This is a genomic window from uncultured Fluviicola sp. (assembly GCF_902168135.1).
Lineage (GTDB): Bacteria > Bacteroidota > Bacteroidia > Flavobacteriales_D > Crocinitomicaceae > Fluviicola.
This window is the reverse complement of sequence record NZ_CABHOL010000037.1, coordinates 1-53,699: the sequence shown is the minus strand read 5'-3', so window position 1 is coordinate 53,699 and position 53,699 is coordinate 1. Positions and strand designations below refer to the sequence as shown.

74 protein-coding genes and 1 pseudogene are annotated in these 53,699 nt (G+C 40.4%); 67 read left to right on the top strand and 8 right to left on the bottom strand.

Going from position 1 to position 53,699, the window contains the following annotated elements; translation table 11 throughout:
* From QZT69_RS19195 to QZT69_RS13400, 40 genes and pseudogenes are all read left to right on the top strand, one after another.
* A pseudogene (locus tag QZT69_RS19195) lies at positions 1 to 143 on the top strand (class A beta-lactamase); the annotation flags it as partial.
* A gap of 517 nt (positions 144 to 660) precedes the next feature.
* Positions 661 to 1,068 carry a hypothetical protein gene (locus QZT69_RS13590; RefSeq protein ID WP_294675363.1) on the top strand — a complete coding sequence of 136 codons (408 nt, stop codon included), beginning with the start codon at positions 661 to 663 and terminating at the stop codon, positions 1,066 to 1,068.
* A complete protein-coding gene (locus tag QZT69_RS13585) occupies positions 1,040 to 1,756 on the top strand; it encodes a hypothetical protein (protein WP_294675357.1) in 717 nt (238 codons plus the stop codon). The genes QZT69_RS13590 and QZT69_RS13585 overlap by 29 nt, the downstream gene beginning before the upstream one ends.
* Positions 1,757 to 1,915: 159 nt before the next feature.
* Entirely contained in the window at positions 1,916 to 2,353 is a 438-nt protein-coding gene (locus QZT69_RS13580; RefSeq protein WP_294675354.1) for a hypothetical protein, read from the top strand.
* A gap of 81 nt (positions 2,354 to 2,434) precedes the next feature.
* Complete coding sequence (locus tag QZT69_RS13575) at positions 2,435 to 2,959, top strand: hypothetical protein (protein WP_294675349.1); 525 nt, start codon at positions 2,435 to 2,437, stop codon at positions 2,957 to 2,959.
* A gap of 158 nt (positions 2,960 to 3,117) precedes the next feature.
* Positions 3,118 to 3,657: a DUF2975 domain-containing protein gene (locus tag QZT69_RS13570; protein WP_294675339.1), complete on the top strand. Its 540-nt coding sequence runs from the start codon at positions 3,118 to 3,120 to the stop codon at positions 3,655 to 3,657.
* 3 nt (positions 3,658 to 3,660) lie between these two features.
* A complete protein-coding gene (locus QZT69_RS13565; protein ID WP_294675330.1) occupies positions 3,661 to 3,888 on the top strand; it encodes a helix-turn-helix transcriptional regulator in 228 nt (75 codons plus the stop codon).
* Between the two features lie 287 nt (positions 3,889 to 4,175).
* On the top strand, positions 4,176 to 4,697 hold the full coding sequence (locus QZT69_RS13560) for a cytochrome P460 family protein (protein WP_294675318.1): 522 nt from the start codon (positions 4,176 to 4,178) through the stop codon (positions 4,695 to 4,697).
* A 126-nt stretch (positions 4,698 to 4,823) separates the two neighbouring features.
* A complete protein-coding gene (locus tag QZT69_RS13555; protein WP_294675309.1) occupies positions 4,824 to 5,282 on the top strand; it encodes a hypothetical protein in 459 nt (152 codons plus the stop codon).
* 33 nt (positions 5,283 to 5,315) lie between these two features.
* A complete protein-coding gene (locus QZT69_RS13550; RefSeq protein ID WP_294675273.1) occupies positions 5,316 to 5,687 on the top strand; it encodes a TfoX/Sxy family protein in 372 nt (123 codons plus the stop codon).
* 176 nt (positions 5,688 to 5,863) lie between these two features.
* Complete coding sequence (locus QZT69_RS13545) at positions 5,864 to 6,643, top strand: hypothetical protein (protein ID WP_294675265.1); 780 nt, start codon at positions 5,864 to 5,866, stop codon at positions 6,641 to 6,643.
* Between the two features lie 201 nt (positions 6,644 to 6,844).
* A complete protein-coding gene (locus QZT69_RS13540; RefSeq protein ID WP_294675256.1) occupies positions 6,845 to 9,361 on the top strand; it encodes a cation-translocating P-type ATPase in 2,517 nt (838 codons plus the stop codon).
* A gap of 135 nt (positions 9,362 to 9,496) precedes the next feature.
* Positions 9,497 to 10,375 (top strand): alpha/beta hydrolase, encoded by an 879-nt coding sequence (locus QZT69_RS13535; RefSeq protein WP_294675233.1) that lies wholly within the window; start codon positions 9,497 to 9,499, stop codon positions 10,373 to 10,375.
* A complete protein-coding gene (locus tag QZT69_RS13530; protein WP_294675225.1) occupies positions 10,365 to 10,874 on the top strand; it encodes an RNA polymerase sigma factor in 510 nt (169 codons plus the stop codon). Before QZT69_RS13535 ends, QZT69_RS13530 begins: the two co-directional genes overlap by 11 nt.
* A complete protein-coding gene (locus QZT69_RS13525) occupies positions 10,858 to 11,463 on the top strand; it encodes a hypothetical protein (protein ID WP_294675219.1) in 606 nt (201 codons plus the stop codon). Before QZT69_RS13530 ends, QZT69_RS13525 begins: the two co-directional genes overlap by 17 nt.
* 71 nt (positions 11,464 to 11,534) lie before the next feature.
* The gene (locus QZT69_RS13520) at positions 11,535 to 12,245 is read left to right on the top strand and encodes an SIMPL domain-containing protein (RefSeq protein WP_294675212.1); all 711 of its coding nucleotides are present in this window, start codon (positions 11,535 to 11,537) and stop codon (positions 12,243 to 12,245) included.
* 152 nt (positions 12,246 to 12,397) lie between these two features.
* On the top strand, positions 12,398 to 12,808 hold the full coding sequence (locus QZT69_RS13515) for a hypothetical protein (protein ID WP_294675195.1): 411 nt from the start codon (positions 12,398 to 12,400) through the stop codon (positions 12,806 to 12,808).
* Between the two features lie 35 nt (positions 12,809 to 12,843).
* Entirely contained in the window at positions 12,844 to 13,512 is a 669-nt protein-coding gene (locus QZT69_RS13510; RefSeq protein WP_294675189.1) for a hypothetical protein, read from the top strand.
* Positions 13,513 to 13,524: 12 nt separating this feature from the next.
* The gene (locus tag QZT69_RS13505; RefSeq protein WP_294675185.1) at positions 13,525 to 13,884 is read left to right on the top strand and encodes a hypothetical protein; all 360 of its coding nucleotides are present in this window, start codon (positions 13,525 to 13,527) and stop codon (positions 13,882 to 13,884) included.
* A 66-nt stretch (positions 13,885 to 13,950) separates the two neighbouring features.
* On the top strand, positions 13,951 to 14,499 hold the full coding sequence (locus QZT69_RS13500) for a GNAT family N-acetyltransferase (protein ID WP_294675173.1): 549 nt from the start codon (positions 13,951 to 13,953) through the stop codon (positions 14,497 to 14,499).
* A 92-nt stretch (positions 14,500 to 14,591) separates the two neighbouring features.
* Positions 14,592 to 15,467, top strand: coding sequence for a L,D-transpeptidase family protein (locus QZT69_RS13495; RefSeq protein ID WP_294675160.1), 876 nt, complete (start codon positions 14,592 to 14,594; stop codon positions 15,465 to 15,467).
* A 101-nt stretch (positions 15,468 to 15,568) separates the two neighbouring features.
* Positions 15,569 to 15,961, top strand: coding sequence for a hypothetical protein (locus QZT69_RS13490; RefSeq protein ID WP_294675148.1), 393 nt, complete (start codon positions 15,569 to 15,571; stop codon positions 15,959 to 15,961).
* Between the two features lie 7 nt (positions 15,962 to 15,968).
* A complete protein-coding gene (locus tag QZT69_RS13485; protein WP_294675137.1) occupies positions 15,969 to 16,652 on the top strand; it encodes an SMUG2 DNA glycosylase family protein in 684 nt (227 codons plus the stop codon).
* A gap of 97 nt (positions 16,653 to 16,749) precedes the next feature.
* Positions 16,750 to 17,574: an AraC family transcriptional regulator gene (locus QZT69_RS13480; protein ID WP_294675130.1), complete on the top strand. Its 825-nt coding sequence runs from the start codon at positions 16,750 to 16,752 to the stop codon at positions 17,572 to 17,574.
* Positions 17,575 to 18,091: 517 nt separating this feature from the next.
* Complete coding sequence (locus QZT69_RS13475) at positions 18,092 to 18,517, top strand: hypothetical protein (protein WP_294675123.1); 426 nt, start codon at positions 18,092 to 18,094, stop codon at positions 18,515 to 18,517.
* A 40-nt stretch (positions 18,518 to 18,557) separates the two neighbouring features.
* A complete protein-coding gene (locus QZT69_RS13470; RefSeq protein WP_294675115.1) occupies positions 18,558 to 19,082 on the top strand; it encodes a class IV adenylate cyclase in 525 nt (174 codons plus the stop codon).
* Between the two features lie 5 nt (positions 19,083 to 19,087).
* The gene (locus tag QZT69_RS13465; protein ID WP_294675107.1) at positions 19,088 to 19,537 is read left to right on the top strand and encodes a GNAT family N-acetyltransferase; all 450 of its coding nucleotides are present in this window, start codon (positions 19,088 to 19,090) and stop codon (positions 19,535 to 19,537) included.
* A gap of 37 nt (positions 19,538 to 19,574) precedes the next feature.
* Positions 19,575 to 19,976: a VOC family protein gene (locus QZT69_RS13460; RefSeq protein WP_294675098.1), complete on the top strand. Its 402-nt coding sequence runs from the start codon at positions 19,575 to 19,577 to the stop codon at positions 19,974 to 19,976.
* A gap of 24 nt (positions 19,977 to 20,000) precedes the next feature.
* Complete coding sequence (locus tag QZT69_RS13455; RefSeq protein ID WP_294675093.1) at positions 20,001 to 20,546, top strand: hypothetical protein; 546 nt, start codon at positions 20,001 to 20,003, stop codon at positions 20,544 to 20,546.
* 158 nt (positions 20,547 to 20,704) lie between these two features.
* Positions 20,705 to 21,130, top strand: a complete 426-nt coding sequence (gene arr, locus QZT69_RS13450; RefSeq protein WP_294675082.1) for an NAD(+)--rifampin ADP-ribosyltransferase — start codon at positions 20,705 to 20,707, stop codon at positions 21,128 to 21,130.
* 9 nt (positions 21,131 to 21,139) lie between these two features.
* Complete coding sequence (locus QZT69_RS13445; protein WP_294675072.1) at positions 21,140 to 21,487, top strand: hypothetical protein; 348 nt, start codon at positions 21,140 to 21,142, stop codon at positions 21,485 to 21,487.
* A 16-nt stretch (positions 21,488 to 21,503) separates the two neighbouring features.
* A complete protein-coding gene (locus QZT69_RS13440; RefSeq protein WP_294675069.1) occupies positions 21,504 to 22,274 on the top strand; it encodes a hypothetical protein in 771 nt (256 codons plus the stop codon).
* Between the two features lie 42 nt (positions 22,275 to 22,316).
* Entirely contained in the window at positions 22,317 to 22,643 is a 327-nt protein-coding gene (locus QZT69_RS13435) for a hypothetical protein (RefSeq protein WP_294675067.1), read from the top strand.
* A gap of 6 nt (positions 22,644 to 22,649) precedes the next feature.
* The gene (locus QZT69_RS13430; RefSeq protein WP_294675064.1) at positions 22,650 to 23,066 is read left to right on the top strand and encodes a hypothetical protein; all 417 of its coding nucleotides are present in this window, start codon (positions 22,650 to 22,652) and stop codon (positions 23,064 to 23,066) included.
* 50 nt (positions 23,067 to 23,116) lie between these two features.
* Entirely contained in the window at positions 23,117 to 23,479 is a 363-nt protein-coding gene (locus QZT69_RS13425; protein WP_294675061.1) for a nuclear transport factor 2 family protein, read from the top strand.
* A 391-nt stretch (positions 23,480 to 23,870) separates the two neighbouring features.
* The gene (gene map / locus QZT69_RS13420) at positions 23,871 to 24,635 is read left to right on the top strand and encodes a type I methionyl aminopeptidase (protein ID WP_294675058.1); all 765 of its coding nucleotides are present in this window, start codon (positions 23,871 to 23,873) and stop codon (positions 24,633 to 24,635) included.
* A 17-nt stretch (positions 24,636 to 24,652) separates the two neighbouring features.
* Positions 24,653 to 25,180, top strand: a complete 528-nt coding sequence (locus QZT69_RS13415) for a hypothetical protein (RefSeq protein ID WP_294675055.1) — start codon at positions 24,653 to 24,655, stop codon at positions 25,178 to 25,180.
* Between the two features lie 517 nt (positions 25,181 to 25,697).
* Positions 25,698 to 26,534, top strand: coding sequence for an SDR family NAD(P)-dependent oxidoreductase (locus tag QZT69_RS13410; protein WP_294675052.1), 837 nt, complete (start codon positions 25,698 to 25,700; stop codon positions 26,532 to 26,534).
* A 62-nt stretch (positions 26,535 to 26,596) separates the two neighbouring features.
* Complete coding sequence (locus tag QZT69_RS13405; RefSeq protein ID WP_294675049.1) at positions 26,597 to 27,508, top strand: AraC family transcriptional regulator; 912 nt, start codon at positions 26,597 to 26,599, stop codon at positions 27,506 to 27,508.
* 55 nt (positions 27,509 to 27,563) lie between these two features.
* The gene (locus tag QZT69_RS13400) at positions 27,564 to 29,282 is read left to right on the top strand and encodes a DUF4157 domain-containing protein (RefSeq protein WP_294675040.1); all 1,719 of its coding nucleotides are present in this window, start codon (positions 27,564 to 27,566) and stop codon (positions 29,280 to 29,282) included.
* A gap of 2 nt (positions 29,283 to 29,284) precedes the next feature.
* Here QZT69_RS13400 and QZT69_RS13395 read toward each other — a convergent pair whose 3' ends face one another.
* The gene (locus QZT69_RS13395) at positions 29,285 to 29,581 is read right to left on the bottom strand and encodes a helix-turn-helix domain-containing protein (protein WP_294675037.1); all 297 of its coding nucleotides are present in this window, start codon (positions 29,579 to 29,581) and stop codon (positions 29,285 to 29,287) included.
* A gap of 176 nt (positions 29,582 to 29,757) precedes the next feature.
* Between QZT69_RS13395 and QZT69_RS13390 the strand changes: the two genes are divergently transcribed.
* The 10 genes from QZT69_RS13390 to QZT69_RS13345 all read left to right on the top strand — a co-directional run bounded on the left by QZT69_RS13390 (position 29,758) and on the right by QZT69_RS13345 (position 36,393).
* Positions 29,758 to 30,675, top strand: a complete 918-nt coding sequence (locus tag QZT69_RS13390; protein WP_294675380.1) for a ClpXP adapter SpxH family protein — start codon at positions 29,758 to 29,760, stop codon at positions 30,673 to 30,675.
* 137 nt (positions 30,676 to 30,812) lie between these two features.
* Positions 30,813 to 31,250, top strand: a complete 438-nt coding sequence (locus QZT69_RS13385; RefSeq protein WP_294675034.1) for a hypothetical protein — start codon at positions 30,813 to 30,815, stop codon at positions 31,248 to 31,250.
* Positions 31,250 to 31,792 carry a hypothetical protein gene (locus QZT69_RS13380; protein WP_294675032.1) on the top strand — a complete coding sequence of 181 codons (543 nt, stop codon included), beginning with the start codon at positions 31,250 to 31,252 and terminating at the stop codon, positions 31,790 to 31,792. The genes QZT69_RS13385 and QZT69_RS13380 overlap by 1 nt, the downstream gene beginning before the upstream one ends.
* A 68-nt stretch (positions 31,793 to 31,860) precedes the next feature.
* Positions 31,861 to 32,253, top strand: a complete 393-nt coding sequence (locus QZT69_RS13375; RefSeq protein ID WP_294675029.1) for a DUF1801 domain-containing protein — start codon at positions 31,861 to 31,863, stop codon at positions 32,251 to 32,253.
* Positions 32,254 to 32,278: 25 nt separating this feature from the next.
* Complete coding sequence (locus QZT69_RS13370; protein ID WP_294675026.1) at positions 32,279 to 33,010, top strand: sterol desaturase family protein; 732 nt, start codon at positions 32,279 to 32,281, stop codon at positions 33,008 to 33,010.
* A 113-nt stretch (positions 33,011 to 33,123) separates the two neighbouring features.
* Complete coding sequence (locus QZT69_RS13365; protein ID WP_294675024.1) at positions 33,124 to 33,981, top strand: SDR family NAD(P)-dependent oxidoreductase; 858 nt, start codon at positions 33,124 to 33,126, stop codon at positions 33,979 to 33,981.
* Between the two features lie 67 nt (positions 33,982 to 34,048).
* Complete coding sequence (locus QZT69_RS13360) at positions 34,049 to 34,972, top strand: AraC family transcriptional regulator (protein ID WP_294675021.1); 924 nt, start codon at positions 34,049 to 34,051, stop codon at positions 34,970 to 34,972.
* A gap of 84 nt (positions 34,973 to 35,056) precedes the next feature.
* Positions 35,057 to 35,569 (top strand): nucleoside deaminase, encoded by a 513-nt coding sequence (locus tag QZT69_RS13355; RefSeq protein ID WP_294675018.1) that lies wholly within the window; start codon positions 35,057 to 35,059, stop codon positions 35,567 to 35,569.
* Positions 35,570 to 35,670: 101 nt separating this feature from the next.
* Entirely contained in the window at positions 35,671 to 35,997 is a 327-nt protein-coding gene (locus QZT69_RS13350) for a hypothetical protein (RefSeq protein WP_294675016.1), read from the top strand.
* A gap of 6 nt (positions 35,998 to 36,003) precedes the next feature.
* The gene (locus tag QZT69_RS13345; RefSeq protein WP_294675013.1) at positions 36,004 to 36,393 is read left to right on the top strand and encodes a DUF1398 domain-containing protein; all 390 of its coding nucleotides are present in this window, start codon (positions 36,004 to 36,006) and stop codon (positions 36,391 to 36,393) included.
* Between the two features lie 49 nt (positions 36,394 to 36,442).
* Here the strand turns inward: QZT69_RS13345 and QZT69_RS13340 are convergent, their stop codons facing one another.
* Positions 36,443 to 37,042 carry a nitroreductase family protein gene (locus QZT69_RS13340; protein ID WP_294675010.1) on the bottom strand — a complete coding sequence of 200 codons (600 nt, stop codon included), beginning with the start codon at positions 37,040 to 37,042 and terminating at the stop codon, positions 36,443 to 36,445.
* Positions 37,043 to 37,137: 95 nt separating this feature from the next.
* On the opposite strand from QZT69_RS13340, the gene QZT69_RS13335 reads away from it, so the two are divergent.
* The 12 genes from QZT69_RS13335 (at position 37,138) to QZT69_RS13280 (ending at position 46,068) form a co-directional block, all read left to right on the top strand.
* Positions 37,138 to 37,491 carry a helix-turn-helix domain-containing protein gene (locus QZT69_RS13335; RefSeq protein WP_294675007.1) on the top strand — a complete coding sequence of 118 codons (354 nt, stop codon included), beginning with the start codon at positions 37,138 to 37,140 and terminating at the stop codon, positions 37,489 to 37,491.
* A 6-nt stretch (positions 37,492 to 37,497) separates the two neighbouring features.
* Positions 37,498 to 38,067, top strand: coding sequence for a GNAT family N-acetyltransferase (locus QZT69_RS13330; protein WP_294675003.1), 570 nt, complete (start codon positions 37,498 to 37,500; stop codon positions 38,065 to 38,067).
* Positions 38,068 to 38,227: 160 nt separating this feature from the next.
* Positions 38,228 to 38,782, top strand: a complete 555-nt coding sequence (locus tag QZT69_RS13325; RefSeq protein ID WP_294675000.1) for a dihydrofolate reductase family protein — start codon at positions 38,228 to 38,230, stop codon at positions 38,780 to 38,782.
* The gene (locus QZT69_RS13320) at positions 38,779 to 39,321 is read left to right on the top strand and encodes a GNAT family protein (protein WP_294674997.1); all 543 of its coding nucleotides are present in this window, start codon (positions 38,779 to 38,781) and stop codon (positions 39,319 to 39,321) included. The genes QZT69_RS13325 and QZT69_RS13320 overlap by 4 nt, the downstream gene beginning before the upstream one ends.
* A 3-nt stretch (positions 39,322 to 39,324) precedes the next feature.
* Positions 39,325 to 39,972, top strand: coding sequence for a hypothetical protein (locus tag QZT69_RS13315; RefSeq protein ID WP_294674994.1), 648 nt, complete (start codon positions 39,325 to 39,327; stop codon positions 39,970 to 39,972).
* A 25-nt stretch (positions 39,973 to 39,997) separates the two neighbouring features.
* Positions 39,998 to 40,474, top strand: a complete 477-nt coding sequence (locus tag QZT69_RS13310) for a GNAT family N-acetyltransferase (RefSeq protein WP_294674991.1) — start codon at positions 39,998 to 40,000, stop codon at positions 40,472 to 40,474.
* A 513-nt stretch (positions 40,475 to 40,987) separates the two neighbouring features.
* Positions 40,988 to 41,413, top strand: coding sequence for a DUF1801 domain-containing protein (locus QZT69_RS13305; protein WP_294674988.1), 426 nt, complete (start codon positions 40,988 to 40,990; stop codon positions 41,411 to 41,413).
* 103 nt (positions 41,414 to 41,516) lie between these two features.
* Positions 41,517 to 44,087 (top strand): CHASE3 domain-containing protein, encoded by a 2,571-nt coding sequence (locus QZT69_RS13300; protein WP_294674985.1) that lies wholly within the window; start codon positions 41,517 to 41,519, stop codon positions 44,085 to 44,087.
* Positions 44,084 to 44,509, top strand: a complete 426-nt coding sequence (locus QZT69_RS13295; protein WP_294674982.1) for a response regulator — start codon at positions 44,084 to 44,086, stop codon at positions 44,507 to 44,509. The genes QZT69_RS13300 and QZT69_RS13295 overlap by 4 nt, the downstream gene beginning before the upstream one ends.
* Before the next feature lie 127 nt (positions 44,510 to 44,636).
* Positions 44,637 to 45,020: a hypothetical protein gene (locus QZT69_RS13290; RefSeq protein ID WP_294674979.1), complete on the top strand. Its 384-nt coding sequence runs from the start codon at positions 44,637 to 44,639 to the stop codon at positions 45,018 to 45,020.
* 44 nt (positions 45,021 to 45,064) lie between these two features.
* Positions 45,065 to 45,625 carry a hypothetical protein gene (locus QZT69_RS13285; RefSeq protein WP_294674976.1) on the top strand — a complete coding sequence of 187 codons (561 nt, stop codon included), beginning with the start codon at positions 45,065 to 45,067 and terminating at the stop codon, positions 45,623 to 45,625.
* 2 nt (positions 45,626 to 45,627) lie between these two features.
* Positions 45,628 to 46,068, top strand: a complete 441-nt coding sequence (locus QZT69_RS13280; protein ID WP_294674974.1) for a hypothetical protein — start codon at positions 45,628 to 45,630, stop codon at positions 46,066 to 46,068.
* Here the strand turns inward: QZT69_RS13280 and QZT69_RS13275 are convergent.
* Genes QZT69_RS13275 through QZT69_RS13260 form a run of 4 tightly spaced genes read right to left on the bottom strand, consistent with a single transcriptional unit; the run spans position 46,065 to position 49,380 of the window.
* Positions 46,065 to 47,105 carry a hypothetical protein gene (locus tag QZT69_RS13275; RefSeq protein WP_294674971.1) on the bottom strand — a complete coding sequence of 347 codons (1,041 nt, stop codon included), beginning with the start codon at positions 47,103 to 47,105 and terminating at the stop codon, positions 46,065 to 46,067. The genes QZT69_RS13280 and QZT69_RS13275 overlap by 4 nt on opposite strands.
* 2 nt (positions 47,106 to 47,107) lie before the next feature.
* Entirely contained in the window at positions 47,108 to 48,430 is a 1,323-nt protein-coding gene (locus tag QZT69_RS13270) for a hypothetical protein (protein WP_294674968.1), read from the bottom strand.
* 49 nt (positions 48,431 to 48,479) lie between these two features.
* Positions 48,480 to 48,767, bottom strand: a complete 288-nt coding sequence (locus QZT69_RS13265) for a putative quinol monooxygenase (RefSeq protein ID WP_294674965.1) — start codon at positions 48,765 to 48,767, stop codon at positions 48,480 to 48,482.
* A complete protein-coding gene (locus tag QZT69_RS13260; RefSeq protein ID WP_294674963.1) occupies positions 48,739 to 49,380 on the bottom strand; it encodes an NAD(P)H-dependent oxidoreductase in 642 nt (213 codons plus the stop codon). The genes QZT69_RS13265 and QZT69_RS13260 overlap by 29 nt, the downstream gene beginning before the upstream one ends.
* Before the next feature lie 89 nt (positions 49,381 to 49,469).
* Between QZT69_RS13260 and QZT69_RS13255 the strand changes: the two genes are divergently transcribed.
* From QZT69_RS13255 to QZT69_RS13240, 4 genes are all read left to right on the top strand, one after another.
* Complete coding sequence (locus QZT69_RS13255) at positions 49,470 to 50,372, top strand: LysR family transcriptional regulator (RefSeq protein WP_294674961.1); 903 nt, start codon at positions 49,470 to 49,472, stop codon at positions 50,370 to 50,372.
* Positions 50,373 to 50,391: 19 nt separating this feature from the next.
* A complete protein-coding gene (locus QZT69_RS13250) occupies positions 50,392 to 50,910 on the top strand; it encodes a DUF4269 domain-containing protein (protein WP_294674958.1) in 519 nt (172 codons plus the stop codon).
* A gap of 10 nt (positions 50,911 to 50,920) precedes the next feature.
* Positions 50,921 to 51,547, top strand: a complete 627-nt coding sequence (locus QZT69_RS13245; RefSeq protein ID WP_294674955.1) for a hypothetical protein — start codon at positions 50,921 to 50,923, stop codon at positions 51,545 to 51,547.
* A gap of 70 nt (positions 51,548 to 51,617) precedes the next feature.
* Positions 51,618 to 52,049, top strand: coding sequence for a GNAT family N-acetyltransferase (locus tag QZT69_RS13240; RefSeq protein ID WP_294674952.1), 432 nt, complete (start codon positions 51,618 to 51,620; stop codon positions 52,047 to 52,049).
* 90 nt (positions 52,050 to 52,139) lie between these two features.
* On the opposite strand, the gene QZT69_RS13235 is transcribed toward QZT69_RS13240, so the two are convergent.
* Both QZT69_RS13235 and QZT69_RS13230 read right to left on the bottom strand, forming a co-directional pair.
* Positions 52,140 to 52,382, bottom strand: a complete 243-nt coding sequence (locus QZT69_RS13235) for a hypothetical protein (protein ID WP_294674949.1) — start codon at positions 52,380 to 52,382, stop codon at positions 52,140 to 52,142.
* Between the two features lie 131 nt (positions 52,383 to 52,513).
* Positions 52,514 to 52,753 carry a hypothetical protein gene (locus QZT69_RS13230; RefSeq protein ID WP_294674946.1) on the bottom strand — a complete coding sequence of 80 codons (240 nt, stop codon included), beginning with the start codon at positions 52,751 to 52,753 and terminating at the stop codon, positions 52,514 to 52,516.
* Positions 52,754 to 53,230: 477 nt separating this feature from the next.
* Between QZT69_RS13230 and QZT69_RS13225 the strand changes: the two genes are divergently transcribed.
* Positions 53,231 to 53,638, top strand: a complete 408-nt coding sequence (locus QZT69_RS13225; RefSeq protein WP_294674943.1) for an OsmC family protein — start codon at positions 53,231 to 53,233, stop codon at positions 53,636 to 53,638.
* The last annotated feature ends 61 nt before the right edge of the window (positions 53,639 to 53,699 follow it).

Genomic DNA, 53,699 nt, shown 5'->3' with positions numbered 1-53,699 from the left:
GAATAGTATTTTTGCCAAACGGTGAATATTTTATTATTAGTGTTTTTGTAAGTGAATCAAAAGAAAACTTTGAAACAAACGAAAAAATCATAGCTGACATCGCAAAAGCAACGTATGACTTTTACACCACAACGACTAAATAAAAAAACTGCACATAACACGGGTTTTGCGTAAGGCGGGGTGTCGTGTAAACTTGGAACATTCTGCTTCTAATGAACTTTAGTAATAAATTAAAAACTTTGTGCTTCGATTCCGATAGCTATCGGAACCGCCCGTACGAAAAGCCCCGCAACGCTATAAGCAATAAGAATGGATCATAAAGAAGATATTATAGAATACATTTCAATCTATTGCACAGATTTTTATAATGAATTGGAGAAGAAAGCAATGAGACACTATGTAGCACAGGTGAAATTTCTACCATATAAGGATCGGGTTGAGAAAATGACTATTGCTTATAACAGAGATTGCTCGAATGATCCGGAAGTTCTAAAATTATTAAAAGATGGGATACAAGAATTTCATCGAAATGCGGCAGAAAGGGTTCTAAATGAACACTTCTGTGAATTGACATTGAATACGTGTCCAAAATGTGGTGGGATTGCAAGAACCCCAACCGCTAGACAATGCAGATACTGTAAACATAATTGGCGCTAAAAAATGGCTGTAGATATTGTGCTAACTGTAAACGGCAAAAAGCCTGTATACAATGAAGAGACATCAATCAGGTTTGATGATGATTCAAATGGAGATTTTTGCTTCCTTCAACCTTTTTTTGAAAAATTGAGAACTAAAACAAGCCAAGTAATAGACCTTTATGATGATTGCATTTTCGAAAATGATAATTTGAAAAAACTAAAGCATGAGTTGATTGCCGAAATAAATAGATTAAAATCTGAAACATTTGAGCAAAGAGAAATTCATACGGGGACTCAGTTTCATCCAATAAAAAAAGAAATTTATAAGCCGGTTGTTAGAAAGCTATTGCTCGCTAAAATGGAGAAATGGCTTGAAATTACAGAATTGGCGATTCAAAAGAATGAAAAACTTATTGGAATCGGAGATTAAAAAGCTGGTAACATCAACTAAAAGCTACGGGCTAAACAACTACAACCGAAAAGCCCGCGTCTACTGGTTGAGAAACGTTTGTGGTAATAGGATGAGTACAGTAAAATTAAATTTATACCGTAATGATTTCAATGTGCTTTTGAGCCATGGCTTTTTAAATAGAATATTGCGATCAATTTTCGTAACACTTTTAGCAGTTGGAGTAACAACATTAATTCCTGCCTCAATTGAAATTAGAACATTAATTTTAATCGTTATTCTAATTGGTGGGGTTTTTATTTCTGACAAATATCTTAGAAGAATTTTTCCTGATTGGCCAAAATCAAAAAATTTCATTGGGACAATCAGCTTCTCTATAGATTCAATTTCGATTATGGAGGAGCATCATATTACTAAATTGTCTCTAACTGAATGTATTGAATTAGTCATTTTTATTGACCATTATACTGGTTACACCAGAACCAGGAGAGATGTTGACAGAAATGGTAATGGATTATTGTTCTACAAAGATAAACTCGGGCAAACTTCAGTGTATAAATTCAATATTTTTAATGAGAAGCAATTCAATAACTTCAAAATATTTATGGATCATTACAAAGTATCCGTTCCATATTTTAAAGAGTATTTGCCTTATGAAATAACCCATATATTGAAACCGGATTTATCTGACCGAATAAAATACCACTAACACTGGTTTAGCTACATGCCTTCAATCTCGTGTAGGAAAAACAAAATTTGAAAGCCTCTAACCCCAACAAGCAAAAGCGCAAAAATGATTATACTTGTTAGGCGCCTTTGCCAAGCTGCAAACCGTTACAGATAATTAAATAATGACACTTACTGTTAAATGAACATATATTCACCGCATGATATAAAAGAAGTTGAACAAAAATTAAATGAACTGTTCAACGTTCATCAATTCGCTCATTTAGAAATGAGTTCAGTACATGGAGTATATTATCTTACGAAAAGGCCTTATATTTTCCGGTTAACAAAGGACGGTTTAAACCTCATACATTTACAATTTGAAATGAGGAAATCAGAAAATGGGACTCAAATTACTATTGACCCTCAAACCAAAATTTGGGTCACATTAATTTCAATAATGATTGGCGGATTAATGTGGATTACTTTAATTTCCTTTTGGATTGCCGGCAAAATTGACTCTGTAGTTCCACTAATACTTGCTGTTTTAGTAACGGGATTATTTTACCTTCTGTCTGTAAGGATGATATCACAAGAAAAGAAAGTAATTGACCGAATAAAAAAAACAATAGAGAAATAATACCTGTAACAGCAAATAAGAGAAAGCTCAAAAAGTACTAAGTTTGTTAGGTACCTTTGACTATTTGGAAACCGTTAGATAATGATGAATAAAACCCGAAATACCATTTTTACAGCAGTCGGATTTTTGATCATGTCTTTTAGCGTAACACCTAAAAATTGCGAATCGATGCTTAATATACCGACTGAAATTGTAGAGAACCTTCCTGATTCAAAGGATCCATTGGTTATAAGGACATTTTTTGGCAACGACAAAGATTGGCATTCGGTATCCGAAAAACTGACTAAAAGTTACGAAATGGGATTTAAAGCCTATGTAGAGCTTTTAGACGACAGAAGGTTTCGAAATTTGACACCAGAAGAAATAGTAGAACTTAGTAAGCCTCATTACAAGCATACATTCATTTTTGTGGCTGACAGCTTGACTTTTTCGAATTCAGAAAACACCGTGTTGTGCATTGATTTGTATAATGAAATAGGCAAATCGTTTAGAGTTATTCCTTCGGAAATGTGGGCGGTCGAAAACAATCTATCAATTGCAAATATGGACTTTCATGAGTTTTACGAGAGTTGTGATGCTGATGGAGTATTTAGGGGGTTTGAATGAATACAGATCAAACCCAAAAAGCAAAAGCGCCCATTTTTATCCGGCAAAGAAATTGTAATTTATAACGTTATTTACTGGAAAAACATTGAATTAAAATGAATATTTATTGTTTATCAATAAATATTTGCTATTTTGGCAACATACTTTAATTCTAAATGATGATGTCAAGAACAAACAACTTCGTATTTTGGGGCCTGTATATCGTGGCCTGGCTCATTTTTGTCGGATTGTCTATTGAAGCAGGCGGGGTAATCGTGAATTTTTTCTTCAGCATCTACAACCCCGGATTTGTCCAAAATCTGTATCAAAAATTGGATTTGACCGACATGTATAGAGACAGTAAAATGGCTTTTTTTGGCGTTTACAGCTTTATTCTGATCCTTTCCATTTTAAAAGCTTTACTCTTTTACTTAGTCATCAGGCTGATGCACAAAATGGATCTGTCGAAGCCTTTCAGCAGTTTTGTTTCCAAACAAATTTTACAAATTAGTTATCATACCTTGTCCATCGGATTTTTGAGTTACATAGCCAGGCAGTTGGTTAGAAACTTAAGGCATCACGGTTTTGTACCCGACAACATGGACCAATTTTGGGCAGACAGCCAGGCGTTTATTTTGATGGGAGCCGTCATTTATATTTTGGCTATTATTTTCAAAAAAGGAGTAGAGCTTCAAAACGAAAACGATTTAACCGTATAAACCATGCCGATTATTGTGAATTTAGACGTGATGATGGCAAAGCGAAAAATCTCTCTGAATGAACTTTCGGAAAGAGTCGATTTGACATTGTCGAACCTTTCAATCTTAAAAACAGGAAAGGCCAAGGCAATTCGTTTTAGCACCCTGGAATCTATTTGTAAGGCGCTGGACTGCCAGCCTGCTGATATTTTAGAATATAGAAGCGAGGAGGAAAAAACAACGGACCGCTAGTAATTATTTTGGAGGGATGTAACCGGTTGGAAACAAAATTTTTACCGGTTTTGTTGTGAATTTAGAAAGTAAAAGTGAGGCACAAATTCCGGAAGGACCTGGATCCTGTTGATCTGCTAACACTGCGACAAAAAAGAACAATAAGTTTGTAAAAAGAACGTTTTTCCTTCGAAGAAAACACCTCTTGGAATTGGTGGTTTTGCCTCCGTGTAAATTGTTTGGAGCGGACCTTAAAATAGTTTACTTTGCTAAGATCAAACAGCAGATTACATTCAAAAACAAACAAAATGAGAAACAAACTGCAACTAATTTTAATCCTGTTTTTTTGTCTTGCAGGAGTGTGGACAATTAATTCGTGCAAGAAAGACAAAGTAGCTTCGGAAGTGGATCAGCAACTTTATGAAATGTCAAAGACAACAGCTGGTTTTGTGTGGTATAAAAACACCGACTCATTACTGGGTAAAAGTTCGGGAAGCGGACATGCAGAGCCTTTTCTCAGAACACGATACAATTCCATTGCAGCAACTCAACTGGATACAAATGGAAAAGTACAAGCAGGTGCTGTGTTTCCGGAAGGTTCTTTGATCGTAAAAGAATTGCTTGATAACTCAACAACAATCGGACGGTACGCCATCCTGTATAAACAATCCGGGAGTGAGGCTGCCGATGCAAAAGGCTGGGTTTGGGGATATATTGACGCAGACGGGACCGTCAATCAACCGGCTTCAAAGAAAGGAAGTGCTTGCATCAGCTGCCATTCGCAGGCTGAGAATATTGACTATATGTTGATGAATAAATATTTTCAGTGATACTGACTAAAAAGTCTAAAAGAAAACATAATCGCCCAAGCAGATAGTTCCCTTTTTTATTTATCGGCAAATACTGTTATTTTAGGGCACAGGCTTTACCTGTTGACTCTAAATAATGTTGCTCATATGGAAGAATTAGACGACAAGACATACGCGGAAATCCAGGAACTATGCGAAGCCGGAGATCGTTTCGCCGATCAATCCGATTTCAGTGCCGCATTGGAAAAATACTGGAATGCATTTGACCTGGTACCCGAACCAAAGACTGCCTGGGATACGACTACCTGGATTTTAACAGCTATCGGGGATACAAATTTCCTGGCAAATGATTTCCGGGCGGGTGCTGACAATCTTTCCAATGCTATGCATTGTCCGGGAGCAATAGGCAATCCTTTTATTCACATACGACTGGGCCAATGTCAATTCGAACTTGGGAATATGGAACGCGCCGCAGATGAACTGACTCGGGCTTATGCGGTCAAAGGTGAAGAAATTTTCTTCGGGGAGGATCCGAAATACCTGGAATTCCTGAAAACACGTATTGATACAAATCCACCGAAGAAAAAGGCCTGGTGGAAGCGATAAGATTACTTCATAAACCGGAAAATCGCACAAAAGATGGCATTTAACGAAGAAACATTGGATCGAATCCGAAAAATGCTCTTTTCTAAAGAAATAGATTTCAGCGAGAAGAAAATGTTCATGGGGGTTTGCATCATGGTCGACGACAAAATGTGTTGCGGTACCCACATTTCTAAAAGCACCAACGAAGATCTGCTTTTTTGCCGGATCAGCGATGAAGACTACCGGGAAGTAGCCGGGCGTGACGATGTTTTACCGATGAAAATGGGGGAACGGGTGATGAAGAATTATATTTATGTGCTCGAACACGGATTTCAAAACGAGAAGGATCTGGAATACTGGCTTCAGTTATGCCTGAATTACAATCCCACAGCCAAATCAAGTAAAAAGAAAAGCAAAAAGAATTAAGCAGACGCGGAAAATATAACTTATCCAAAGTCCTCAGTGATGGCAATTAAATCGTAGTCTGCTTTTTCGGTTATTAAAAATTCGATCCGGGTTATTTTACCATTTTTTTAAATTTGGATGGCAGTCCAATCTTTATTTTTACTACCTCAATACTGATTAACAACTAAATCCGACGAATGAAAAAACACATTCTAATCCTTGTTACTTTTCTTACAACCTGCAAAACATTCGCCCAGGAACTGAATTACTGCGATTATTTTACACTTGGAGTAATCGAAGAAACTTACGAGGGAAAGCAGGCGAAATCGTATTGGCCGGTAATCCTAAAAGATAGAAAAGACAAATTCAGTCTGTTTCTGGATGAACACAGCGGTCGCTTTGAGTATATCTTATTTAAAACTCATGATCAATTTGATGAAGTCGGGAATTTTTACCCGGACAGTCTTAAGATCAAAACGGAGTTTTGCAGCAGGGTAGTGAATACGGCAAAAATCCAAAACTACTTTAAGGTTTTAACACCCAAAACAATGCTGGTCTCTAACCAAATAACAGATACTTTTTCTGTCGATGAATTGATGCTTGTTGCGTCCCGCTTCTTTTACTGTGATGCGGTCAATAAAGAAGATACCACCGTTCAGAGTCATATTTGTGTGGGTATCAATGGTCAAACCGAGTATAAGTCGAACAGAGATCTCACAGTTCTGGAAGCTTTCAGTTATGAAGCTATTTTCAGTTATCTTACCAAACGGAGAGAACCGGTTTTTTATAAAGAATTTAGTGTCGCCAGGCGAAAAGCCATGAAAGAACAGATCAAGGCATTCAAAGACTTTGACAGTTTTCTGATAGAAGTGAGAACAACTTGTTACAATGAGATGGAGCACAATACAGACCTTAAAAAGAAATTGATGGCTTATTATTCTAAAAACAGGGAAAACCTGAATTTTGTGATCTGGTAACGCAGTGAAGAAAAGTGATTTTTTCATGGTGTAAAGTCTTATCTTCGGGATGAATTAGTATATCAAATGGAAGAACGGATGCTGATAAGACAGTTCACTGAAAGATTTCAATGATTTTTAGTGGCTCAAAAAGGAACTTCCTGATTTTTAAAACGGTTAGATTTGGAAAGATTAACCAGGTCTCCTAATTGAAAGAACCGCATGTTAGAAAATACCCCCCCACATCTTACCGGTCTGACCGATGAAGAGTTAAAAATTTCCCGGAGTACTTATGGGTATAACCAGGCTGGTAAAGTTAAAAAAGTTACCTGGTATGGGATACTTCTTGATATTTTGAAGGAGCCCATGCTGCTTTTGCTCATTGCAGTTGCTGCAATATATGTGGTCGTGGGAAATTATTCCGAAGCTGTTTTTATGTTGGGAGCCATAGTTATTGTTTCCGGAATTTCCTTTTACCAGGACAATCGCAGCAAAAAAGCTTTGGAAACACTTGAAAAATTGAATGAACCGTTAAGCAGGGTGATCCGGAATGTGGAAATCATGGAGATACCTACACGTGAAATTGCTGTCGGTGATTTGTGCGTCATCGAAGAGGGTAAGATGATCAATGCGGATGGCGAAATTGTGCACAGCAATGATTTTTCAGTCAATGAATCTTCTCTAACCGGTGAAAGTTTTTCCGTTTTTAAAAGCCAGGAAACAGAAGACAAAAAAGTTTACAGCGGAACACTGGTCGTTTCCGGATTAGCGGTTTTTAAAGTACAGCAAATTGGCGGTGAGACGAAATTGGGAAAAATAGGCCGCTCCATACAAGAGATTAAGGAAGTAACTTCTCCTTTACAGCTTCAGATTACCAGGTTTGTTAAATGGATGGCTATTGCCGGATTCATTGTTTTTTTGATGGTTTGGGCTTACAGCTTTTGGAAATCGGGAAGCATCATTGAAAGTTTACTGGCGGGCTTAACCCTGGCGATGTCTATTTTACCGGAAGAGATCCCTGTTGCTTTCACCACCTTTATGGCCTTGGGAGCATGGAAGCTGATGCGAGAAGGAATTATTATTAAAAGGAGTAGTGTTGTAGAGACTTTGGGGAGCACCACAGTTATCTGCACCGATAAAACCGGTACGATTACCGAAAACTCCATGCATTTGAAAGCACTTTTTGATCACAGGTCCAACCGGGTTTTTAGTGACAATGAGTTTGGTAATCCCGGACTTTCTGAACTCATCCGGTTTGCTATGTGGAGCAGCGAACCGGTTCCCTTTGACCCGATGGAGAAAACACTGCACCGGGTTTACGAGGAAATGAATCCCGATGATCAGCGAACCGATTTTCACATGGTACACGAATATCCGCTGGAGGGAAAACCTCCGATGATGACACATGTGTTTGAAAATGGATCCGGAGAAAGAATCATTGCGGCCAAAGGCGCTCCGGAGGCAATACTTGCTGTTTCGGATCTTAAGGAAGCCGAAAAAGAAGAACTCCGGAAACAGATACAGGAATTCGGAATGCAGGGGTACCGCATATTGGGTGTTGCCAAATGCAATTTTCCGGGAGTTGATTTTCCTCAAAAACAACAGGACCTGGATTTTGTGTTTTTAGGATTTACGGTGTTTTATGATCCTCCTAAAAAGCATATCCAACAGGTGTTTCAAACAATTTATGATGCTGGTATCCAGGTGAAAGTAATCACCGGTGACAATGCAGAAACAACCAAAGCAATTGCCCGGCAGGCAGGAATCAGATTCGATTTACCGGCTTTGAACGGTGCTGAGATTATGGAGCACACAGCAGAAGAGTTAAGACTGCTTTCAAAACAGACAACCTTGTTTACCCGCATGTTTCCCGAAGTAAAACTAGCCATGGTGAATGCCTTAAAGCAAAACGGAGAAGTGGTAGCAATGCTGGGAGATGGTGTCAATGATGCTCCGGCACTAAAAGCAGCACACATTGGTGTGGCAATGGGCAGTAAAGGAACTGAAATTGCTAAAGCTGCAGCCTCTTTGGTCATCATAAACGACGACCTGGATAAACTCATCATCGGAATTACAGCCGGAAGAAGGATCTATACCAATCTGAAAAAAGCTGTTCAATACATCATTTCCATTCATATCCCAATCATCCTTACAGTTTCTCTTCCGCTGTTTTTCGGTTGGATTTATCCCCATATTTTTACTCCCTTGCACGTCATTTTTTTAGAGCTGATCATGGGGCCAACATGCTCGATTGTTTATGAAAACGAACCGACTGAAAAAAATACCATGTTGAAGAAACCCCGTAAAATGTCCGAAACCTTTCTGAATTGGAAGGAGCTTAGCATGAGTGTTTTACAGGGGATAGTGATCACGATCGGAGTTTTGGGAGCATACCAGCTTTCTGTCCAAAAAGAAAATAGTGAAGAAATCACAAGAGCAATGGTATTTACAACCTTGATCTTCGCAAATGTGTTTTTAAGTTTGGCGAATCGCTCATTCTTTTTCAGCATGTTTGCAAGTCTAAAAAATAAGAACCGTTTATTTCCCCTGGTAATCGGAACGACTTTGGTTTTGTTAACCGCCATATTGTATGTTCCTCCGATAGCCCGCTTCTTCCGGGTGGCCGGATTGGGTATTTCGGAGTTGGGAATATCGTTTTTAATTGCTTCAGCTTCGGTCTTATGGTTTGAGGTTTATAAATGGTATAAAAGAAAGAAGGGCCTTAATAAATCGAAGTAAAATCAATGGTAGACTTTTCAGGAACAGCCTGTTATGAGGAGTAATTTTTATAAAACAAACTTTTTTTGATTCGGGCTGTAAGATTTTTCTTTTCGCTGCATCTAACTGAAATAATCTATTTTTAAGTTGCACATCATGAAGAAACGATTCCTTTTCTCAGCCATTATTCTCCTTTCGCAAAGCACTTTTTCTCAAAAAGCTGCCAGTTTCACGCAAGTCAGCCAGAAAGGCTCCCCAATCATTTTCCTGCCGCATATTGGCTGTTCATCAGATATGTGGAAGGATATTGCCGCACAATACCGGGAAAACTATTCGGTATACCTGGCAGATTTTGCCGGGTTTAACGGGAAACAGGCCCTTGACAGCAATTTTACGGAATCTTATGTGAAAGAGATTCAACAATTTATCCGGGAAAAACAATTGAAACAAGTGGTTTTGGCGGGACAAAATTACGGGGCTTTTATCGCAGTAAAGGTAGCTGCTGATAAGCGTTTGCCCATTCAATCAATCGTAGCCGTTGATTTTTATCCTTGCTTAAGTATGGTACTGGACCCGAATATGTCAGCCGAAACACTGGAATCCGTAAAAGAAAGTATTCGTCAGTCTGCGATGCAGAGCGATGATTCTACTTTTGCCGCTATTCAAAGACAAACAGCCGAAATGATGAATTTCAGCAATCCGGAAGATGTGGATCGGTTTGTCAAATGGCAGTTGAATTCAGATCGAAAGACTTTGTCAGAAACGCTATGTGATCAATTCGCTAGTGATCTCCGATCTGCTTTGAAAGAGCGTAAAATTCCGATTTTGGTTTGCTCGACCTGGTATTTCGCCAGGAAATATAAAAACATGCCCCTGAGTGAGGCTGATGGCAAGATGAAAGAAATGTATGGCGATATACCGAACGTGACACATGCAATAACAGAAGACGCTAAAGACTTTATTGCGAGTGATCAGCCTGAATGGTTCGTGAAACAAGTGAATACATTCTTAAAAAAGCTTGAACTTGGAAAATAGACAGGAAGTTTTCGACCGGATTTTTAATCAGTATAAGAACTGGATTTATCGCTTGTGTTACAATTACACGAGATCGGAGACTCAGGCAGAAGACCTGGTACAGGAGTGTTTTTCTAAAATATGGCTCAATCTTCCTGATTTTGAGAACCGTTCGGAATACAGCACCTGGATTTACCGGGTTGCTGTTAATACCTGCCTTATGCAGCTTCGAAAAGAGAAAAACAATCCGGTTGAATACCGGGAAGAATTAAAAGATGCCGCTCCGGAAGAGCAAGAAAATGAAAAAGAACAGGCAGTGATGAATCTCTATCAGGCCATTGGAGAACTGAACGACATAGATCGTTTGATTATCTCGATGGTACTTGAAGACGTTTCACAAAAACAAATCGGTGAAGTGCTCGGAATTACTGAAAACAATGTGAACGTGAAAGTCTACCGGATAAAAAAGCAATTGAAAGAATTACTATCAAAAAAGAATGAATATGGAAAAGGAATTTGAGGAACTAAAAGTATTGTTCTTGCAAAAGGAAACTTCGATGAACCTTTCAGTAGCGTGGGCGGATAAAAAGAACAAAAGCGATTTGTCGGAATTGAAAAAAAATCACACGAAAAACATAGCATTATTTCTTACTACAGCATGCTTATTGGTTTTTATCGACAGGGTTAATGCTGAAAAAATGGAAACATCCCTTCTCGGACTTATCTTGTTGGTGAGTTGTTCCTTGTATTATGCAGCAAGCAAATCATTCCTGCTTTACCGGTTGAAGAGCATCAGGTCTACTGACAATACCCTGGATGTTTTGGGGCGTTTGGAGAGATATGAAAGACTAAATAGTTTCATGCATACTTATGGCGAAATACTGTATGTAGCGGTTTTGAGTATGGGTGTTTATCTTTACCTGCAGCCGGTGTTTGAAACCATTTTAAAGGAGCAAATCCGGAATTATCCGCTTGTGTTTTGGGGTGTTTGGGGCGCTTTTCTCATTTGGGTAGTTATTCACACATTGGTAGTTAAAAGAATAAGACTGAAGAAAGAATTGCAAATCCTGGCAAATTACAGGCAGTCGTTACAATCGGAAAATGAATGATATACAGCTATTGCTTGATATTGGCACGTGGATTGCTAGAGAGAATCAGAAGAAAAATTAAACACACAAACATGAAAAAGCTTCTTTTAATAATGGTTCTTGCATCAGGAACAGTATTCGGGCAGACAGACCAGGCAACTTCAAAACCAACAGTGACGGTAAACGGAACTTCCAAAGTTTACATTACACCCGACATGACGGAGCTGAATATTCATGTTTCTTCCCTGAAAATGGATATGGCAGACGCCACAAAAGCAATTGGGGACCAAACTCAGAAATACCTGAAAATCCTCAAAGATCTTGGGTTCAAAGAAACCGATGTGAAAACAACAAACTTTTCAGCGTCAAAGAACCGCATTTACCGCGCAAACGGACCAATCGACAGCGGTTATGTGGTTTCTCAAAACCTGACAGTCAAATTTGCTTACAATCAGGTAACACTTCAGGCAATCGCGGCACGTTTTTCGGGAGTAAAAGACCCGGTAGATTTCAACATAGGGTTTTATGTTTCCGATCAATTGCGTGAAAAGACAGAAGCAGACCTACAGGGAAAAGCGGTTGCAGATGCGCGTAAGAAGGCAACAAACTTATCTGCAGCTGCGGGCGTAAAAATGACAACCGTAAAAGCAATTGTTTACGGAAACGATGTTTCAGCTCCTGTTTATTACAAAGACATGCGAATGTTCGCAAATGCAGAAATGGCCGACGGAGCAAACCTGAGCTTTGCGCCACAAGAGGTAGAATTGCAGGAAACAGTAACCGTAGTTTGGTTTATAGAGTAATTGAAAAGGAAATGATGAAAAGCGATTTGTCTTGCGCCTGCGCTTCAGCGTAAGTGCTCGGATGAGTCGCTTTTTTGTTTTAATAGCAAGGATTCTTTTAAAAGAAAGGATAACTTTATACCGATAACGGCCATCACATCAATCTTCAGATTATGAAAACAAACTTTGAAAAATTAGAAGAAACCAAACACATGCTGGAGTGGTTTTCCGATTCCCCGTTTGAAGAAATTACAAGCACACTTGAGCGGATGTTCAGGCAGCAATCTGCCAGTACCGTAATGCTTTCTTTTGAAATTACCAGTGAACCACACTGGCTAACAGGCGGAAGAAAAACCGATGACAACAAGATGATTCTGGTCAGATGCGGCCTGGCTGTGGCTTGCGACTTTACACTGAAAGACGACAACGGTGTTTATGATCTGAATGGTGTTTTTACCTGGGTTGGGGCGGGATTGGATAGTCAGCCGGTAACCCGCATGTGGATGGATCTCGACGGAACACTGGATGAGTTTGGCAAGGACGGAATTTTGAGAGAGCGTATCTTTGAATTGGATGCCGAGTAGCTCTCAATAGTCGATAAACTGAAAAGTCTGATTTTATGAGAAATTGCACCTTATTTTTGACATTGTTTTGTATCACATTGGCTTATTCCCAGGAGAAATTGGTTGAGTTTCAAACCGAGGTATCTTATATCATCGACCGAAAAGAAAGTAGCTGGTATCTATCCGGACAAAATCCGGAGCTGTTCCTGATTAAAAACAGATTGGGTCATTTGTTGGTATTGGATGATTCCTTATACACGATTTACTTTAAAAGTCGTGATGTCAACAGTTTTCAACAGCCGGGAAGTATCAATTACAGTTTAACAAGATATAATAAACCTCCAAAAAATAAAAGGAGCGAGTTGGTTATTAAGACGGAGGATCAGAAAAAAATAAATGATCTGACTTGTACGAAATTTACCTCTAAGGTTGGGAACCAGACATACGAAGCATATATCGCGCTGGATCACCGGATTGATAATGCATCCTATTTTAAAAATGTGATCGGATCAGATCAACCGTTTGAATACAAAGGCCTGATTGCAGAAATTAATATCCGGACAGATGAAAACCCGGAAGAGAAGCCTTTTCTAAAATTAATCGACTTCAAAGCCGTTGATCGCTGTTCGTATATTGACTACTCCAAAATCAAAGAGTCTGTTTCTTTTCAATATAAGCCTGCGGCTAGATATTCCATTGAAACGGTGGAACCAGGTTCTAAATAAAAAAGGCAGACAATGGATAACGAAAAGCGATTGAAATTTATCCGCATCTATTTTAGAATTACCATTTTCACCCTGTTGTTCTTTTCAAGTTCTTTCGGGATTATTTTCCTGAGAACTCACTTTTTCGTAGAATCTTCTTCGGAAGATAATGGGCTGGGAATGGCTTACGCAGTATTTACGTGGCCGGTTCTGCTGACTGTTCTGTTATTTTTGATTTGTGGATACTTCTTGTATTGGTCCGGGAACAAAAACAAAATAAGCCCAATTGGATTTGTTTTGACAACGATACTGACGATTCCAGTCGCTGTATTTGGCTTTTTGATGTTGGTTGCTACTTTATTTATGCTGATTAAATTAGCGATTCATCCGTGATCAAAGAGAAATTACGCAAGCTATGAAAAACTACCCGGCAAAAAGCAGGAAACGAAGAACCAACACATGAAAATTTTTGCACAGACCGAACGATTAGTCTTACGTGAAATGCTTCCGGATGATTTGGAAGGCATGTTCGAGCTGGATTCAGATCCGGAAGTTCACCGGTACCTTGGTAACAAGCCGATAACCGACAAAAAGAAAAGCGCGGAGATGATAACATTTGTGCGCCGGCAATATGAAAGCTATGGGATTGGCCGCTGGGCAGTAATAGATAAAAAGACAAATGAATTCGTAGGGTGGGCTGGTTTGAAATACATTACGGAATTAACCAATAACCACCAAAATTATTACGATCTGGGTTACCGCTTGATCAGGAGATATTGGGGGCAGGGAATTGCCACCGAAGCCGCACTGATTTGCCTGGAATATGCTTTTGACGAACTAAAATTAACCGAATTATATGCTGCTGCAGCTTGTGAAAATGCCGAATCGAACCACATTCTTAAAAAGATCGGGATGAAGTTTGTTGAAACCTTTTACTACGAAGATATTCCATGCAATTGGTATAAAATGGACCGGGTAGATTTTGAGAAAAATAGAGGTGCGAATTAATCATTTTTAACGCAATTTCCCGGCAATCCAATAATTATGTAATCCATTTTTAGACAGATTAATGGATATTCATTGAGATTAATACATCGTCTATGAAAAGGTCTGTCTTTGTTTTTAAGCTGCTGCTTGTTTTCCTGGTTGCATGCCAGCCCAATAAAGAAACGCCGGTAGATGAAAAGAACATGCTTCCGAAAAGGAAACAGCCCAAATCGCTCGTGTATGAGCTGAAAAACGCCAAAGAGTGGCTGCTGGATTCTACGCTCACCGATTCTGAAAAAGAACTGGTTTTCGCTATAAACAGGACCGACAAAGCCAGTTTCAAGCGAATGGACACCGTTATTGTTCCTGTTGACCGCAGCGGCGACAAGTCCTGTTACTTTCCGTTTCCGGTGGAAGTACCTTATTTGAAGGACATCGAAAAAATAGTATATTTCTCATATCCAACCCAGGCTTTTGCTGCATACGAATGCGGCAAATTGGTACACACTGGTCCCACAAATATGGGCAGGGAAAATGCTCAAACTCCTACAGGCTTGTTTTTTACGAACTGGAAAGCAAAAAAGACCATCAGCACAGTCAACGACGAATGGGAGTTAAAGTGGAACTTTAACATTTTGAATAAGGAAGGTATAGGCTGGCATGAATATGCGATGCCGGGTTATCCTGCTTCCCATTCTTGTTTGCGTCTTGTAAAAGAAGATGCAAAATACCTGTATCATTGGGCCGATCAATGGGTCTTGGCAGATAGAACAACCGTGCAGGTAAAAGGAACTCCTGTGATCGTTTTCGGCAGTTATGATTTTAAGGCGGCAAAGCCCTGGCTGCAATTGGTCCATGATCCACATGTGTTGGATATTTCTGAAGATGAGATTGAGGAAATCACGGAGCCGTTTTTGAATGAGATCCTGATTGAACAGGAGAACAAAGAGAATTTTAAATTCGAAAACACTTATGGGAAATCTTCTTAGGGTTATACCACAAGTAAAAACAGACATTTGTTTATTCAAAAAACTCAATACTTAGACGGTCGTGAAAATTCGTTAGTTTTAGAAGACTAAAAAAGAGAACAATGAAAAACATTGAGCTGATAGAACTTGAAAAATATAGGGATACTTCCAGGTTTGAAAAGGTTTCAGAAGGAATCTACAAAGCACTTCACGCAGATAATGATGGCCTGGTGGAAAAAGGGGATTATGTAACTGCATTTTCTTTTACCCTGGAAGAAGAACTGGGTGAAATGGAAGACAGGCAGTATCCGCTTGAAGATTTGCTGGATAAATTTTTGGCTCATGTTTCTGAATTTATCCAGGATGAACCTGGTAATCCAATTATGAAACTGGAATTATGCACACAAAGTTGGCTGGACAACATGCAGGAATTAGTTCAGATTCGAGGTAAACGCGTTTATAACAAAGAAGTGGTGGAGGAAGGAGAAACCTATCTTGAATTAGTAATAGCATAATGAAAGGATGAGTTTTGCTGATAAGGTCATCGCCTTTAACCGCCAATTGCACTATCCCGGAAAATTACCCGAGGGTTTCCGAGCGATGAATCCATACCTGGACAACCCGGAGACGCTTGATGTCATGCAGCAGTTTTACCGGAAGTATTACAATGACGAAATAACTCGAAAATTCATTGTCGGGATTAATCCGAGCCGGCATGGGGCAGGAGTGACCGGAGTCCCGTTTACTGACACCAAACACCTGGAATCGGTTTGCGGTATAACGATGCATTCGGCACATACACACGAGATTTCCTCCGTTTTCATCTACGACATGATTGCGGCCTACGGCGGACCGGAACCATTCTACAGTCAGTTCTATATCAATTCACCCTTTCCGCTTGCAATTGTTAGACAATCGAAGACCGGGCAGTGGCTGAATGCTAATTATTACGATGATCCGGCCCTGTTTGAAGCAGTACAGGATTTTATGATCGAGTCGTTGGAAAAACACATTAGCCTGGGATTGGATACCTCAAAAGTATTCGTGCTGGGTAAGAAAAATGCCGTTTTCATTCAAAAACTGAATCAAAAAGCACATTTGTTCGACCGAATAGAAATACTGGAGCATCCCAGATTTATCCAGCAATACAAATCGAAAGAAAAACATGCCTACATCGACAAGTACCTTTTGACTTTAAGTGAATAAAATTCAAAAACGACACATCATTTTGATTAAACTCTTTTGAATTGTGCATTTTGAATGTTGCATTCAATATATTTGTTCAAACCGACTGTTGAATTGTATGAATATTGTAAGCCTTCCGCACCCGAACAATTTCCTGGTAGTAGAACCTTTGAACTACCCGAATCCCTACGATTTCAGCATTCCACACCGGCATGATTATTTTGAGATCATTTTGGTAAGGGAAGGGAAAGGAGAACAATTGATCGATTTTAGCAAAACCGGTTTAAATGAAAATTGTGTTTATACGGTTTATCCCGGTCAGATTCATCACCTGAAACGTGAGGAAGCAGAAGGACTCATCCTGCAGTTCAAAAAAGATATTTTCGACTTTATTTTCCCCGTAAAATATCATTACCTGTATTTCCCGCAGGCCGGGCTGCAGTTAGATACCAATACTTTTAATCATTTGTATGAGATTACCGAAAGTATTCTTTCTCTCAATAACGAGCCACAATTATCACCGCTTTCAATCCATAAATCTTACAGTTATCTCCAGATTGTCCTGATTACGCTTATTGAGCAGCACCAGTACCATTCCAACAATGATTCCGGGAGTTTTGGAGGGAAATTTTTGCAGCTGCTGGGGCAGGGAATTAAGGAAAAACGGAAAGTTGCCGATTACGCGGAATTGATGGGAGTGAGCACCGACAGGCTGACAGCCCTTTGCAAAGAAACATTCGGGACAACTCCTCTCAGACTGATCCACGAAGCCCTGATTTTGGAGATCAAGCGCCTGATGGTTTCCGGAGATTTAACCCTAAAGGAAATTGCCTTTGACCTAAACTTCGACAGTACAGCCAATTTCAGCTCATTTGTGAAGTCAGCAACCACATTTACACCTTCGGAACTGCAGGAACAATTAAAAAAGAGCCTGCTGCCTTAAATTCAAAAGCATTCACACTTTTTTCATAACAGGAAACCCATGGAGTTAGGGTAGCTTTGTTTCATAGCTTATTAAAATGAAAAACTATGAAAAAATCAGCTCTCCTCGCAGTGGGTTTTGCATTATCGCCGGAAAGGTAGTACCTGACATCCATATTGAGGGTGCAAATTCACTGGATATCAGTCTTCTGAATAAAGGCATGTTTACGTTTCAAATCCGGAATGAATCAGGCATCCACACCGGCCGATTTGTGAAGTTGTAAGTTTCATAGTTTGGTGTGAAAGACCGATTCCTGTAAAAAGGGATTGGTTTTTTTATTTTTTTAATGCTTGTTCAATTCTTTTTTGTGACGAAACTAACCAGAGAAAAGATAAAGATGAAGGATTTTTGGAAATAACGAAGAACCTTGTTACAAAGTGTCGTACATTCGCACGAACCCTTCATAAATTAATAGAGCATCAATGAACATCTGTTCTTTTGCGCTTAATTTCGATAACGAAAAACCCATAAACCTCCAATGTGTCAAAATGCTGCAACTATCACTTTTTGTACCTGCGAACCAAAGCCTTCCGCAGTTCATAACAAAAATTCCCGGAGAGCCCGAAAAGATAAAGCCGTTCAGGAAGTACAAAGCTACCGCTGGTCGCTGCACAAAATTACCGGGGTGTCTGAACAAACCATGGATGGACTGCTGATCGAACCCGATCACGCATTCAACGGTGAACTCACTGCTGAAAGTATTCTGAAGGAACTAAACACCAGGAACTGTTTTGATTTTGCATACGAACCGAACGATGGGGATAGTCTCGGGATCGTTGAGAACGGTGTGGGAAAATTCATCTCTTTCATCTTCGAAAGTGGGAAGTGGACCATCGGAAGCCCGAACCCGTTTACGCATCAGGTCACAAAATTTAACTCTGGGAACGTGAGGTTTGAAGATTAAAACAATTAAAAAATCCATCTTGCAATTAAGTAGTCAGAAAATGAATATTAAGAATTTTGAATTCAAAGCAAAAGTAGACAACCTGGAAGCGGTTGAGAATAAGTTATTAACCTTAAATCCGGTTTTCCAGGGATTAGATCATCAAATTGACACGTATTTCAAGGTAGAAACCGGCCGTTTGAAATTGCGTGAAGGAACGATTGAAAATGCATTGATCAATTACGACAGGGAAAACATTGCAGGTTCAAAAGAATCACAAATCATTCTTTACCAGCATACTCCGAATGTCGCTTTGAAAGAAATCCTGACCAAACAGTTGGGAGTAAAGGTAGTGGTCAATAAAAAGCGGAAAATATATTTCATTGGCAACGTAAAATTCCATTTTGACCGGGTAGAGAATTTGGGAACATTCATGGAAGTGGAAGCTATTGATGCGGAAGATGCATTCACAACGGAACAGTTAAAGGTCCAATGCGATACCTATTTTGATTTTTTCGAATTGACCCCGGATACCATCATGGACAAATCGTACAGCGATCTATTGGTGGAACAACAGAATTTGTAATACGAATGATGAGAATACTAAGAACTACTTCAGAAAACCCCGATTTCCGCTCCCTGGTTTCGGAACTGGATAAATACCTGGCCTTAAGGAATGGCGACGCAAATGATTTCTTTGTACAGTTCAATAAAGTCGATCAGATTAAGCACGTGATACTTTCGTATGAAAATAATTTGGTCGTTGGCTGTGGAGCCATGAAAGAATATGCTCCGGATTCGATGGAAATAAAACGCATGTTCGTTCCGGCAGAACAACGCGGGAAAGGAATAGCCTCAATAGTTTTGAAAGAACTGGAGAGATGGGCAAAAGAATTGGGATATAAAAAAAGCGTGCTTGAAACGGGGAATGATATGCAGGAAGCGGTCGGCTTGTACAAAAAATGCGGCTACAAAGTTATTCCGAACTACGGGCAGTACGAAAATGTGGCGGATAGTGTGTGCTTCGAAAAAGTACTTTAATGGAAATCACTATCTTAATGGTCTAAAAACAAAAAGTATGAACGTGCGATTGATTTGGGGGAATTATGTCTCCGGTGATTTGGAGAGAACAGCTGCTTTTTACACAGCGCTTGGTTTTAAACGCAATGACAATATGGAAGACGGGGAATTCGTGAGCTTTGTTTTCGGAGATACCAGCCGTTTTATCATCAATTTCTTTACGGAAAAAAGGTTGTCAGATCCTATGAACGGGGGACTTTCGATTCCGAAATCCGCAAACGAATTGATTTTTTCTTTGTCGGCCGACAGTGAAGAAGAAGTGGACCAATGGGCGGAAAAAGTAAAACAGGCCGGTGGAACGATTTCCTCACCGCCCCAAAAATTCCAGCAGGGATATACATTTGCATTCTCGGATCCGGACGGGCATAAATTTAATTTCTTATATTGGCCCGGAATGTAAATCAATTTAAATCAACCGAATACTATGAAAATTCTAATCGATAAAAAAAGGTACACTAAAAGAATTATCTTCCTTTTACTCTCTGGCCTGGCATTCGCAGCGGGATCCGTTTTAATCCTGGTCATGAATGAACTGTCTTTTGCACCTGTTTTCTGGGGGGCAATTTTAGGGCTAATGGCTGTGGCTTCCTTTATAAATTTGGTTTTCTATATTTCCATACGAAAACTCGAATATGGATTTGTCTATGAAAACGGACAATTCTATGATTACTCGAAACCTTTCAGTAAAGCTCAGGGATTAAAAATAGAAGATATAAAGTCCATCACAAATTGGTCTGAAAGAATGGGAATCAATCAGTACATAATGATCAAAAAAGGTTTTGGATTAGGGGGAAATTCCATTGTTCACCGACTGAAAGGCAACCACATTTATTTTAGCGATTATGTAGTTGATCCGGAAGTATTGAAGGTCCTGATTCAGCTCATGGTATCTGAACAAACACCGGAAGGAGAGAACACAGAAAGAGAAACGAAGGTTGTACAACCGACCGAAAGTCTAACCAATTTCTGAGTTACATGATCGGACAGAAAGGATAAAAAAGATTTTCCGGGAGTGAAGTCTTAAACTTTGCAGCAAGATCGGGAAAACAATTGAGAAATGCAATAGCAGAAAAAAGCCCCTGAACGCTTAATTTTGTGCCTGTTAATCCTCATTCTCAATACAAAAACATGAAATCCGAAAACCAAAAAGACGTTCTTGACCACGGTCCGTTCTATCACGGGACAAAAGCAGATTTAAAAGTGGGGGATTTATTGACAGCCGGTTTTCCTTCGAATTACAAACCGGAAATCATCATGAATCACATTTACTTCACCGCATTGCCAAACGGAGCAGGACTTGCAGCTGAAATTGCACCGGGCGAGGGAGATGGTCGTGTTTACATCGTGGAGCCAACCGGTAATTTTGAGAACGACCCGAATGTAACGGACAAAAAGTTCCCGGGGAATCCAACGCGTTCTTACCGCAGTCAGCATCCGTTGAAAATTGTCGGAGAGTTGACAGACTGGGTTCGCCTTTCTCCTGAAGAACTGCAGCAATGGCGCGACCGGATCGCGAAAATCAACGCAGATCCGAATGCGGAGATTATTAATTAAACGAGATCCATGAGGTTGGACATCAGACAGATTTTGGATATCCTTTACGAATGTGGGTTTACATTGCATGAACAGGTAAAACCGCAATCCCCCGACAATTGGAACGTCGATTCGGTTTACGAATTTGAAAATGAATTCAAAAAAATAACACTCAGTTTTATTAATGATCCGACACCGGGTTATCTGTCATCGGTGAATCCTTCCAAACGCAAACAAAAATTAGTAAATGCGTTGGATGAAGTTCGTATTCTTACAATTGATAAAAGCTCCGGTGAAACAGGTGAAAAAGTAGTTGATCTGAGAAATTCAAGTTTAGAAGAAATCGGGCGATTGAAACGATTCATTACATTTACATAAATCAGATCTTTCAACAATGAAAATAAACCGACCCGTTCAGACTGGAATGCTTTTGTCTTTGGCCATCCTTTATGCATCCTGCAGTGATCCGGGAACTGATTCTGTTAAAAAAGCGGCTACGGAAGAAGTTCGTACTGCCGAATCTGCGAACACTCCCGAAAAAGAAATCCCGGTTCTGGAACTGAAACAAGATCACCTGGATTACATCCCGAAGGGAATGGTGCTTTTTGACAAGGTAAACGGAGATTTGAACAAAGACGGAATCGCGGACTTGGTTTTAATGATCAAGGGAACGGATAAAAGCATGTTTGTACAGGACGAATTTAAGGGTGAACTGGACCGTAACCGGAGAGGAATTATCGTGCTGTTTAAAAGAGCAAATGGATACGAACTTGCTTCAAAGAACCCGGATTGTTTTTCCTCTGAAAACGAAGAAGGAGGCGTGTATTTTCCGCCGGAACTAACGCTGGATATCCGGAAAGGAAAACTGTACGTGGAATACCGGCACGGAAGATATGGCTATTGGACATACACCTTCCGCTACCAAAACGGGGATTTTGAACTGATCGGGTATGATTCCACAAGTAGTCACGGACCGGTCATTAACAGGGAAAAAAGCATTAATTTCTCGACCAAAAGAATGCAGGAGCGGATAAACACCAATGAAACGGCTGAAAGCGGGGAAGAAGTATTCAAAGAGAGCTGGAAAGATATCAAACTGGATAAAATGATTAAACTCTCAGAGATCGAAGATTTTGATGAGCTTTACTTCCCGGAATATGAATAATTGTGTACAAAACTTAAAAATGAAAAGATGAAAAATAAATTTATGCTCATTATTGCATCGTTGCTGATTGTGTCGCTAAGTGTCATTTTCGGGTTTACAAATAAACCTGCATCCAGTGGTATCTTAACCATGAGAACATTGGAAGCAAACGGATTGGTAGACAATAGTATATCCATTGTATATGAAAATGGCAAAGTAGAAAAAATAGAACTGAGTAAATTATCAGGTCGTGATCATTCTCAAAATCTATTGATCATCAATGAAACCATCAACAGACTTCAATCTTCAGGTTATCATTTAATTTCAATAGCCGGTGGTGGTGATGGAATTAGTTCGATTATAACGACTTACACCTTTGAAAAAGAATAGATAGGTATGAGTAAGAATCATTCAGAATACGGAATAATTTGTGACCGCGGCAATGAGAAAAAGATCGTTAAGAACATCAATGCCTTCATGGCTGATAAGTATGGGTACCGTAAAATGTACAAAAGCACAAACGCGAGTTTCCTTGAAGCAAGAAAACCGTATGTGTACACGCATTTTTATAATCAATTTCTGAAACAAGGTCCACGTTGGTATTTTGAACTGTATCCGAACACAGACGAGGAATCAAAGACTAAATTCAAAGATCACACTGAAGCAGGCTGGATCATATTCATCAATAAAATGGCTTATGATATTCCGGAGCATCGGGAACATTTGGATATCTTTTTTGAAGAACTGTTAAATGCAACCGGGGTTGAAACAAAATTACTGCATCAATACAGTGATGGTGAGGAAAGATTGTAATATTCTGCTCGTTCACTAATTTCATCCTTTTAACTAAGATTCATTTACAAATGACAAACACCGAAATTATAGATCTCGAAAACAAGCTGCTGGAAGCAATTAAGAAAAGTGATATTTCTGTCCTGGAGAAAATACTTCACGACGATTTGTTGTTTATCGTTCCGAACGGAAATGTGATTACCAAAGCTTTGGACCTGGCTTCGCACCGTGCCGGAGAAATGGTTGTAGATGAAATAATCCCTACTATTGAACAGATCAACATCATAGAAGATACCGCCGTTGTAACGGTCGTTTACGATTCAAAAGGAAGTATGCTTGGAAACAGGATAGAAGGGAAGTTCCGCTACATCCGTTTCTGGAAGAAGTTCCCGGATGGTTTTAAAGTGATCGGGGGAAGCTGTACCCAGCTATAGAAACAAACCCATTTGAACCAATCTTACGACGGACCGAAGCGATCTTCTGACAAACTGTATCAATGTTAAATGAAACTTATTATCTGTGAAGCGAAACTTATTCAACATGTAATCGAACTTATTAAATGTAAAACGAAATTTATTCAGTCTTCAGTGAAACTTATTGTGTGTGAAGCCAAACTTATTCAGTGTGTAATTGAACTTATTGAATGTAAAACGAAACATATCGCATCTCTAAGCAACCTTATTCAATTCCGAAGGATGGAGACCAGTTGTGTAGAGTAACCGAATAAATCTTCAGCAAGCCGGAGATACCATTATCTTTGTAAAACAAACAGATATTCAAATGATTCCTGTAAAAAGGGATGAATCAAACAAATAACATACGGACATGTCAATCACACGAGAAGAAGAACTAATCGGAATGCAGCAAGCGAGCGAAGCAGTTGCCATTACTTTACGGGAAATGAGCAAGTATGCCAAGCCGGGAATCAGCACCAAAGAACTGGACGAATACGGAGCGCAGATCCTTGCTGACCTGGGAGCTAAATCAGCACCTTACCTAACTTACGGATTTCCGGGCTGGACCTGCATCAGTGTGGGTAAAGAATTTTGCCACGGAATTCCTTCCGCCAAACGAATGTTGAAAGAAGGAGACTTAATAAACATCGATGTTTCTGCCGAATTGGGAGGTTTTTGGTCGGATAACGGAAACTCTTTCGTAATCGGCGAAGACATTCACGGGCATCAGAAATTGGTCGATGCATCCAAAGAAATCTTACGAAAAACAATCGACAGCATTCAGGGCGGCGTGAAAATAGCAGACATCGGTCATTTGATGGAAACCGAAGCTAAGAAACGCGGTTACAAAGTCATCAAAAATCTCGGCGGACACGGAATCGGAAGAAGTTTGCACGAACAGCCCGATGAATTGCTGAATTATAAGAACCGCTTCGACCACCGGCGATTTAAAAAGAACTCCGTTGTAGCCATTGAAACATTCATTTCAACAACATCTACTTACGCGGATACTTTAAACGACGGCTGGACAATGGTCGGAAACAAAGGCGGTTTCATGGCACAGCACGAGCACACAATCGTCATTACCGATGGAAAACCGATTATCCTGACCGAAATGAACGGCGTTTGGAATTGATTTCAATGGAATTCACCTTGAAAGAATTAATAGAACGAAGACGTATCATAGATATTGATACCGCTCCTAATACCAATAATGTTTATACGGGAATCTGTTTACTGTCCAATAGTGAAGTTGTTTTATTGCTCAACTTCAATGAAGAATACGGTGATTTTGATGGATTTACTATCATCAAAAATCAGGACTTTGAACTTTACAGAGAATGGCAAGATTCCGAATACACTGAAGTGAGAAATGATAATTCAAAAGATCTCATTACGGGTATCGATCCGAATGATTTTCAGGATATGAAAGCAGCTTTCAAAACCCTTATTGGAAAATTGGTTTCTGTTTTTACTTATGACGATGAAGATTCCTATTGGGTAGGGAAAGTTTTAGTTGTAAATGACAATTCCGTTGAGTTACACCTAATTTCTGAAAATGCTGAATGGACAGATCAGCAAGTGTTTCTGTTTAGTGATATCAGCTACCTCGGTTTCGATACTCGTTACGAAAAGAATTTGGTAACTGCGATTGATTCATTTAGTCCAAAAAATAAATGAAATCATTGTTGTTCGATAAAAAAAGATTCATTTTACTTCTTTTTCCTTTTTTAGTGGGATTTTGAATCCATTTTAAATAATGGAGCGGGTGATTTTTGAAATAAGGATCTAATCTTTTTTTGACAGATTGATACTGGATGCTAAAACGCACAATTACACGACCTGCAGGACTACTGCAGAATCTTCCAATCATTACCCGTACTTCAGATTTTTTTTAAGAAACGACAACCGGCCGATTCGGTTATCAATCCCGAAAAGTGCTAATCCTGTAGTGTTTGCAAAACAACTACAGGATTGCATTTTGGATCCTGATCCCGCCTTTTCGTGGATTGATCCGGATCGGCTGGTTGGCTGAAAGCTGTAATTGTGCAAAGGCATTTTTGTCCTACTTTTTTTGCCTTGGAAAAAAGTAGGGTGAGATTTTAGAGGTTTCAGTTACAACACCCGTTGAAACGGTTACATCTGTGGATCACCTTCGCCGCAACTTTGTAGTGTACAAATAATTAAACAAAAAATCATGGACACAAACAAAGTATGGCTCGTAACAGGAGCATCCAAAGGATTGGGATTGGCACTCGTAAAACAATTGATCGCGCAGGGATACCGTGTAGCAGGAACATCCCGGTCAATTGCAAGTCTTGAAAAAGTGATTGAAAAATCAGCAAATTTCCTGCCTCTTGAAATGGATATTTTGAATGAAGAAAGTATTCAAAAAGGAGTGGAATCCACAGTGAAGGCATTTGGTAAAATAGATGTACTTGTAAACAATGCAGGTTATGGTCAGCTGGGAACCCTGGAAGAATTATCGGACAGAGAGGCACGTGAGAACTTTGATGCAAATGTATTCGGTTCGTTGAATGTTATTCGTCAGGTGATGCCGTTGATGCGTTCGCAGAAATCAGGTCACATCATGAATGTTGCTTCAATCGGTGGTTTGCTCGGAGCATTCCCGGGATGGGGAGTTTACTGTGCTACTAAATTCGCAGTAGCGGGATTCACGGAAGCATTGGCTTCGGAAGCAAGTGAGTTTGGAATTTCCGCAACAGTTGTTTATCCGGGGTATTTCAGAACAAACTTCCTGGAATCAGGTTCACTGAATACTCCTCAAAAACCGATTCACGAATACACAACCGCACGTGCACTGGAATTGAAGCACAAAGAAGAAATTGCAGGTAACCAGCCCGGGAATCCTGAATTAGCTGCTGAAGCATTCATTAACCTGGGAAATATGCAAAATCCGCCGGTACATTTCGTGATGGGATCAGACGCTTACGGATTGGCGGAAGCGAAAATAAACATGCTGAAAACGGATATGACTTCCAATGAGGCATTGAGTAAATCGACGGATTATTAATTTTAAAAACAGGGATAGGGCAGGTAATTTTCAATGCCCTATCTTTGATTGCATTATGGCTTATGAAAAAGCAAGTTTACGTATTTAATTCCATCAGTGATTTCCACAAGATCGCAGGTTTGCCCGCACCCGAACATCCGTTGGTAAGTGTTATAGACTATGGCTTGGTGGAATACCAAACAGACGATAAAGAAATCAGCTGGCTGCAGCATTTCTACTGCATCGGACTGAAACACGATATGAACGGGAGGTTCCGTTACGGCCACCAGCAATACGATTTCGACGGCGGCATCGTTTCGATGGTTTCTCCCGGACAGCTGGTACAAATCACTATCGATAAAACTCCGCCAAAACCCAGCGGGATCATTCTTTGTCTTCACCCGGATTTTCTTTGGAATCACCCGATGGCAAAGAAGATTAAGCAGTACGATTTTTTCGGTTATTCCGTGAATGAAGCCTTATTCGTTTCCGAGAAAGAAGAAGAAGTGGTGGTCGACATCCTTCAAAAGATGAAGCAGGAATACCACAGTAACATAGATGCTTTTACTCAGGGAATTATCATTGCTCATTTAGAGGTTTTATTGAACTATTTTGACCGTTTTTACCAGCGTCAGTTTATTACACGTCAGAAAACAAACCACCAGGTACTTGAAAAACTGGAAGACTTGCTGGAAAGCTACTTCAGATCAGGAGATTTGATTGAAAAAGGATTGCCACAGGCACAAGATATTGCATCACAATTAAATATTTCCCCCAATTACTTGTCGAGTTTGTTGAAATCCCTTACCGGACAAACTACTCAGCAGCACATTCACAGTAAGCTCATCGAAGCGGCGAAGGTAAAATTGAGTACGACACAACTTTCCGTGAGTGAAATAGCCTTCGAACTGGGATTTGAGCATTCGCAGTCGTTCAACAGACTGTTTAAATCAAAAACCGGGGTAACACCGATGGAATACCGTTCGTGGAATTGATGTAATAATTCGGAAAAAAGAGTAGATTTGAAAAACAACTATTCATTTTTCGTTCGTGAACACATATCAGAATAACGTTCAGAGTAATATTACCGACAAGGAGACATCCTATGCATCGGGTTCGGGCGAACGAAAATCAGGAGCATCCAATTTCGAACTATCCGATAATCGTCCGGAGGCCATTGCTCAACGGAAATTAACAGCTGGTTCCCAGGATACCGATCAATCGAAACAGATAAAGCAGTTACAGGAAAGTGAGGGAGCAAGTTCTGTTACACAAGATTCCATCCAAAAAATAAAAAACAATACCGGTCTTCCGGATAACCTGAAATCGGGAGTCGAAAGTATGTCCGGCTATTCCCTGGATGACGTAAAAGTGCATTACAACTCGGACAAGCCGGCACAACTTCAGGCACACGCGTATGCGCAGGGAACAGATATTCACATTGCTCCCGGACAAGAGAAACACCTGCCTCACGAAGCCTGGCATGTCGTACAGCAAAAGCAGGGAAGGGTAAAACCAACCATGCAGCTGAAAAGCAATATTCCCGTAAACGACGATGCCGGTTTGGAAAAAGAAGCGGATGTGATGGGGGCAAGGGCTTTGCAGATGAAATCGGATCCGGATAGCGAAAAATCGGTTGAGACATCTTTGAATACTACAAAAACTGCTCAATGGGGAAGTCCTGTCCAAATGCTTAGAAGAGGTGCCCGTGTTATATGGGGGATTACTCACTTGGTCAGAGTACAAGAAGATCCGGCTGTGGAAGAAGACGATGATGATACAGAAACTCTTTTTGGAAATGGAGACAATTGGCAAGCAGGAGAAGTTTCATTGGATCAACATGGAGAATTATCTCAAGGACAGAAGCTGGTAGTCGATGATGAGGAAGTGTTTATGTCGCGACGCGGTTCAAATCAGGAAGATCCTGAAAAACGCAATAAAGCCAGGGAAGATGATGAAATGAAACATGAATGGCTGAAAGTGTTGGAACTGGAGGTGGATCATGAACTGGAAGATGCCCCGGAAGATGCTTATGTCCGGTCAGAAACAATCAAGCTTGATCCGCCGAGACCAAGGAATATTGTGTTAATGGAACACAACGACGATGACCAACATCCATTTGAAAGAGCTAGGGTTTCTGGGGAATTAAGCGCTTTTCATCAAGCATGGGTCACTGCGGAAAGAAAAAGAAGGCGTAATGAAAAACATGTTAAGAGTGAACACGAAGGACAAGAGAATGCTGATCATGACGATCTTACCTCCGGATGGAATTGGGATAAATTTGATGAAGGTTTGGATGTTTCTGAAAATATGAGTGATCCAAATGAGCGTACTGGGTGGTTCAGTCCGGCAACAGTACTTGTGAGTCAAAGAACAATCAGCGCCAGGTATAATGATGAGCATGGCGAAGAAGCAATTGCTTACATGGTACTTGAAGTTCGCAGAGACAAACTGGAAGTAGAAGACGATGACGACAACCCTCCACAACCATATGAGTTCATTAAACTGATGCACGATCAGGAACCTTACATGTATATCCGCTGGCTGATCGGGCATCCGGAAAAGGGAGGTGGCGCTTCCAAATTAATCAAAGAAGCATTTGATTCTTTTAATAGGTCCAATTGTACCGAGTTACGTGTGGAGTCTGCATACTCAGCAGTTCCCTGGTACGAAAAAATGGGATTCAAAAAAGTGCACCCTGAAAAAAAAGCTCCGAAGAAAGGCGAAGGATATGCAGATACTGAATTAGTTTATAAAGGTGAAGAATAACTTCACCCCAAACTCTCCAGCTGCTCAAAAATCGGGATTAAAGATTTCCCGTTTTCGGTGAGATTGTATTCTATATGCAAAGGTTTTTCCCGAATGATGACTTTCTCAAGCAATCCGGCTTCTTCCAATTCTTTTAAAGCTACGGACAACGATTGTTTGTTCGATCCCGCAATTTCCCGGAGCAAACTGCTGAAACGCAAAGGACCCTTGGTCGCCAGGCGAAAAATTTCCGGTTTCCATTTTCCCGAAAGCATCTTTAAAAGTGCTTGTGCCGGACATGTTTCGTTTTCTGCGCTCATTTTTTTGGTAGTCATAAAAAACTGACTTATTGCGGGGAGATTTTATTATGCTGAACTTTGTACAAAGGTAAAATAATTGCACCGAACAACAGACATTCATGAAATTGACGCATCACATTTTACTCGCAGTACTTCTTTTTGGTACTGCCAATTGTAACTCACAAAACAACAAGAACATGCAGAAAGAAACCAATCCTTTGCTTTGCGATATCGAAAGCGGGATGTGTGAGATGCCCGGGAACGAAAACGATTCTTTGGGATCTAACAACTTCAAATCGATTGAGAAACCGATCAGGGTTATTTATTACACGGATCCGATCTGTTCTTCCTGCTGGGGAATCGAGCCGCAGCTGCGTAAACTGAAACTGGAATACGGGAACAGTATTGAGATCGAATACCGCATGGGCGGCCTGCTTCCGGATTGGAGCTATAACAGCGGCGGTATCAGCAAACCTTCCGACGTGGCGCACCACTGGGACGAAGTAAGCGCTTATTACGACATGCCGATAGACGGAGACGTGTGGCTGGAAGATCCGCTTTCGTCTTCTTACCCGCCTTCTATAGCTTTTAAAGCGGCACAAATGCAGGACAAAGACAAAGCAATCGTATTCCTGCGCGAAATTCGTGAAATGGTCTTTTTACAGAAGAAAAACATTACCAAATGGGAATATTTGGAAGCAGCAGCCAAGAAAGCTGGCTTGAATGCCGGGCAATTTAAAACCGATTACGAAGGAAAAGCAAAAGAATTGTTCAACGAGGATTTGAAGTTGGGTAAAGAATTGGGAGTAAGAGGATTTCCAACCTTATTCTTTACCGATAAATCCGGGAAGACTGAAAAAGTTTACGGTTCAAAACCATATGCTTCTTACGAGCAGGCAGTTTTGAGCCTGGAACCCAATGCCGAAAAGCAAAGTTACCCGAAAGATCTCACCGCTGTCTTTGCAAAATATCCATCTTTAACAGCAAAAGAGTTCTCTGAATTAACTGGGACACCCAGAAACGAAGCTGAAAAAGTATTGAATGACCGGACTGCAAAAGGTGAGTTGGAAAAAACAACCACCAAAAACGGGTCGATCTGGAGAAAGAAAAATTAACCACACCTTGATTGGAAAAATGCAGGGAGGCGACGTATCGCGTCCCTGCGTGTTTTATAATACACGTTATTTTATCAAACGAATTACTTTTCGATCGAAGAAATCGTAATTTAGGTTTCCAGAATAATTCCATTTAAATGAACCATTCGGAACAAATCATCAATATCTATATCTTCGGCAACGGCAACATCTCTTTCGAAGATTTTAAGTTCCACTATGAAAAAGTCATGAATCGCTACCTGGATGACGAAAGTGCCACTTTCTTACTTTGTGATTTCAGGGGCACAGATACGCTGGCTATGGAATTGTTAAAATGTGCTTCGACCAATGTTTCAGTCTATCACATCGGAGAAAGGCCGCGCTATCTGCCGGATAAATTCAAAACAAAAGTCGGAAGCTGGAAACTAATAGGTGGTTTTGAGAACGATTCACAGCGAGACATGGAAGTGATCCATGAATGCACCCATTTTATAGCCGTTGATTTTAATTCGGACGAAAAACGAATCAGCGGTACTCAAAAGAATATCGAGTTGTGTGAGAAGTTGGGGAAAATAAGACTGACAAACGAAATCTGATGCCGGAAAGTGCTTTCTCATACGATGATTTCTGTGGCGAACTGGAATTTTCCCTGCCCAAAAGTACCGAAGAACAACGGCAAACCTGGGCTGCAACGATTATTGAACGGGATTTGGATCTCAAAGACCTTTCACGCTTATTATTTAGTGAGAAGAAAACCGCAACTCGTTTCCTGTGGATGCTCAGCGGTATCGGGATGAAAAGCCAGTCTAAACTCTTCGAAGCACTTCCTTTTTTGCTCGAGTTATCGGGAAAATTGGATCCGGCATACCAAACGGCATTTGCCAATTATTGGCTGATTGCGGGCGTACCTCCTGAAAATGAAGCTCAGGCAATTGATTTATCATTTCAATGGCTGATGAATCCCGGAATAACAGTAACCATCAAATCCAGGGCGCTCTTTGTACTATTTAAGCTTACGAAAAAACATCCCGAACTCAAAAATGAACTGGTCCTCTGCCTGGAAGATCAACTGGATAAACACTCAAAAGACTTTCGGAAACGGGCACTTAAAGTTTTGAATGAATTAAGAACTTCGTGAAACCTAAGGTCAGCGAAGCTAATTTGAGTAAAAAAGATTGTAATTTCAGGGACTCTAAGATTGATAATATGAACAAAGATATTCAGGCCTACAATGTCGCTCAGGAACCTGAGCATTTGGTCATTTGTGACCTGCTGGCACACGAAATCTGCAGGGGACTTCCGGAAGCCGAGAACAAGATTTGGCATGCACACCCGGTTTGGTTCCTGGATGGCAACCCGATTGTGGGATATAGTATCCAAAAACGCGGAGTGCGTTTGATGTTTTGGAGCGGAAAAGATTTTGAGGAACCCGGATTAAACGTCGAAGGAGAGAAGTTCAAAGATGCATCGGTATTTTACAATAAACTTTCTGAAGTAAATCTTGTGGATTTACAACGTTGGCTGGAAAAAGGCCGCGACATTCAGTGGGATTATAAAAACCTGGTGAAGCGAAAAGGACAATTAGAGCGGTTGAAATAGTGAAAATAGTAGTTACTGACCCCGAATGAAACCAATTCTCGAAATATTCCATCATGCAGGATTCATGGAGATCACCGTTTACGGGTTGATCATTAACTTCGGTATTTATGGTGCTTCACTGGGGTTGTACTTCCTGTTAAGTCGTTTTCCCTGGAAACAGGAGCTTGGAGAGCAACAACCTGTCAATCGGAAGGATGTGTTGCTGAGTCTGATCACAGTTTTATGTAATACGGTGGTATTTGTTTTTGGGGTATACCTATGGAAATCAGGGATTATCCGCCTGGATAAAGATTTCGGTTTTGGTCAGGTAATACTGGAAGTTTTGCTGCTTACCCTGATCATGGATTTCCTGATGTATGTGTTTCATCGAAGTGTTCATTTTCTGCGTTATTTCAGGAAGGTACATGAACGCCACCACGAGCACGAATCTACCAATCTGCTGAGCTTGTTTGTCCTTCATCCGATAGAATCGATCGGTTTCGGATTGATGATGCTGGGAGTGATCATGCTATTTCCTTTTTCTGCCGTTGGGATTTCCCTGTACCTGGTTCTCAATTCGCTTTGGGGAACGGTCGGACATCTCAATCATTCCGTTTTACCGCAATCCTGGCTGAAAATTGCCCAAAAAGGATACTTGTGTACTTCGGAATTTCATTATTTGCATCACCAAAACCCGGATTGCAACTTTGGATTTTATACTTCCGTGTGGGATGTGATGTTTAAGACAATTCATCCTTCCTTAAGAACACATCCGTAAATCTGCCGGATAAATGATCCTTTTCTCATTTTGGATACAAACATCCTCAAATCGGATACAATCAACATAAAGTTGTTAAAGACCTTTGCTGTACAAATTAAACAAACAGTAAGATGGTACATCAAAATGACAACACAAACAGCACGTCAACTCCAAAGATTTGGTTCATAACGGGAACTTCACGTGGTTTTGGACGCGTATGGACAGAAGCAATTCTGAAACGCGGTGATAAAGTAGCAGCTACAGCACGTAACCTGGAAAGTATTTCAGATTTCAAAGAGAAATACGGAGACAATGTATTGACATTGGAACTCGACGTAACCAATCATGACCAGGTGAAAAAAGCAGTGGAACAAGCACATGCACATTTCGGAAGACTGGATATCGTATTCAATAATGCCGGTTACTCATTAGTCGGAACAATAGAAGAAGCAACCGCAGATGAGGTGCGTGCCATGTTCGAAACAAACGTATACGGTCCGCTGGCAGTGATTCAGGCAGCTTTGCCTTTATTGCGCAAACAAGGCGGGGGACATATTTTGGGAACTTCCAGCAACCTGGGACACGTGACATTACCGGTGATCGGCTATTACTGTTCTTCCAAATGGGCTTTTGAAGCGATACACGAAAGTCTGGCTGAAGAAGTGAAGGCCTTCGGGATAAAAGTAACGATTATTGAGCCGGGAGCTTATGCCACTGAATTCGGAAGCCAGGAATCCCTGAAGTTTTCAGCAGGAATGGATATTTATGCCGACTATAAAGAAGCATTTTTCGGTCAGTTGACAACCATGGAGAGAGGAAATCCTGAAGCAACTCCGCAGGCAATCCTTCAAATTGCAGATGCAGAAAATCCACCGTTGAGATTCTTCCTGGGAAATCAAAACCTGCCCTGGGTGCGCAAAGCATACGCAGAACGAATGGAAGAGTGGGAGAAATGGGAAACTGTTTCAAATGCTGCACAAGATTTGTAATTTTGGTAGGGGACGCGATGCTTCGCGTCCCTCAAAAAATAAATCGTATTCCGAATTAAATGTCATCATGAAAAAGGAAGAAGTAACACATCATCGGTTCAACACTCTGTCAGAAGCATTTCACAATTTTGGATTACCGGATCCGCAACATCCGCTGATCGGGTTCATCAATGCAGAAACAACTCAAACAGTAAGCGACAATTTTCCTCAGTCGCATGCACTCAATTTTTACAAAATATCCTTCAAACGCCAATTGAGCGGTAAAATCCGTTACGGACAAACTTACTACGATTTTGACGGCGGCGGTTTGCTTTTTGCGTCGCCAAACCAGATTATCGGGAATCAATCGGGAACAAACCCGGGGGAATGTTCACAGTATACTTTATTGATCCATCCGGACTTTTTGTGGAACTATCCTTTGGCGAAAAAGATCAAACAATACGGATTTTTCTCGTATTCCATCAATGAAGCCCTGCATTTATCCGATAAAGAAAAAGAAACGATCATTTCTATCTTTAAGATCATTGAAGAGGAGTTGAACAGCAGGATTGATGATTTCAGTCAGGATGTGATTATTTCTCAAATAGAACTGCTGCTCAATTATGCAAATCGATTCTACAAACGCCAGTTCCTAACGCGTAAAACAGTCAACGCCGATCTGCTTCAAAAACTGGATGAGATCCTGGATGAGTATTTCGACCGGGAAGTTTCCGTCAAACAGGGATTGCCAACCGTTCACTACCTTTCGGATAAATTGAACATTTCAGCAAGCTATCTGAGCGATATGCTGCGTTCCCTGACCGGACAAAATGCCCAGCAGCACATCCACGATAAACTCATCGAAAAGGCAAAAGAAAAGTTATCGATTACCAATTTGTCCGTAACCGAAATTGCTTATGAATTGGGATTTGAATATCCGCAGTCATTCAGTAAATTGTTCAAAGCAAAAACGAACCAATCACCCCTGGAATTCAGAAGAGCTTTCAATTAAGATTTCCGAATTCGGAAATACGAATCAAAATACCTGGAATTGGATTTGTTTCAGTAAATTAAAAGAGGATACAATTTAAAAGGAATGAATCAGGAAGCAAATCAAAATTACAATTCCGGCTATATGCTCAGAGCAATTGCCCTTTCTGAAAAAGCTTATAAAAGTGGCAAGGGACTTCCGATCGGATGTGTGATTACCAGGAATGGGGAGATAATCGGTGAAGGGCATAACGAGGTGTTCAAGCGGTTAAATCCGACAGCTCATGCAGAAATGGTTGCCATTGAGAGAGCTTGTGAGAAAACCGCAAGCGTTCAATTATCAGGGTGCGAATTGTATACCACTGTAGAACCTTGTCCGATGTGTTTGGCGGCCATTTACTGGGCCAAGATCGATGTTGTATACTATGTCAATACAAGTCAGCAGGTGGTGGAATATGGTTTTGATGACTCGTTCATATTCGAAGAACTACAGAAAAATGCAGAGGAACGTAAGATAACGTCAGTGCAGGTTTCCGAACCGAATGCAAAGTATGTATTGGAGCGGTGGAAAGACGCAGATGACGCGGCGGCACATCCCTGGGATGAAAAAGGTATTTAAAAAAGCGCAAAACGACCAATCGTTCCTGGAATTTATGAGTTGTGGTTATATGCCAGGAGATGTGGTTCGACAATTCCGGGCAATATCGTATTTTAGCTTCTATGAAAATGTACATTCTTGTAAAAGATACTGTTCCGGACAAACTCGTGCCCGTAATTACGGCGCATGCTTCTCTGGCTTGTTATAAGAAATTTGAGAACAACGAACAGATGATCCAATGGATCAACGGCATTTTCCGGAAAGTAGTTTGTGTAGTTGATGAGCCTGCTTTTGAAAAGTTCAAAGAAGAACAAGACTATGTTTTATTGACAGAATCGGCCCTCGATAACCTGGAAGTCTGTCTGGCCTTCTGCCCGAGAGAAGAATACCCGAAGAAATTTCAATTCCTGAAAATGTGGAGCCCTCAGAATAAGAAAGAATCAATTTAAGAAAGCATGTTTACAGCAGATCAAATCAAAGAAGCGCACAGTAAAGTCAGATCGGGAGCAGATTTCCCTGCATATATCCGGGAGATCAAAGCAATGGGAGTAACTCATTACGAAAGTTATGTTTCCGACGGACATATTGATTATCACGGAGCAAACGGTCATACCGTCAAAGTTCCGGCAAAATATGATGCGTTAGTTGTTGCAGACCAACCGGATCAGGAACAGTTCAAAACAGATTTAAAAGCCCATCAGCAGGGAAAAACAGATTATCTGACTTTTTGCAGTGATTGTGCAAAATCCGGAATTGAAAAATGGATTGTTTCCATAAACCAAATGACCTGTACCTATTACGACAAAGCGGGGAATGAAATATTTATGGAAATGATACCTCAATAACAAACAGGTAGAGACGCGAAACTTGGCGTCCCTACCTGTTTACTTGTTTTTATACGACATCAATAATTAGATCCATTTCCAACCGTGATTTTGGTTTTACCGAAGGTTGGTTTGCATCTTCCGGGTTCCGGTAGCCGATTGCCACGGCAAAAAGCGGTTTGTATCCGTTCAATTTCAGGATTTCTGCGTATTTATCCGCCTGGATTCCTTCCATAGGTGAAGAATCGATGTCCATAGAAGCGCAGGCACCCAGGAAAAATCCCAATGAAAGGTAAACCTGGCTCTGCAGCCACGATTTTATTTCAGCTTCCGGCAAGGGTTTTAAAAATGTAGTGTAATAAGTAACCGATCCTTCGGGTAAATGCTGACTAATCTGCTTCTCGAATTGTGAAATATCGTCGATGGAACTGAAAACCACCAGGTGGCTGGCGTCTTTGATCTTTTGCTCGTTGAAATAAGATGCAGCAGCTAATTCGGCTTTTAATGCTTCGTCGGAAATAATGGTGAATTTCCAGGGCTGACTATTGATAGAAGAAGGACTCAGTCGCAGGATTTCTTTTAACTGTTCTATTTTTTCTGCTGAAACTTTTTGTGTCGGATCGTACTTTTTGGTAGTGTATCTGCTGTTTGCAAGTGTTATAAAGTTCATTTGTTTAAAGTTTTTATTTAACTATCAATTTTATAGTTGCAAACATAATTATAGTGATTTAACTTTGCAATAACGGTTAAAAAGGATAGTAACTCATGTATTGTATAGACAACAAGGAATATCCGTGCAGCACCAGCTTCACAATGAGATACATAGGCGGAAAATGGAAGGCGGTCATTTTAATGCATCTCGCAGAAAAAAAACGCTACAACGAGTTGCGGAAAGAACTTCCGATGATTACCGAGCGGACATTGAGCCTGCAGCTGAAAGAATTGGAGTCCGACGGATTGATCACACGCACAGTTCACACTTCCAAACCTCCATTGAGGGTGGAATATGAACTCACGGCATTCGGAAGAACTCTTATTCCATTGTTGGAAGCTATCGCGCAATGGGGAAAAGAAACAGCCAAAAGAAGTAAGAAAATCAGTACTTTGGAGGGAGTTTAAAATCCTATGATAAAGATTACCGACAGAACGAAACTTTGGCTTTTCGGAGAAGAAACCGATCGGCTCTTATTCCGAAAATTGGAAAAGAATGATTTTGATACGTGGCTGCGGTTTTGTGAAGATCGGGAGATTATGCGATTCTTTGCTTTTTCTGAGGCTGATTCCCCTTTGGAAATATGCCAAAAATGGTTCGAGAAGGTCTTTTGGAGGTATGAACACCAGATGGGAGGAATGAATGCACTCATCGACAAAAATTCAAACACATTTATCGGTCAGTGCGGTTTATTGGTACAGACTGTAGATAATCGGGAAGAACTTGAGATAGGGTATTCACTCACGCCCGAAGTGCGTGGATTCGGCTATGCGGTTGAAGCAGCAAAAAAATGCCGGGACTTTGCCTTTCAAAATGACTTTTCGGATTCATTGATCTCAATCATCCATCCGGATAATATAGCTTCACAGCAGGTAGCGCTCAAAAACGGGATGCAGCTTTGGAAGCAGACCGACTTCAATGGAATGCCCGTACATGTTTACCGGATTTTGAAAGAGGAATGGCTGCACAGCTGCGAATCCTGAACATTCACTAAAGAAAGAGCAGCAAAGTTTTTTTATTTTTTATCCCTATTTTGGCGTACCGGAAACGATTAAATGACACCTGAAGAAACATTCCTTTCCGATGAATTATGTTCAATCAAATCTGTAAATTGCATGCATCGTTTGGAAAAAAAATACCTGTATGAAAAAGATAATTTTGGATTTGGCTGTTACGCTGGATGGATTTATTGAAGGTCCGAACGGAGAAATTGACTGGTGCATCCTGGATGAGGATATGGACTTTGAAGGATTTCTATCCGGAATCGACACGATTTTTTACGGAAGAATGAGTTATGATACATGGGGAAATTACCGTCCTGATGCTGATGCGGGTGATGCCGAAAAAAAGCTTTGGGAAAATGTTCACTCCAAAAATAAAGTTGTTTTTACAAGCAGGCCTCCCGACGATGGCAATGCCCTTTTTATTTATTCGGACATTTCAGCTAAAGTTGCGGAAATAAAGCAGCAGAAGGGAAAAGATATCTGGCTTTATGGTGGAGCCGGATTGATAAAAACCTTCATTGAATTGGAATTAGTAGATATTTACCGGATTTCAGTTCATCCGACGGTCCTTGGGAAGGGAAAGCCTTTGTTTGAAGATCTTAAAGAACGCATGGAATTAAAATTAATAGGAAGCAATACTTTTAAATCAGGTGTAGTACAATTAATTTACACACCATTTAAGAATGCAGAATGAATTTCAAACTAATAGAAACAAACCGTATGCTGCTCAAAGGATTGACTCCTGCAGATATGACGGAGATTTTTGAGTCAAATCAAAAAACGGGAATCAAAGAAATCCTGGGGCATCGTTCTGAGGAGGATTACGAAAAAGAATACAACAAATATAAAAACGGGTATGCCAGTTATAACCGCAGTTTTATACTTTTCCTCCTGGAGGATAAGGCGAGTGGCAAAATCATCGGGCGCTGCGGACTGCACAACTGGAACAAGGACCACTGGCGTGCAGAAATCGGTTATTCGATGGAAGATGAAAGCTTTAAACAGCGTGGGCTCATGTCGGAAGCGGTGGAAGCCGTCATTGACTACGGATTTAAACAGATGGACCTGAACCGCATCGAAGCACTTGTTGCCGATTACAATACAGCCTCGCTGCGCTTATTGGAAAAGAACGGTTTCATCCGGGAAGGAGTCATGCGGAATCATTATTACATAAACGGAATTTTTGAAGATTCGATCGTGTTTTCGCTTTTGCGGGAGGAGTATAAAAAATAGGGGATGAAAAAGTTTTTAAAATTTGTTTTACCGGTACTTTACTTAGTGTCCGCATGTTCTGACGGAAGGAGCCAGTCTTCTTTCTTCGAAGGCAGGATGACATTTAAAAATGAGTTTGTAATAAAATCGAATAAAACAAACCTTCGAGATCTGGAGGAATTTTTTGGTTTAAAAACAGAATTCTTTTTTAAGGATGGTAATTTTTTGGAGAGGTATGATAGTGGCTATATGCTGGAACAACTTTATTTAAAGGAAGAAAACAGAACTTATTTCAGAAAGGATAAAAGTGATACTTTATACTGGCTTGATTCCGGTTTGCCCGGACAGAAAATCAGAAAGATTGAGATCAATCCAAAAAAAGAAAAAATATTGGGCATTGAATGTGATGAAATGATTACATACTACGATAACAAAACGGTTTCATATTATTTTAATTCAGACACCTTGAGAATAAATCCTGATTGGTATAAAAATTTCACATCAACCAATAAGCATTTAAATAGCCGAAAAATGAAAGCTATATATCTAAAATACAAAATTGAAAATGCGGATTTTATAGCAACAGTTGTAGCAACTTCCATTTCACATCAAAAAGTAAAGGATGACCTGTTTATAATTCCTGAACACAGATTCCTTGTTGAAGATAAATAAGGTTTAGAATTGAAAGATTATTCAAATGTATAGCATTCTTCCCTTTGACAAGCACTACCAACCCGCCATCTGCTCCATGATGGACCAAATCCAGGAAGAGTTCGAAATACCTTTTCGCAACCCGAATGGAAAGCAGATATCCGATATTGCAGACGATGAAAACCTTTTTTGGGTCGCAGTAGACGGGGAACGCGTTCTGGGGACGATCGGTTTGTCGCGGATAGATGACAAACATGCTTTTTTGAGGCATTTGTTCGTCGCGAAAGAAGCGCGAGGAAAACATGGAGTTGCTCAGACACTTTTGGATACCGCACTGAATAAGGCCCAGGATCTTGGTTACAAATTTCTTTACCTTGGAACAATGGAACAATTCAGGGCAGCCCGGCGTTTCTATGACAAGAATCACTTCGTACCTGTTCCCCGCGAAGCATTACCGGAGCAAATGCCGGTAAGTCCGATGGATACTATTTTCTATCGATTTATCGTAACAGAAAAATCTTAATTTGGAATCATTGTTGACCGATAAAAAAGATTCATTCTACTTCTTTTCCCTTGTTGCGTGGGATTTTGAATCCATTCTAACTAATAGTGAGGCTGATTTTTTGAAATAAGGATCTAATCTTTTTTTGATGGATTAATACGAGTTGCTAAAACGCACAATTACAGGACCTGTAGAACTACTGCAGAATCTTCCAATCATTACCCGTTCTTCTGATTTTTATGAAGAATTGACAACCAGCCAATCTGGTTATAAATCCCGAAAAGTGCTAATCCTGCAGTGTTTGCAGAACAACTACAGGATTGCATTTTGGATCCTGATCCCGCCTTTTCGTGGATTGATCCTGATAGGCTGGTTGGCCGAAAGCCGTAATTGTGCAAAGGCATTTTTGTCTTACTTTTTTTGCCTTGGAAAAAAGTAAGGGAGTAAAGAGGATTATTTGAGGTGTTGGAAATTTAACCGGGCAACAATTATTTGGAATTATCTAACTATTTTAAAGCATCAAAACAAAAAAGCATGGCAGAAAAGAAACCAAAGTTGGCAGAGATTAAAACCAAGCCTACCGCAGTCAGCGCAGAAGAATTTATCAATGCGATCGATAACGAACAAAAGCGCAAGGACAGTTTTGTATTGGTCGATATGATGAAAAAAGCAACGGGCGAAGAGCCTGTAATGTGGGGCGGGTCCATCATTGGTTTCGGCAATATGCGCTACGAAAGCCCAAAAACAGGAAGACAAGTCGATTGGTTCCTGGTCGGTTTTTCTCCACGAAAGGCAAATCTCACGCTTTACATCGGTGCGGGAAGTGAAGCCCATGCAGAAGCCCTGAAAGTACTTGGAAAACACAAGGTGAGTGGTGGCTGCCTGTATATCAATAAATTATCAGATGTAGACCTGAATGTCCTGCAGGGAATGATTAACTCCTATTTGAGCAGAAAGTAAGTGTTTTAAAATCAGAAAATTGTCATTTCATCACTTAAAGTGAATGATTATTGTATTGGTATTTACCTTCATATGCCTTAGATTTGAGTAAAAGTGATTGCGCATGTCGGGTAAACTTAGAATTGTACTTACGTTTTCATTGAGTATACTCATACTCCTGGTTGTTGGTGCATACGCTTTTCAAAATACCACGCAGTATAAAAGTTCCTCCGATTGGGTGAGCCATACTCAGAAGGTAATCAATGAAGCACAATCTATTTTGCTGAGTGTAGAAGATATCGAAACTGCGCAGCGTGGTTATATCATTACCGCCGATGAAAAATTCCTTATTCCCTATAAAGATGGTATAGATTCACTGCCAAAAGCACATATGCGGTTGAGTCAGCTTGTTCATGATAATCCTTCTCAGCGACAATTGTTAGCAGAAATTAATCAATTGATTACCCAAAAAACGCTTTTTGCGGAAAGAACAATTACAGTTCGTTCAAAAGTAGGTTTTAATGCAGCAAAGGATCTCGTCGAATCCGGAGAAGGGGAGAAATTAATGGTTGAAATCCGGAACCTGATGGAAAGCTTTATCAAAAATGAAGAAATTTACCTTGCAAAACGCTTCAGTGATTCCGACGATCAGTTTGCGCATGCCGTAACGATAATCCTGGTGAGTATTTCTTTGGCAATCCTTTTCGTGGTAATAACACTTTATTTCTTCTTAAAAGATCACAGCAGACGACTTCGATCAGAAAAAAAAGTAAAGGAAAGTGAAGCCCGCATCAAAAAGTTTTTGGAAAGTCTTCCTTTGGGTGTGTTTGTTGTAACAGCTGAAGGTGTTCCGTTCTTTACCAATAGCGAAGCTGTGCGGATTTTAGGTGAAGGAATTGTTTTCGGGGATAACTATTCGAGTATCAGGGAGATCTACCCAAGCTATATCAGTGGTACGAATGAGCCATATCCGGCTGATAAGCGACCGGTTGTGAGAGTTTTAAAAGGAGAAAGCAATATCTGTGTGGAAGATGTTGAAACAGAAAAAGACGGAGTTCGTATTCCTTTGCGTATCAATGCCACACACATTGCCGATGAAGATGGGAATATTGAATTTGCGATTGCTGTTTTCGAAGATATTACCAGTATCAAAGAAGCCGAAAATGAATTGCGAAAAGCCAAGAAACTCGCAGAAGAATCTTCCGAACTGAAAGAAATGTTCCTGGCAAATATGAGCCACGAAATCCGTACGCCTATGAATGCAGTGATCGGTTTCACAGATCTGCTGCTGAAACGGAACCTGAACGAGGAAGAAATGGGGTATGTGCGTATTATTAAGACTTCCGGAGAAAACTTATTACGTATCATCAATGATGTATTGGATATTTCCAAGATAGAATCCGGATTGATGACTTTCGAGATTCACCCGATTGCTGTCAATGCGCTATTTTCTTCCATCAAGGTTATGTTTACTCAAAAAGCAAGGGAAAAGAATCTGCAGCTTACTTTTACGGATGATCCGAATATTCCGGCTTCCATTATGGGCGATCCGACCCGTTTGACACAAATCATTATGAACCTGGTTGGAAATGCGATCAAATTTACACAGGAGGGTTCGATAACCGTTTCGGCGAAACTCGTTGGAAGGGAAGAAGACTATGTGCAGCTTGAGTTTTCTGTAAAAGATTCCGGAATTGGTATTCCACCGGAAAAGCTGGACACTATTTTTGAACGATTTACACAGGCAGAAAAACACACAACCCGTAAATTCGGGGGGACCGGATTGGGACTGAACATTGTGAAGCAGCTGGTTGAACTTCAGGGCGGAACAATTACTGTAAACAGTATTGAGGGAATGGGTTCTGAATTTAAAATCCTGTTGTCGTTTTCAACAACTGCTGAAGTTGTTTCCGTAAAACCTCAGAAATACGAGGAATGTGATATCGAAAGGTTGAAAGAACTGAAGATCCTGCTTGTAGAAGACAGTCCGATCAATGTGAAATTCATTGAAGCCTTGTTTGAGAATCACGGAATGGTAGCGGATCATGCAGAAAACGGGAAAGCAGCTCTTGAAAAAATGAAAGAAACGGATTACGATATCATCCTGATGGATATTGAAATGCCGGAAATGAACGGGTATGAAACGACTACTTACATTCGAAGCGTCCTGGAAAATCCTGTTCCGATTATCGCTATGACTGCGCATACCATGGCGGGAGAAAGTGAAAAATGCCTGCAAATGGGGATGAACGGCTATTTGTCCAAACCGATCCGTGAAGACTTGCTGTTCAGGACTCTGATCCATATCGGGTTGGAAGACCAAAAATCAGAACCAAGGCCGGAAAAACTCGTTGACCTGAGTACTCTGGAGAAAACCATGAGAGGAAACAAAAAAGTAATTTTGGAAACACTGGAGATCTTCCTCGAACATTTGCCGGAAAACCTGGAGGGAATTTCCGAGGGTGTAAACCGGAAAGATTTTGCAATAATCCGCAGAAATGCCCATACGATGAAATCATCCGTATCTATATTGGGAATTAGCAAGATGCAAACGCTGTTGGAGGAAATGGAAAGACTGGCTGCTTCAGAGTCAGAAATGGAGCGTATAATTGAACTGAAAAACACCTTAATTTTACTCAGCGACCACTCTGTAAGAGAAATAGAAGAACTAAAAGCACAATACAAAGGATCATGAGTTTTTGGAAAGATTTATTCAAGGCCAAGGAGCAGGAGAAAACAGGACTCGTATTTATAGTGGAAGATAATAAGCCGTATGCGGAAACATTGAAAGTTTTCCTGGGTGCGGAAGTTCCTGCAATTGAGGAAATGAAACTATTCCCGGTCGGAGAAACGTGCTTGTTGGAACTGAAAAAAAATCCCGATATCATCATTATCGACTACTTTTTGGATTCCAAATATTACGACGCGGAAACAGGGCTTGAAATCATCAAACAGATTCGTACGGAAAAACCCGAAGTGAATATTATCGTACTGAGTTCCCAGGAAGATATCGATGTGGTGCTGGAAATGGTGAAGAAATACAATTGCAGCTACGTGAAAAAGGATGCAGAAGCGTTTGAAAAGGTAGGTGAGATTGTAGCGGAGATTTATAAGTGAAAATGAAAACGGAAAGACTGGATTGTTGTTCAGATAGAAAATTCTTCTTCCTCTAAGAAAATACCCGTATAATTCCAAATCTGAAATAATGCTTATTTTCAGCGGTATAAACTATTCACAAACCGCTATGAAACTATCAGCAGTATGGCTCAACAGGTTAGAAGGGATCGGATTGGTACTGATCTTACTTTCGTTCTTCGTACAGATTTTTCAAAACGATTCAGAAGAATCCTTCCGGAATTCCCAGAATTATCACATCAATAAAAAACTCGATCACATTTGGGCATTGATCGAAAACAAATACGCCGAAGAACATCCTGAAAAGAAACTCAAACCGATAATCCGGTTAAAATCGATTGATCACGATTGGGAGCTTTATTCCAAACAGGCAAAGGAAATGGAAGTGTGGGAAAACAAAATCAATTTCTTCGCCGAAATAAGTACCTGGATTTTTGTGGTCGGAACAATACTGGCAATCCTGCCCAAATTCATTCCTGAAAGGAATGGGTGAGATGTATTCGAAATTTCTAACTTAGTACGAAACAAAATCGAACCGTGGACATACAAGCTTTCAAAGAAAACCTGGGAATCAGCGAGCTTCCTGCAGCATTGGAAAAATTGATTCTATTCCAGGAGGAACAATCGGATTTCGAATGTTATTCTCAGGGATTCGGGATTTTGATTGATGATAAATCCGGAATAAAAAGCTGGAGCGAAGAGGAAGCATTCCTGGCTCGCTTGTATCCTTTTGCTCAGGCAAACGGTTCGGGGTCTGTTTATGCGTTTTGGAACGACGGATCCGCTAAGGAACCAGAAGATTTACCCATAGTGGTTTTCGGGGATGAAGGCGGAGTTCATGTGGTTGCGAATAATGTATTGGTATTGATGCAGATGCTTTCATTCGATTCGGAGATTTCGGTAGATTTTGATGAAGCCTATTTTTACAAGGATGAAGACGATTACGAAGAAAGCGAAGATCATCAAACGTATAAAAACTGGCTGAAGAAAGAGTTCAATTTAGATCCCGTAGAAGATCCGGATACTTTGATTCAAAAAGCTCAGGAGAATTACCAGGAATATTTTGAACAGTGGTTTAAACAGTACTGCGCAGATTAGCAATGATCATTCACCTCGAATTAAGTCCGCATGATCTGAATGATATCAGTTACTTCTCCCTTGGGAATTTCACCTTTGAGAAAGACGGAGTTTGTTTTACAAGCAAAAACCGGAAGCCGGATCAAAGCTGCATGCTCCTGTGTTCTTTGCCGGATCTTTTTGACCGCCTGATGCGCTTGAAAAGAGGGGAAATCCGTAAGTGTGTATTTTCCCCGGATGATTGTTCATACACACTGTTGTTCGAAAAACAAAAAGACAAGTTGTTGATCAGCGAGTTCTCCCGTGAAAAGCTGATTTGCGGAATAGATGAGTTTGCACAGGCTTTACACCTGGAAGTGGAAGAATTGTTTATCCGCTATGATTTTGAGATTGAGTACATGGATATTGCAAGACAGGATTTCATACCATGCTGGAATGAGTTTAAATCCCTGTTCCCGATTTAATCGATGGCTTCGTATATAAAATAGCTTTGTTTATAGTCCTGGTAGGTTTCCCCTATATTGCTTTCGGTTCTAATAACAACCAGGTATTTATCAGAAATGGAGAAAAAGGCGGCGTGAGGATCTCCCCAGGGTGAATAATCGTCTTCGACAGGTGGAGCATTGAAAATATCCGAACCTTTTGGAACGGCGGAATTACCTGGTACAATGGATTTTCCATAATATGGATCATTCACAAATCCGTGATGTAGTTTGAATGTTTTCCTGAGAAAAGGATTGTCATCCCGGTTTATTTGCTTTCTGAATGTACTGAAGGGAGCTGTGCCCGGATTGGTCAGTACTTCTGTGTGGAACTGTTCATACCAGGGTTTTAGATCTTCTTTCAGGGAAGGAAACAATAAGAAATCGATACTGTCTTTGAGTTTCAACAGCCGCATGCGTTGTTCCCGCAGTGGTTTTATCGAAGCTTCTGTCAGCTGCCAATCCCTGTTTTTGACTGCCTTTATTTTTGCTAATTCCAGGTTTAAACTGTCAGTTGTCAATGCATAGGAATTACGTTCCTGAATAGCTTTTTGTAATTCGTCTCCCGCAAAACGTTTCATATACCAGCAGGATATTTGTACCGAATCATTTTCTAATAGATCACGCTGGAAGATGTTCCCGTAAGTAACGCATATTGTTTTAGGATCGTTTTCTACAACAAGATCTGATTGGGTTTGGATATCCATTTTCAGGTTCGTGGAGTTTCCTTTGAGCTGGCTTGTTTGGAATAAAAGGACTTTCTCCCGGAGTGAAGTGTTCGAGTTGCAATTTAATAGCTTCAGTTTTTGAAGGAATCTGTTGAATTCATGCTCCAATTCATGTTTGCGGTTTTCTTCGGCAAGTTGAATGAGTTCAGAAGTCATCAGATTGTGGTAAACAAAATGGTTTCTGGTGTCGTAATAGGGAAAAGGTCCAGGTAAGGCAGGGCATTCCTGGGAAAAAAGATTTATGAAGGTAAAGCTGCAAATAACAGTGTGAAAGAATTGTTTCAGGTTCATAATTATTCAGTAAAATTTATCTCCGGGACAGATATCACAGTGTTTTTGAAAAGCTTGTCAATGTGTTCTTTAAGTTTCTTAGACTGTTCTTCCAATTCGTTTTCAGGAATAAAGCCATTCCAAAAAGCTTCCCGGAGTATGGCTGCTTTGGCTTCATACGATATGGATTGATTCGGAGAGTTTTTAATCGCCAAATCCACCTGAGACAGAGCGTTTTTGTAGTCCTTTAAGAAGAGGAAGTGGTCTGCACATGCAAGGAAGATTTGGTGATTTTTGCTTCCCCGTTTTTTGGCCTCACGGAATAATTCAAGAATATGCTTACCAGGATCTTTTAACTGCCAGTTTTCCACTTTTTGCTTATTATAAAGTGTTTGGGCATGCAGTACCAAAAACTCCGGATTGTCCGGATATTTCTTCCGTAGACCGGATGACCAGACAGTGTCCTTGTAACGTACATAATCGGAAGCATACAGGAAATTCCGTACTGCTTCATTCGGATTGCCTTTTTGCTCCAGGATTGTTCCCAGCAGGAAATAATACCTGTTGTATTTATACAATTCCACCGGTTCACCCTGAGCATTTTTACCAATGTGATTGGTTAAGTTTGAAAGTGTTTTCTCCGCCAGATCGTATTGCTGCCAGCGCAGGTAGTATTCACATAACTGGAATTGATAATCAAATCCGCTTTTTGCCAACACCTGGTTTTCGTAGTTCGATTCAAATCCCCGTTCTTTACTTTGCAGCTTGTATTCATCGAAATAGGTCCGGCTTAGGTAATTGTAGAATGCAGTAAGTTTCGGATTGTAAGCTGTATGGCTGTTCAACAGGTCAATCTTGTAAAAAGTCAGATGGTCTTCATCAGAAGGCCGGAACTTAAATCCGTAATTGGCAATCAATGTGTCGTAATAAAGCAATGCTGTGTCTGCGTTTCGCAGTTTATAGTAACCATTAAAGAGGCAGGTGTATAAATATTCTGTTGGTTGAATAACTGCTGCTTTGCGGTAATAAGAAAGCGACAACGGAAGGTTGGAATAATTGTAACAAGCTCCGTAGAGCATGTGGAAAGTGAAAGTGTCGAGAGGAATGCTGTTCGTTCCTGCCTCAAATTTGCGTAACAGGTAGTCAATGTCGAATTTTGTCATGCTCCGGTCTTCCTGGTAGAACAGTTGTACGCGTTCTAAACGTGCTGCATCATTTTCCGGATTCCTGCTCAACGAATCATTCAGCATTTCAAGTTTTTCAAAGAAAAAAACTTCCGGGCCAGGCTGTGACCAGCTCAGGAATTGAATAATAAGCAAACAAAAAACAGTAAAACAGGCTTTCATGTATTGGAATACATCAAAACCTGTTTTTCGTTCAAAAAAAGAGGTTGTTTTAGATCCTGTCGAGTAAGAAAACTTCCGGTGCGGCTTGTAATTTTACGGATGCTAATTCACGGAATGCCCGGATGTAGGGCTGCTGGTTGTGTTTTTCCAACGCCTCTTTGCTTTCCCAGATTTCCCAAAATACAAAGCGGGTTTTATCATCGATTCCCTGGTGCAGATCGTAACGGATACAGGTTTCTTCCTTCCGGCTTTCGGCCACCATGTTTTCCAGTACGGCTTTTACTTCTTCTGTAAATTCAGGTTTGCTGTTAAGCGTTGCTGTGAGATAAATCTTCATGGTTCTGTGTATTGACTGTTTGGAACTTGTTTTCTAAATGGGTTAAATACTGGATGCGGTAATTCTCAATACGCTCGGGAGTGGCATTTTTCTCCAGGTCGTGAAAATGGAATCCTTCGATCCGTTTCATACCTGTGAATTGGTTCATCTTGTGAAAGCCAAATAATACGCCGTCATCTACTGACCGCTGATCGAAGAATTCACCTTCCAGCGTAAAAGCTGTATCGGGCGCATTCCAGGTGCTGGTAACCATGTATTGTTTGCCATGCATCAATCCGCCTGTCCCGTAATTGATTTCCGGGTTACTGCGGCTTCTGCCGTCATTGGCATAAATTCCGTTCTGATGTCCGGCCGTGAATACTTCGTCGATGTATTTCTTGAACAAGTTTGGAACCTGGAACCACCAAATCGGAGTGTGATAGATGACAACATCTGCCCATTTGAAATTTTCGGCTTCGTTAAAAGCATCAAAGGGGTTGTTGATATCGGTTATTCTTACCTCGAAGTTGTTTTGTTGTAAATAAGCGGAAGTCCAGTTTGTTAATGTCTCATTGAAAGCTCCTCCTGAATGTGCAAAATGCTGTCCGCCGTTAATGATAAAAATCTTTCTCATCGTTCATTGAATTATGATACAAATTTCGACACTTCAATTGTATTATGAAAATAACTTAAATTGTATATTTGTATCATAATTGTGATAGTATGCAAATCAATCTGGAATGGTTCAGAACTTTCAAAGCGATTTATGAAACAGGAACACTTTCCGGTGCGGCAAAAGAACTGTTTGTTTCTCAACCCGGGGTGAGCCTTCATTTAAACTCCCTGGAAGCGTTTACAGGATATAAACTGTTTGATCGTTCTGCGCGGAGAATGGTTCCGACTGAGAAAGGGAAGATTCTCTATAACTTTATTTTGGATCCTATTAAAAAACTGGAAACGGCCGAACAGCACTTTCACAGGCGATCACAATCGGAAAGAGTTACCATAAGCGTCGGGATGTGTTTCGAAACTTTTCAATATACGCTGGAAGAACACATTCCTTCTTTGCCGTTTAACCTGATCATCAAATTTGGAGAGTATCCGCAAATGCAGCAGGATCTCGATAATGGTTTACTGGACCTGATCGTCACTCCTCAAAAAGGAACACAGAAAAACCTGGTTTACGAGCCATTCTCCAGGGAGCGCATTGTACTGATTGCCGGAAACAATACAAATACGGAAGAATTGGCAGGTTTTCTCAAAAACGGAAACATTCACCAGGCACGTGATTTCCTGAAGCAGGAATTATGGTACAGCACGGCAGCAGATATGGAACATCTGAAGAACTTTTGGTGGAAGAATTTCGGGGAACACCCGGATTTTCGCCCGAATTATATCGTTCCGAACATCAGCTCCATTATTCGCTGTCTGAGTGACGGAAACGGATTCTCGGTAGTGCCGGATTTTCTGTGCCGGGAAGCCATTGATGAGGGGAAACTCAAACTGATGTGGGAAGGAGTTGAACCCTGGGAAAACACACTTTATTTCGGATCGCGGAAGAATACGATGTACCAGTTGGAACTGGACCGGTTGAAAGAGTTGTTCAGGGAAAAGTGGGAGCGTTAATTGGCTTAAAGCATGAATAATGAGGATCAATTTTGAAGATATCAGTTATCTAAAGGCTGGGAACGACAAACAGCGCAGGACATACGAAACATTGAAGAAATACCGGGTACTGGAGTTACTTGAAAAGTTCGATCCGATTCTTACGGGAACCATTCCGATCAACATTGATATTGAAACAAGTGATTTGGATATTAGCTGCTGTTATTCGGATAAAGATGAATTTGTCGATGCAGTGATGCATTTATTTTCACATGAAAAACAATTCGTTTTGCGGGAAAATTCTGAATTTAATTCCGTAGTATGTAACTTTTGGCTGGATGATTTCGAATTGGAATTATTCGGACAAAGTATTCCAACGAAACAGCAGCATGCATACCGGCATATGTTGATAGAACATCAGCTGCTAGAGGAGCGGGGAGAAGCGTTCCGGCAGGAGATCATAGCCTTGAAAAAACAGGGTTACAAGACAGAACCTGCATTCGGAATTGCCATGGGTTTGGAAGGGAATCCGTATGAAGAATTGTTGAAATTTGAATAAAATGAAATCTATGCTGAAAGAAACTTTCACGAATTTGGCAAAAGGCTATTCGGACGATTTGGAGCAGGTTGACCGCTTATGGGAGGAATTGGTTTCTTTTTATGCGGATGAGCACAGGTATTACCATTCCCTGTCACACCTTGAAAACGTATTTTTACGATTAAAAGAGGTCCGGGAACTAATTTCTGATTGGGATGTGGTTTTGTTTTCCCTGTTTTACCATGACGTTATTTATGATGTTGAAAAACCCGATAACGAAGAGCAAAGTGCTGACCTTGCAGAAAAGCGTTTACTGCAGCTGCAGGTTCCCGTAGCGCGGATCCAAAAATGCAGGGAGCAGATCCTGGCAACCAAAAACCATGATTTTCATTCGGACCGGGACACCAATTATTTTACAGATGCAGATCTTTCCATTTTGGGACAGGATTGGGAAACTTATTTGGCGTATGCCGAGAACGTGCGAAAGGAATATGCTGTATTTCCGGATGCGGTATACAATCCCGGAAGAACAAGGGTATTGAAACATTTTTTACAAATGGACCGCATTTTCAAAACGGATTATTTCTACGATAGATTGGAGAAACAGGCAAAAGAAAATATGCAAAGGGAACTGGAGTTATACAGGTTGCCAGGCTGAATGAACCGGTTGAAGCTTTTTTCAGGGAAGATGGGATGCTTCTTATATTTAGCATGATAAAAAATAACAGATGAAAGTTACATTCAAATTGGTGGACCATGGAAGTGAAGAGTGGAAATCAGCTGTTCAGCTCCGGGAAGCGATTTTGCGAAAGCCTTTGGGAAGTCGTTTTACAGACGAAGAGTTGAAAGAAGAAAAAAGTCACATTCAAATTATTGGATTGCTGGATACTGAAATCGTAGCGACCAGTGTTTTGGTACCGGAAAATCAATCCATGAAAATGCAGCGCGTCGTGGTAAAAGATGAATTGCGTAATTCCGGAATTGGCTCAGAGATGATGCTGTTTTGCGAAAAGATTTCCCGGGAAAACGGAAAGTACTCCATTTTTTGTCATGCCAGGGATACAGCCGTGAACTTTTACCTGAACAACAATTACCGGATTGAAGGAGAATATTTTCCGGAGGACGGAATTCCGCATGTTAAAATGGTCAAACAAATTTAATCCCGGTTGATTCTTTTAGAACCGAAATTTAATAAAATAAGAACGCTGTAAAACAAAGGTCCTACAGCGTTCTTAAAGTTTGTTTACAAATTATCGGATATCACATTCTCTGGTATAATCCCCGAATACATCTGTTCCTGTTTCCTCCAGGTCGTTACATTTTTTCTCTGCGCGAAGACGTGAATCCTTGAATGTATAATTTCCATCTGATGATGAATTTCTATTTCCGTCACTATCTGTTCGAACCTTAGCACATTCACAGGTGTAGTCTTTTTTGCAGGATGCCAGTGTAAAACCCGACAATACTACGAATGTTAAAATAACTGTTCTCATAATCGTCTTTTTAAGGTGTTTTCCTGAAGAGTTCCACAAAAAACGCTTCGGCTTAAATATGAGTGAATTAGGTCATAAATCTCTTACATAATTAAAGCGATAATTTACATAATTCACACATTTTAAGGATTTTAGATGTCGCACTCGCGGGTGTAACTTCCAAAGATATCTGTTCCTGAACCTTCCAGGTCATTGCAACGGTCCTCCGCACGTACGCGTGAATCTTTGAAAGTGTAAGTTCCGTCTGAAGACGTAACTGTATTACCATCGTCGTCCGTATGGATCTTTCTACACTCACAGGAATAATCTTTCTTACAGGATGCAAGTGCCAAACCTGACAATGCGATAACTGCTACAACTACTTTTTTCATAATCATTTTTTTAAGGTGTTCTTAGAATAGGGCTCCTACGGGAACCACATACAACAAAGATGACTGATCCTGCTTCCGGTTCTGTTACAAGATTCTTCTGAAAACTTACATGAATTCCAGATTTTTAGAATTATTTCTGAATTGGTTATCCCATCATAAAAGATAATTTTCTCTATGTGGGAAATATGTAAGCCTTTCTGGGAAATACATAACACCTTTCAACTCCTTCTTTTCCAATTTTACACAAGAGCAACAAAAAAGCTAACAAGAAGGGAAGCATCTTGAAAACAATAAAGATGTGAACTGGAATCCAATATAAGTTGTGGTTGTGATCCGGCTTTATTCAAATAGAACGGATTAGTGCGGTAGGTTGGGAAAGGTGTATCGGTGAAATAACGGATACACCTTTCTGGTTAAAGGAACTCCGAAAAGAATCTGTATCTTTCGGTATCGAACCAAAAGAATAACGGGTAAACTATGGCCTCAGTAATAGCAACTATCAGACAGGAACTTTACCGCATTCAAATTGAATCGCCTTCCGGAAATGTAGTAATATCAGACGAGCCTTTGGAGATGGGAGGGAGAGATCTCGGGTTTTCGCCTACTGAACTTTTAGCTTCTTCGCTGGCGGCTTGTACCAGTGCAACACTGCGCATGTATGCGGACCGGAAAGGCTGGGATTTAAAGGAAGTAAAATTGGAAATAGACCTGGATTGGGACGATAAAGCGAATAAAACGGTTATCAACCGGAAAATACAGCTTTTGGGCAACCTGGATGAAACACAGCGTGAAAGATTGTTCAAAGTGCTAATGCCTGTCCGGTGCATAAGATGCTCACAAATCCCATTGAGATCCATACGGAAATCATTTAATTCATTTTTTTAAAGAAATAGTTGTAAAATAGGCATTTAATTTTTTACTTTGTTTTTCAAAGTACTTTATTAAT

What these genes read in the sequence shown, in the direction of transcription:
- QZT69_RS13590 (WP_294675363.1), top strand. Translation starts at nt 661, where the DNA reads ATGGCTGTAGATATTGTGCTAACTGTAAACGGCAAAAAGCCTGTATAC.
- QZT69_RS13585 (WP_294675357.1), top strand. Translation starts at nt 1,040, where the DNA reads ATGAAAAACTTATTGGAATCGGAGATTAAAAAGCTGGTAACATCAACT.
- QZT69_RS13580 (WP_294675354.1), top strand. Translation starts at nt 1,916, where the DNA reads ATGAACATATATTCACCGCATGATATAAAAGAAGTTGAACAAAAATTA.
- QZT69_RS13575 (WP_294675349.1), top strand. Translation starts at nt 2,435, where the DNA reads ATGATGAATAAAACCCGAAATACCATTTTTACAGCAGTCGGATTTTTG.
- QZT69_RS13570 (WP_294675339.1), top strand. Translation starts at nt 3,118, where the DNA reads ATGATGTCAAGAACAAACAACTTCGTATTTTGGGGCCTGTATATCGTG.
- QZT69_RS13565 (WP_294675330.1), top strand. Translation starts at nt 3,661, where the DNA reads ATGCCGATTATTGTGAATTTAGACGTGATGATGGCAAAGCGAAAAATC.
- QZT69_RS13560 (WP_294675318.1), top strand. Translation starts at nt 4,176, where the DNA reads ATGAGAAACAAACTGCAACTAATTTTAATCCTGTTTTTTTGTCTTGCA.
- QZT69_RS13555 (WP_294675309.1), top strand. Translation starts at nt 4,824, where the DNA reads ATGGAAGAATTAGACGACAAGACATACGCGGAAATCCAGGAACTATGC.
- QZT69_RS13550 (WP_294675273.1), top strand. Translation starts at nt 5,316, where the DNA reads ATGGCATTTAACGAAGAAACATTGGATCGAATCCGAAAAATGCTCTTT.
- QZT69_RS13545 (WP_294675265.1), top strand. Translation starts at nt 5,864, where the DNA reads ATGAAAAAACACATTCTAATCCTTGTTACTTTTCTTACAACCTGCAAA.
- QZT69_RS13540 (WP_294675256.1), top strand. Translation starts at nt 6,845, where the DNA reads ATGTTAGAAAATACCCCCCCACATCTTACCGGTCTGACCGATGAAGAG.
- QZT69_RS13535 (WP_294675233.1), top strand. Translation starts at nt 9,497, where the DNA reads ATGAAGAAACGATTCCTTTTCTCAGCCATTATTCTCCTTTCGCAAAGC.
- QZT69_RS13525 (WP_294675219.1), top strand. Translation starts at nt 10,858, where the DNA reads ATGGAAAAGGAATTTGAGGAACTAAAAGTATTGTTCTTGCAAAAGGAA.
- QZT69_RS13520 (WP_294675212.1), top strand. Translation starts at nt 11,535, where the DNA reads ATGAAAAAGCTTCTTTTAATAATGGTTCTTGCATCAGGAACAGTATTC.
- QZT69_RS13515 (WP_294675195.1), top strand. Translation starts at nt 12,398, where the DNA reads ATGAAAACAAACTTTGAAAAATTAGAAGAAACCAAACACATGCTGGAG.
- QZT69_RS13510 (WP_294675189.1), top strand. Translation starts at nt 12,844, where the DNA reads ATGAGAAATTGCACCTTATTTTTGACATTGTTTTGTATCACATTGGCT.
- QZT69_RS13505 (WP_294675185.1), top strand. Translation starts at nt 13,525, where the DNA reads ATGGATAACGAAAAGCGATTGAAATTTATCCGCATCTATTTTAGAATT.
- QZT69_RS13500 (WP_294675173.1), top strand. Translation starts at nt 13,951, where the DNA reads ATGAAAATTTTTGCACAGACCGAACGATTAGTCTTACGTGAAATGCTT.
- QZT69_RS13495 (WP_294675160.1), top strand. Translation starts at nt 14,592, where the DNA reads ATGAAAAGGTCTGTCTTTGTTTTTAAGCTGCTGCTTGTTTTCCTGGTT.
- QZT69_RS13490 (WP_294675148.1), top strand. Translation starts at nt 15,569, where the DNA reads ATGAAAAACATTGAGCTGATAGAACTTGAAAAATATAGGGATACTTCC.
- QZT69_RS13485 (WP_294675137.1), top strand. Translation starts at nt 15,969, where the DNA reads ATGAGTTTTGCTGATAAGGTCATCGCCTTTAACCGCCAATTGCACTAT.
- QZT69_RS13480 (WP_294675130.1), top strand. Translation starts at nt 16,750, where the DNA reads ATGAATATTGTAAGCCTTCCGCACCCGAACAATTTCCTGGTAGTAGAA.
- QZT69_RS13475 (WP_294675123.1), top strand. Translation starts at nt 18,092, where the DNA reads ATGTGTCAAAATGCTGCAACTATCACTTTTTGTACCTGCGAACCAAAG.
- QZT69_RS13470 (WP_294675115.1), top strand. Translation starts at nt 18,558, where the DNA reads ATGAATATTAAGAATTTTGAATTCAAAGCAAAAGTAGACAACCTGGAA.
- QZT69_RS13465 (WP_294675107.1), top strand. Translation starts at nt 19,088, where the DNA reads ATGATGAGAATACTAAGAACTACTTCAGAAAACCCCGATTTCCGCTCC.
- QZT69_RS13460 (WP_294675098.1), top strand. Translation starts at nt 19,575, where the DNA reads ATGAACGTGCGATTGATTTGGGGGAATTATGTCTCCGGTGATTTGGAG.
- QZT69_RS13455 (WP_294675093.1), top strand. Translation starts at nt 20,001, where the DNA reads ATGAAAATTCTAATCGATAAAAAAAGGTACACTAAAAGAATTATCTTC.
- arr (WP_294675082.1), top strand. Translation starts at nt 20,705, where the DNA reads ATGAAATCCGAAAACCAAAAAGACGTTCTTGACCACGGTCCGTTCTAT.
- QZT69_RS13445 (WP_294675072.1), top strand. Translation starts at nt 21,140, where the DNA reads ATGAGGTTGGACATCAGACAGATTTTGGATATCCTTTACGAATGTGGG.
- QZT69_RS13440 (WP_294675069.1), top strand. Translation starts at nt 21,504, where the DNA reads ATGAAAATAAACCGACCCGTTCAGACTGGAATGCTTTTGTCTTTGGCC.
- QZT69_RS13435 (WP_294675067.1), top strand. Translation starts at nt 22,317, where the DNA reads ATGCTCATTATTGCATCGTTGCTGATTGTGTCGCTAAGTGTCATTTTC.
- QZT69_RS13430 (WP_294675064.1), top strand. Translation starts at nt 22,650, where the DNA reads ATGAGTAAGAATCATTCAGAATACGGAATAATTTGTGACCGCGGCAAT.
- QZT69_RS13425 (WP_294675061.1), top strand. Translation starts at nt 23,117, where the DNA reads ATGACAAACACCGAAATTATAGATCTCGAAAACAAGCTGCTGGAAGCA.
- map (WP_294675058.1), top strand. Translation starts at nt 23,871, where the DNA reads ATGTCAATCACACGAGAAGAAGAACTAATCGGAATGCAGCAAGCGAGC.
- QZT69_RS13410 (WP_294675052.1), top strand. Translation starts at nt 25,698, where the DNA reads ATGGACACAAACAAAGTATGGCTCGTAACAGGAGCATCCAAAGGATTG.
- QZT69_RS13405 (WP_294675049.1), top strand. Translation starts at nt 26,597, where the DNA reads ATGAAAAAGCAAGTTTACGTATTTAATTCCATCAGTGATTTCCACAAG.
- QZT69_RS13395 (WP_294675037.1), bottom strand. Translation starts at nt 29,581, where the DNA reads ATGAGCGCAGAAAACGAAACATGTCCGGCACAAGCACTTTTAAAGATG.
- QZT69_RS13390 (WP_294675380.1), top strand. Translation starts at nt 29,758, where the DNA reads ATGCAGAAAGAAACCAATCCTTTGCTTTGCGATATCGAAAGCGGGATG.
- QZT69_RS13385 (WP_294675034.1), top strand. Translation starts at nt 30,813, where the DNA reads ATGAACCATTCGGAACAAATCATCAATATCTATATCTTCGGCAACGGC.
- QZT69_RS13380 (WP_294675032.1), top strand. Translation starts at nt 31,250, where the DNA reads ATGCCGGAAAGTGCTTTCTCATACGATGATTTCTGTGGCGAACTGGAA.
- QZT69_RS13375 (WP_294675029.1), top strand. Translation starts at nt 31,861, where the DNA reads ATGAACAAAGATATTCAGGCCTACAATGTCGCTCAGGAACCTGAGCAT.
- QZT69_RS13370 (WP_294675026.1), top strand. Translation starts at nt 32,279, where the DNA reads ATGAAACCAATTCTCGAAATATTCCATCATGCAGGATTCATGGAGATC.
- QZT69_RS13365 (WP_294675024.1), top strand. Translation starts at nt 33,124, where the DNA reads ATGGTACATCAAAATGACAACACAAACAGCACGTCAACTCCAAAGATT.
- QZT69_RS13360 (WP_294675021.1), top strand. Translation starts at nt 34,049, where the DNA reads ATGAAAAAGGAAGAAGTAACACATCATCGGTTCAACACTCTGTCAGAA.
- QZT69_RS13355 (WP_294675018.1), top strand. Translation starts at nt 35,057, where the DNA reads ATGAATCAGGAAGCAAATCAAAATTACAATTCCGGCTATATGCTCAGA.
- QZT69_RS13350 (WP_294675016.1), top strand. Translation starts at nt 35,671, where the DNA reads ATGAAAATGTACATTCTTGTAAAAGATACTGTTCCGGACAAACTCGTG.
- QZT69_RS13345 (WP_294675013.1), top strand. Translation starts at nt 36,004, where the DNA reads ATGTTTACAGCAGATCAAATCAAAGAAGCGCACAGTAAAGTCAGATCG.
- QZT69_RS13340 (WP_294675010.1), bottom strand. Translation starts at nt 37,042, where the DNA reads ATGAACTTTATAACACTTGCAAACAGCAGATACACTACCAAAAAGTAC.
- QZT69_RS13335 (WP_294675007.1), top strand. Translation starts at nt 37,138, where the DNA reads ATGTATTGTATAGACAACAAGGAATATCCGTGCAGCACCAGCTTCACA.
- QZT69_RS13330 (WP_294675003.1), top strand. Translation starts at nt 37,498, where the DNA reads ATGATAAAGATTACCGACAGAACGAAACTTTGGCTTTTCGGAGAAGAA.
- QZT69_RS13325 (WP_294675000.1), top strand. Translation starts at nt 38,228, where the DNA reads ATGAAAAAGATAATTTTGGATTTGGCTGTTACGCTGGATGGATTTATT.
- QZT69_RS13320 (WP_294674997.1), top strand. Translation starts at nt 38,779, where the DNA reads ATGAATTTCAAACTAATAGAAACAAACCGTATGCTGCTCAAAGGATTG.
- QZT69_RS13315 (WP_294674994.1), top strand. Translation starts at nt 39,325, where the DNA reads ATGAAAAAGTTTTTAAAATTTGTTTTACCGGTACTTTACTTAGTGTCC.
- QZT69_RS13310 (WP_294674991.1), top strand. Translation starts at nt 39,998, where the DNA reads ATGTATAGCATTCTTCCCTTTGACAAGCACTACCAACCCGCCATCTGC.
- QZT69_RS13305 (WP_294674988.1), top strand. Translation starts at nt 40,988, where the DNA reads ATGGCAGAAAAGAAACCAAAGTTGGCAGAGATTAAAACCAAGCCTACC.
- QZT69_RS13300 (WP_294674985.1), top strand. Translation starts at nt 41,517, where the DNA reads ATGTCGGGTAAACTTAGAATTGTACTTACGTTTTCATTGAGTATACTC.
- QZT69_RS13295 (WP_294674982.1), top strand. Translation starts at nt 44,084, where the DNA reads ATGAGTTTTTGGAAAGATTTATTCAAGGCCAAGGAGCAGGAGAAAACA.
- QZT69_RS13290 (WP_294674979.1), top strand. Translation starts at nt 44,637, where the DNA reads ATGAAACTATCAGCAGTATGGCTCAACAGGTTAGAAGGGATCGGATTG.
- QZT69_RS13280 (WP_294674974.1), top strand. Translation starts at nt 45,628, where the DNA reads ATGATCATTCACCTCGAATTAAGTCCGCATGATCTGAATGATATCAGT.
- QZT69_RS13275 (WP_294674971.1), bottom strand. Translation starts at nt 47,105, where the DNA reads ATGAACCTGAAACAATTCTTTCACACTGTTATTTGCAGCTTTACCTTC.
- QZT69_RS13270 (WP_294674968.1), bottom strand. Translation starts at nt 48,430, where the DNA reads ATGAAAGCCTGTTTTACTGTTTTTTGTTTGCTTATTATTCAATTCCTG.
- QZT69_RS13265 (WP_294674965.1), bottom strand. Translation starts at nt 48,767, where the DNA reads ATGAAGATTTATCTCACAGCAACGCTTAACAGCAAACCTGAATTTACA.
- QZT69_RS13260 (WP_294674963.1), bottom strand. Translation starts at nt 49,380, where the DNA reads ATGAGAAAGATTTTTATCATTAACGGCGGACAGCATTTTGCACATTCA.
- QZT69_RS13255 (WP_294674961.1), top strand. Translation starts at nt 49,470, where the DNA reads ATGCAAATCAATCTGGAATGGTTCAGAACTTTCAAAGCGATTTATGAA.
- QZT69_RS13250 (WP_294674958.1), top strand. Translation starts at nt 50,392, where the DNA reads ATGAGGATCAATTTTGAAGATATCAGTTATCTAAAGGCTGGGAACGAC.
- QZT69_RS13245 (WP_294674955.1), top strand. Translation starts at nt 50,921, where the DNA reads ATGCTGAAAGAAACTTTCACGAATTTGGCAAAAGGCTATTCGGACGAT.
- QZT69_RS13240 (WP_294674952.1), top strand. Translation starts at nt 51,618, where the DNA reads ATGAAAGTTACATTCAAATTGGTGGACCATGGAAGTGAAGAGTGGAAA.
- QZT69_RS13235 (WP_294674949.1), bottom strand. Translation starts at nt 52,382, where the DNA reads ATGAGAACAGTTATTTTAACATTCGTAGTATTGTCGGGTTTTACACTG.
- QZT69_RS13230 (WP_294674946.1), bottom strand. Translation starts at nt 52,753, where the DNA reads ATGAAAAAAGTAGTTGTAGCAGTTATCGCATTGTCAGGTTTGGCACTT.
- QZT69_RS13225 (WP_294674943.1), top strand. Translation starts at nt 53,231, where the DNA reads ATGGCCTCAGTAATAGCAACTATCAGACAGGAACTTTACCGCATTCAA.